This is a genomic window from Pseudomonas sp. 2024-210 (genome assembly GCF_045062345.1).
Taxonomy (GTDB): domain Bacteria; phylum Pseudomonadota; class Gammaproteobacteria; order Pseudomonadales; family Pseudomonadaceae; genus Aquipseudomonas.
The window spans coordinates 1-57,671 of sequence record NZ_JBJGEJ010000019.1 but is presented as its reverse complement, the minus strand read 5'-3'; the positions used below and the strand labels follow the sequence as shown (position 1 = coordinate 57,671).

Below are 57,671 nucleotides of genomic sequence, written 5' to 3'. Positions count from 1 at the left end.
TCATCACTTGGGTCTGGGTGATGTCATCAACGGTTTTCACCTGACGCAGTCGCTCCAGCAGATTGCTGCACCGCTCTGCGTAGAGCGGCATATCAGGCTCACTGTTAAACAGAATCAAGTGCAGTTGACCGAGTGCATTGGTTGACTGGGCAAAGGGTCTAAAGCGTGCAATAAGCCGTTCGTACTCGGGCACAGGCGACTTCTGTGAGCGTTTAGGCGCGGGTGTGCCGTCATTCAGGCTGTTTTGAAAGATTGTCGACTTGATCCGTAACTGCCGCACCAGCGCTTCATTGCTGATTTTGGAGACGATACGGCTCACGACGGTTTCGGCAAAATGGGTGTTATCCAGGATTTTGGCGCACAGCTCGGGCGATACCTGCTGCGCCAGATGCGCTTGGACTTGGCGGCGGACAAACTCCGCGCCACCCACCTTGTTCAACACGATCAGGATCGTCAACTCTCGCCCGCGTCGTTCGAAACGTCGAACCAGACCTTTGGCAATCACCCCAGCCTGCTTACGAATCGCGGGTTCGGGCAAACTAAGCCCGACGATCTCCGCGACGTCGTACATACGGATGACAGCTTCGTCGTCGTCCATGTCGATCATGTTGAGCGAATCGATGGTTTGGTCAAAGGATGTCGCGCCGTAGCGCACACTGAAGCTGCCAAAGGCCTGAATGGTTTCTCTGAGCATCCGTGAGCGCGTCGCGGCAATGATTTCACAGGGACGTGTGTAACCATCCCAGTGCGAGAAGATCTGTGTCAGGTAACCGCCGCCCATGGCACCAAAGCCATGGATCCCGACACTGAACTGATTGAACGCCTGCGGAAAACTATCAGTCAATTGCGGTGTGCCCAGATCAGGCATGCAATCGTTCAGGTCTGCGAGAAAGCCATGCATGCTCTGATACACCTTCAAGGCAGCCGCCTTGACCTCCGGGGCTGGCGGCTTGATGTCTTCAATCAGAATGGGTTGACCGTCAGCGCGGGTGGCAGACAGCAGGCCATTTTCAGAGTCTTCCAGCATCAAGCAATGTTCAGGCAGGCAATTCAGCGCACTGGCCGCGGCCAGAAAAATCTCGGGATGGGGCTTGCCTTGAGTCACTTCGTCGCCACAGACAGTGACATCGAAATACTTCAGCACATTGGCATTGATCAGGTATTCCTCGGCAATCGCTCGACGGCTGGACGTTGCAACGGCCATGGTCAAACCGTATTTGCGCAATCGCTCCAGCACCTCCAGCAAACCGTCCTTGATTGGCACACCATTATCGCGGACATAAGCCAGCTCAAGCTCATCGGCGCGTTTTCGAACTTCTGCGTAGGGGAAGTCGTCGCCATGGTTGGCCTTGGCCAGTGCTTCGGCTTTCTTGGCACTCAGGCCCAAGGAGCCTATGAGGGTGTCCTCGCTCAGCGGAGTGCCGAAAACCTCGAGGGCCGCCTGTTTCAGGGTTTTGAAACGCAGGCGTTCCGTGTCAAACATCGTGCCGTCCATATCAAAGATGGCACTGAAAATGCGTTTGCCCTGGAAATGAATCATGGGGTGTTACTCCTTATCGCGGGTGATGGGTTCAGATGAAAGCAATGCTCAGAACGCATCAGGCGGAGGGACGTAACAATGGCGCCAGTCGGCGCAGCTGCCTGGCAAACGGGGTCGCAGGCGGGAGATAGCGAAATGTATCAAGAGGCGAGAAACAAACCCTGTCGCTGCGCGCGCACAGCTTTTTACGTGAGGCCCACACTTGGCAATCAGGGATGCGCAAGGTGAGCCGGACGAGCGATTGATACGTGTGATTCCATCCATAGGGCGTTGAAATATCCTGTTTCGATAGAGAGTCCTTTTTAGCTATAACCTATTCAATGGCTCTAAAGCAAGGCAGCACGGCCGGCCCTACGCAGTGATAGGCGAAGCTGACGTCCGATTACGTAGCGAGCGTAACTGCCTGCGCACTCAATTGAGCAGGACTCACTGGCTCCCTGCGACAGCTGTGCCCTCTCGGTTCAATTGCTCAATCAGGACTTTATTAAAAGCGGCTGGATCTTCCATTTGCGGGGCATGGCCCATGCCTGGAAATTCAATCAAGCGGGCGTCCGGTATCAAGGCCGCGGCCTGTTTGCCGAGCACTTTGTAATGGCCTATTTTGGCCTTCACTTCAGGCGCCGCTATATCGCTGCCAATCGCAGTCGTATCGGCGTCCCCTATCAGCAGCACAGTAGGCACCTTGAGTTGAGGCAGTTCGTAGATGACCGGCTGGGTAAAAATCATGTCGTAGATCAACGCCGAATTCCATGCCACACGCTTATGCCCCGGGCCTTTGTTCAGCCCCGCGAGCATGTCTACCCACTGATCGTATTCGGGCTTCCAGTGACCTGCGTAATAGGTATTTTGTTCATACTTGCGTATGCCGGCAGCGTCCAGTTTCAGCTCGCGCTCATACCATTGATCGACGCTGCGCCAAGGTACACCGAGGGCTTTCCAGTCCTCCAGTCCGATCGGATTGACCAGCACCAGCTTCTGCGTAGCCGAGGGGTAAAGCAGCGCATAGCGGGTCGCCAGCATCCCGCCGGTGGAATGACCAATCACACTGGCTTTGTCTATGCCAAGCTGGCTGAGCAATGCATGGGTATTGGCTGACAGTTGCTGGAAACTGTACTGATAGTGTTCAGGCTTGCTGGACGTGCAGAAGCCTATTTGATCAGGCGCCACGACTCGATAACCCGCCGCACTCAGTGCCTTGATGCTGTCACCCCAGGTCGCTGCACAGAAGTTTTTGCCGTGCAGCAACACGGCGGTATGACCATTGGCCGCCCCTGTTGGCGCAACGTCCATGTAGCCCATCTGCAAGGATTGCCCCTGCGACTTAAAGGTGAAGTGATGCAACGGATACGGGTACTCAAACCCTTGAAGTTCTTCGCCATAGCCAGGAGTGGATGACTCGGGTGCCGCAACCGCAAGCAGGGGCAAGGCGCAGGAAAGAGCCAAGCATGAACGCTTGATAAAAGGTACAAACTTCATGGGCGACACCTCAAAAAGACTTGAGACTCACACGTCACTATTAACCCAAGGTTAAAACCCGCCTGTATGATGTCGCGCTCAAGAATCAGGCCACTACTCAAGCCTGCCGCGGGTCAGTCATAGCTCAGGAGCGTTTCATGAACAGGCTTTACCGGACTTTCAACGTGGGAGAGTCCGCCCCGCGGTTCGCGCTCAACTCACTGACCCTGGGTGTATTGCTCTCCGGCGCCACGTCCGTCGCCTATGCAACGCAAACTGAACTGCCAGCCACCAGCGTGACCGCCTCCGAGGCATTGAGCTATCAAGCCGATCAGGCCACAGTCGCAGGTTTCGAGTCGACCCCCTTGTTGGACACACCGGCTGCAATTACGGTGTTTACCGACGCCTTGATCGCAGACCAGCAAGCTCGCCTGCTCAGCGATGTATTGAAGAATGACGCGTCAGTGGGTGAGAGTTATGCGCCCGTGGGTTATTACGAAAACTTCGTGGTGCGTGGCTTTTCGTTGAATTCGGCCAGCAGCTACAAAATCAACGGCCGCACCATCACCGGCGAGCAAAATGTCGGCCTGGAAAACAAACAGCAGGTTGAATTGCTCAAAGGCCTCGCGGGTTTGCAAAGCGGGGTGTCCGAGCCTGGGGGTGTGGTCAATTACGTGACCAAACGAGCCGCGGATGTACGCTCGGTCACCGTTTCGACCGATGACCGAGGCAGCGGATACTTGGCCACGGACGTAGGCGGCTGGTTTGGCAGCGAGCAACAATTCGGCCTGAGGGTCAATCTGGCTCATGAAGACATCCATTCTTACGTCGAGCACGCCAATGGCCAACGCGACTTCGCTTCCATTGCCTTCGACTGGAACATAAGCCCCAACGCCCTGCTGCAACTGGATGTGGAGTACCAGAACAAGGAGCAACGCTCAGTACCGGGCTATCAGCTGCTGGGCGGCACCGATCTTCCCCATCATGCTTCGCCGAAAAAACTGCTTGCCCACCAAAGCGGCAGCAAACCTGTGACCATCGATTCGCTGAACCTCAACGGGAATTTTGAGTACCGCTTCAGTGATCATTTAAAAGCGAGCCTTAGCGCCTCGCGCAGCACAGTCATCATCGATGACTACAGCTCTTTTGCCTGGGGCTGCTACGGCTCAGACAGTTGTGCCGACAGTGCCGTGCCGAACTACTTCAGCCCCGAAGGCAACTACGACATCTACGATTTCCGCAGCCCCGACGACACGCGCCGCAACGATGAAATACAGGCGGCGCTCAGCGGTCAATTCGATACCGGCACCCTTAGCCACGAACTGACCGTGGGCACCAGCGCGTTTCGCCGCGTGGTGGACCAACGCGAACTGATCAACGAGATGATCGGCAGCGGTAATGTCGACACCGATCCTCAGGACTTCCCCCGCTACACCGGCCCGGTCAACGACAGTTATCGTCGTTTGGACAGCCGCCAATACGGCGTGTTCTTCAATGACCGCATCAGTTTCAATGAGCAGTGGCAAACGGTGCTGGGTGGCCGAGAAGTCCGTCTTGATGAACGGACGTTCGATGATCAGGGTGACACCACGCGCCACACCCGGCGCTATGAATTCTTGCCCCAAGCCGCACTGATCTACAAACCAATGCAAAACCTGTCGCTGTACACCCGTTACAACAAGGGCTTGTCGCTGGGGGGCGAGGCTCCCTGGTTCGCCAGCAATGCCTTTGAAATATTGGCGCCAACCGTGTCGCGGCAAATCGAGGCCGGTATCAAATACGACTGGCAGCGCATGAGTTTGAGCGCCACGCTGTTCCAGATTCGTCAGGCCTACCAGTATGCACGGCCCAACGACGATGCCAGCTTTACCTTTGTGCAACAGGGCGAACAGAAAAACACTGGGCTTGAATTGGCCGCCAATGGTCATGCAACTGATCGCTTGCAAGTGTTTGCCAGCGTGGCAGCCATACGTTCCAGAGTCACCGGCAGCGGTACGCCGGAATATGAAGGGCACCAGACAATCAATGTACCCACTCTGCGCGCCAGCCTCTATGGCGACTATGCACTGCCTTGGTTCGATGGCTTGGCCTTGTTGGGCGGTGTGCAATATAGCGGTAAAAAATACGCCAATCAGCAAGGTGCAGTCGAGGTGGGTTCCTACGCCATTTTCAATATTGGCAGCCGCTACAGCACCCGTATTGATGGCTATGACACCGTGTTCCGTTTGACGGTCGACAACCTTTTTGACAAGCGTTACTGGCGCGATGTCGGCGAGTACATGGGCGACAACTATCTGTTTCAGGGCGCTCCGCTAACCGCAAGGCTGAGTGCCTCGATCAATTTCTGATGGGGCGGGTTCATTACGCCATAGGCATAAAGGTGCAAGGCAGTTCTATTGCCTTCACCGCGATCGAATAAAAAGTCCGTTCCTGGGACAGGAATACACACTCAATAACGATACATCCTAAGACTTTGAGCGGCTGTAGCTGACGGTTAGCGCTTCAAGGGCAATGGTAGTTTTCCAGACGTGCAGTGGATCAGCCACTTCACGTCAAGGAACCGTTCACTATGCCCAAGGATTACTCTCCATTACTGGATTTACTCATTGTTTCGCGCCCTGGACGTGAACATGACCGGGACAGGTTTAAAGCTGCACTACTGGCACTCGACCTATACTCGGTATTCGACATCATTCGTTTATCCAGAAACGACTTTATTGATCGACTTGCCGAATACTGCGATGACGATGGAGGGGAAGCCTATGACAATGCCGTCGGCTATTCCTCGCAAATAGAACTACTGGCGCGAGACCCCTCTTCACGCGATGACGACACGACACGTAACAGACGCGGCGCGATAACAGACCCGCACAGTTCTCCCACCTACGCGACCCTGTTTCCTGGCAACGGGGACGCGTTCTGCTCCGCGTCCTCTCTGGCCGCAGTCGATTCACCCGCCGCTTATCTGCGGGCACTTTATATGTTTGCGCTGCAGCTTGAACAAACAGGCAAAGGCACTCAAGAAAAAATAACCCTCAACCGTAGACGGCCAACCCTCAAAGATTTGCTGATCGACGATGAAAATACCCATCGCGAACTGCCAATGTTGACCTTGGTTAACGAAACCCTAAGCGGACCTTTAAAAAAGTATCTGAACGATAACCGTGATCTATACGGCAACCGTACAGTTGAGCAGGTGTTAACTGAACTTCGCTACCCGATCGAACTTCCCTTCGATCTTGCTCATCAGCAATGTGTCTTGAGCCTGTCGGATCAAAAACCGCGTCTCGGGGCCTTGAATTACCTGATCAGCCTTAAGCTTCCGTACAACCAGCAACCCGAAAACAAATATGGCGTCGTGCAACAGGAAGCCTATGAGGCACAACGGCTGCTTACGCGCTTGAGCCCTGCTCAGCAAAATTTATTGACTGAACACATTCACGGGCAATACCCGGCAATCGATACGCAGCCTGCGTCCTTTTTCAAAAAGCACTATGGCCATAGCCAGCCCATCACTGATCAACAACAGTTCATGCAGAACACCGGCTTGGATACCGACCAACTCCTAGAACTATTGGCGTTGGGACGTTACAGCCCGCGGCGCTCTGCTCATGCATTGCCGGCGCCGGAGCAGATGACCACCGAACAGAACATAGGTGCCCGCTATATCAATGGCCCCTTGATGGCCGGAGAAAAAAGCTTGGGGCTAAGCACCGTTACGGCTGAAAAGGTGCTTCTGGTGCATACCAATACCCAACGGTATGACCGCTTGCAACGGATGATCCGCTTGAAACGCTGGCTCGATATCCCCTTCTATGAACTGGACGAGTTTGTGCACAGCGCTCAAGCCTGTGAGGGCATTCCAACAGACTCTTTGATCATTAATGACAACACCCTGCGAGCATTAGGTGTTTTTCGCCATTTAAATCAACGCTATGGCCTCAAACTTCAAACTTATTCAGCCTGGCTGTACCAGTTGCCAGTGCATGGAACTGGAGAACATGCAGCGTTATTCGATCAAGTCTTCAACCCGCCGCACTGGTTGCAATCCCCCTTGACGCTGGATAACCAACCCTTAGACCTCAATACAAGGGAGGCCACTCTGTTTCGAGTCTGTGCGGCATTGGGTCTTGACGATACGCCACTGTCTTTAGGGCTGCTCAAAACCCGTACGCAACTCTATTTGAGCGCACCCGCGCGCAACATCTCAACGCTTTCGAGCTTTTACCGTCAAGCCACACTGCCTGCCCTGTTCGGGCTGTCGATTGTGGAGTGTGACCAACTGGTTCAAATGTTGGGGGGGGCGGAGTATCGCCGGCAATTGGTTATTCCGGCCTTACGTACATCAGGCAGCAACGCCCCACCGGACTTTCTCGATGTATTGATGCAATTGGACTGGGCCGTCACCTGGTTTAAAGACAGCAAGACGCGCATGACCCATTTGCGCCAGCAATTATTGCTGGACAGTGGTTTGGTACCTGCGCCCGTACAGGCGCAACTTACCCAAGTCCACGATCTACTGCACGGCATCCAAGGCTACTTTCTTCCTCAGACCACGCTCGATGAATTGGATCTTCCTCAGGCCGACTCGAATGCCAAACACCTGGAAATACCTTGGAACCTCCTGCTGGGAAAGGCGCTACTCAGAGCGCATATGTTGCCCTCCAGGCAACCAAAGCTTGAAGTCATGGAGAAAGCTGTAGATCACGGGGTTGATCGCTACACAACTTTGAGCATGGATCCCGTACGTAACCAGGAACTTAAAAGTGTAGCCAAACTAAAACTCAAGACAGTGGTCGTCGAGGCCTTCACGCTACTTCAGCCTTTAAGGGAAGATGTGGAGCGTTTGCTCAAGGACTCGTCCCAAGCCAGCGAACCCTCCGCCTTGTATAAGCAAACGTTCAGACAAGCAACGCGCACGCTGGCCAATGCCCTTGGCAGCCAGCACCCCAAGGAAACCCTCAAACACCTTCTACTGTACTTACCCAATGCCGAGGCCGATCTGCAACTTCCCTTGAGCCGAACGGTATTGCAATCATTTCTAGTCAACCCCCACTGGCTGGACGCGGAGCAGGCAAGCAATTCAATGCTCAAACTTACGCTCAGCACCCTATACCTGTTCCAACGCTTCGATCACTTCAGCCTGCAATACGGGGCTGATCACGACACGATGCTCGATTATTTGAACCAGGCCAACCCACAGGTACTCCCCGCAGACTTGGCCAGCCTGAATGCGCAAGCTCACCGTCAGCTATCCGAAATCATGGGCTGGAGTCCAACCGAGGTTGGGTTGCTGACCCATCGTTTGCCAGAAAAACGAGTGCGTTCGATGACCGAACTGGACTGGCTTATGCGCTGCCATGACGGCACTAAAGCAACAGGTTTCTCGGCAAACATAATGCTGTTAGCCACCGGCTTGACGTCCACTTTCAGCTCTGATGACTGGAAAAAGGTGGGTATCGCCGCCCTCGGTACCGGCCAAAGGAATGACCATGTCTGAATACATCCATCAGCAGCTCAATGAACAACTGCGTGATGCATTGCTCGCGTTTTATCTCACCTATGTACTGGCTGAAGACAGCTCGCTGCCAAGCAAGCACAAAATCCGTTCGCTTGATGATATCTATGCCTACTGGCTTCTGGATGTGCAAGTAAGTCAAGCTGTTCCAACCACTCGCGTCGCTAGTGCCATTGCCAGCTTGCAACAGTATATAAACGCTATCTCATCGGGGCTTGAGCCAGGTTATGAAACCTTGGGCATGTCATCTGCTCAACACAGCACTTGGCGCAACAGTCTGCATGCCTATTCGGTATGGCGAACTGCTCAACAGGTTCGGCATTTCCCCGCGCATTACCTGGACCCCATGTTACGCAGTCAAAAAACCGAAAGTTTCCAGAAACTTGAAAATGACCTAAATCAATGTCGTCTGCACACAGACAGTGTGCGCCCTGCTGTTCAACGGTATTTAACCGAGTTTGAAGAAATTGCCACCCTTACGACGTTAAGTGGTTACATTGACGGCGCCCCCAATAACTTTGCCAACAGCACGTATTACTTTGTTGCCAAATCCAGTATTGACAGTACGTATTTCTGGCGCTCGCTGGATATGTCTAAGCGATCTGAATCTTTTGTAACCGAAAGCGCTCAGTTCTACAAACAAGACACTCCGCAGCCCGGCGCTTGGTCTGAGTGGAAGAAAATCCCTCTGCCTGCCTCGGACTTCATTCCTGGCCATAGCATCCGCCTTGTGCGTTTCAATAATCGGCTGTTAGTCATCTGGGCTGAATGTGTGTCTCCCTCCTCCACTCATAACAGCAGCGAATACAGTTGGGCTGAACCTGAAGAGTCTGAAAAGAGCTATAAATTAAGGTTGAAGGACTATCTCAGAAGTCGCTTTATTCAGTTCCGACTGTACTTTTCTTATATGAAATACGATGGTAGCTGGAGTGGGCCGCAAGCATGCAGTGATGAATACTGCGTGATGAAGGAACTCAACAAACTCGATAGGGATGCTGTCAAAGCAGCCACAGAAACTATTGCAGTGTTGGACTCGACCACACAACCTCCTTCACTGTTTGTCGGACTCAATGCCTACGCACATGCATCATCGGACAAAGGAAAGCTCTATACCGGCAGTGATTTTTTCCAGGCCGTGAGAATTCATCATGACTTCAGCGTAAAGCGTCTGATTTCAAGGGGAACGTTGGTAGACCTAGCGTTCAATGCGGAAAATGAAAAATTGGCAAGGCGCTATCTAGCATTATTCGTGTACAACAATAAGAACACTTTCAATTTTCATGCTCCCGCCAGCGAAACCATTTCCGTCAATGCGGCCGTTGATAGCACCCCACCCTCAGAGTTATCCAATTGGAACTTCGAAAACAAACAGGCAATTATCCGTAATCTGCGACCTGATAGAGATATTATTTACAACGCCACTTCCTGCGTATTGGAAGTAACTTCAACGCTGGACAAACCTCTCCATGAGCATCAAAGCATTTCGTTAAAAGCACGTCATCATGATTCCGAACTGACTTTGGACTTGTGCTTACAGCGCCCCACAAACGGCGGCAATGGGAAATCTGAGCTGGTGAGTGGCTCCTTGTTGAGCTTAAAGTCGAGCAACGCCCTGCCCTGCAACTGGATATCACTTGCCATTACCTGTCTCAAGACCGGCCTGACTTACTCTAGTTTGATTTATGATAACGATTCAGCTACGGCTACAAGTGTTCAGCCCATCGATGTAAAGCGCGTACGCCAAGGCTGGGAAGCCCAGTTAAAAGGCAAATACATCGAGTATGATGCTTTTAGTTTTATATTCGAAAACAGCACTACCGATTACCGCATAACCGTCCACTTTCATGTGCTAAAGAGCGACCCCTCCGATGAACGATCCAATTGGGTATTCGAGAATGCAAGTGCCACGTTATACGCTCGGCACTACAAGCCCGTCGTCATCATCCCGCGCAATGATATTCAACCTCGTCCTTCGAATATCCACCGTGGCAACAGCTACATCGTAGGTGAGCCCAAAACCTCGCGCCGTGAACTTAATGGCACCTCGTTAAGCCTGCCCCCCGACATCCCTTTCACCGCACACATCCAACTTGACCCGAAAACCTTGCGCCCTGTAGAGGAGCAAACCCAAGAGGCAACTGACCGGCCCCGGCCCATTACGATCATTCACGGCGTGCTGATTTTCGATACGGACACCCGCCACAACGACCGCGTTATTCGAGGGTATGCACTGAAATCTTCGGATGTGACACTGCCAACCAAAAACGCAACTATTTTTACACCCATTTCGCCCAGAATCACCCGCAGTCTTGGAAACCCCAACGGAAATGTAGAATTCATTGACTTCAGCGGTTCTTCCATAAATTACAGCGACAACCCTGCGAAACAAACACCCCGAGCGCCCATTCGCATAAATACCGGCGTAAGCCGGCAATTGATAGATGCCGCTAATATCAGTCTCGACGATCTTTTTTCAATGAGCGCCAGTCAATGGAGAGAGCCTGCGCTAGATGCAGCCGCTGCTTCATCCTCGCTGGATTTTCATGGTGCTTATGGCATTTATTTCTGGGAGTTGTTTCTGTACCTCCCTTGGCTGGTCGCCAGTCGTTTGAATATGGAACGCCGTTATGCCGAAGCTCAATGCTGGCTGAACTATATTTTTGATCCGCAGAGTAATAGCAGTGAACTGCACCAGCTTTCGGGCCACTGGAAGCTGCCGGCGTTGATTGGGGTTAACCGCGACCTGAGTTATGCGCAGATCCAGCAGGACGACCCGAACCTGATCGCGCTCAGCGCCCCGGTCTACTTCCGTCAAGCGTTGTACATGCTCTATCTGGACATTCAGTTCAACCGTGGCGATGCGGCCTACCGTCAAGCCAATGCCGACAGTCTGGTAGAGGCCAAACTCTGGTATGTGCGCATAAAAAATCTGCTAGGCCCTCGGCCGAGCATGACCCGCTCCGACCCCTGGCAACCTATTACCCTAAACGATTTGGGCGCTTCTACATCCAGTGAGCTGCGTAGGCTGGAAAAACACCTGGTACGAAGCAATGCACACTTGGGCAAATTGCATCGTTCACCCGTCACTGATACTCAAACTGCTTTAGCACGTGACTCTGACACTCTGTACCTCCCGCTAAATCCTGATTTAGTGGCACGCTGGGACAAACTGCAAAGCCGTCTGCATAACTTGCGCCATCACCTCAGTATCAATGGCAAGCCCCTACAGCTTGCCGTGTTCTCCCCGCCCATTTCGACACACGCCCTATTGAGCGGTTATGCGCGAAGTCCCCGTATTGGCCACAACCCCATGCAAGGCAGGCAGCAAGCGGACATCGGGCATTATCGTTTTCAGGTGGTCTACGCCCACGCCATGACAATGGTCGAAAACGTGATTCAGCTCGGCAATGCCTTACTCATGTTGTTCGAGCGCAAAGAGCAGGCTCAGTACTTGCAACAGCAGCAACTTCACGCATGGGACCTGGCCAATATTGCGGTCGAACAACAGAAGCAAAGCATGCTCGTCGACGAATCAAACCATCGCGCACTGCTGGCGGGTCGCATGGTGATTGAGGGGCGGTTGAACTACTACGAAAAACAACTCAAGGAAGGCATCTCTTCGCCCGAGGCACTTGCCAGCCAGCAGTACCTGGAAGCAGCGAAATGGGATATTGCCGCAGCAAGTGCTCAGGCCAGCGCCGGACTGGCCATGCTGTTACCCAATATTTTCGGGACCTCCAACGGCGGCATGCGCTTTGAAGGGGCGTTTCATGCCATTCAGGCGGGTGCCCAAGGAGCGGCGAATGAAAAACGCTCCAGCGCCCAACATCTGGATCGAACCGAACTCTTTAATCGTCGCGCTCAAGAATGGGCCCAAGCACTGGATCAGTGCCGACTCGAAATCACCCAGCTCGACACCCAGCTGCAAGCTCACGCGCAGCAAACCGCCACGCTAAGCCTACAACTGCGGCACAGCGAAACCGCGATGGAACACGCCCGACTGACCTACGAAATGCTCAGTAAACGATTTTCCAGCCCGCAGCTTTACCAGTGGCTCAACAGTCAATTGGCTGCTTTCTACTATCAGGCCTACGACGCGGCCCATTCCTTGTGCCAGACCGCTCAGGCCAGTTGGCAATTTGAGCGCGCCGATTGGAACAGCACCTTCATCACAAGCAGCAGCTGGAATAATCAACTCAAAGGGATGACCGCGGGTGAATCGCTAAAACTGGATTTACAACGTATGGATGCAGCCTACCTCCGGCGTAATCAGCGTGAACTGGAAATTACCAAAACCGTTTCCTTGCGCCTGTTACAGGTCAAGGACACGAGCACCACCCTGAACAAGGATTGGACCGAACTCAAGCAGCAGATGGTCAGCGATGGAACCGTCGACTTTGCGTTGACCAAGGCGTTATTCGATGCAGATTATCCCGGCCATTACCTGCGCAGGATCAAAAGTGTCAGCGTATCCCTGCCGGCCACACTCGGGCCTTATGAAGACATTCGAGCGACACTGACGCAACTTCAAAATCAGACCCAACTGTCTGAAGACCCAGGCGATACCACTAACAATCTGCGGGTCAGAGAGCAGGTTGCACTCTCTACAGGTGTCAACGACAGCGGCCTGTTCACCCTCAATTTCGACACTGATGAACGCTACCTGCCTTTCGAATTCACCGGGGCGGTGTCCAATTGGCGCCTGACCTTTCCCAATCCTGCGGCACAACACGCCATGCTCGAGTCCCTCAGCGACATCATTATTCAGGTGCGCTATACCGCAAGAAGCGCTGGAGGTCTGGGATGAGCACCCAAACTGCCACCAATGGGGATGTCCTCACACCCACTCTGCCCAAGGGCGGTGGTGCCATACACAGCATTGGTACGGGATGGGGCGCCGTCGGTATGACTGGCGGCGCCTCATTTCAAATTCCATTACCTTTCTCGCCTGGGCGCGGTTTCACTGCGCCAATGAGCCTGAGCTACCACAGTGAGCTGGGCAACAGCCCGTTCGGCATGGGTTGGAATGCTTCAGCAGCTGCTATCAGTCGCAGTACCCTAAAGGGCGTTCCTGCCTATAACCCTGAGGATGTGTTTATTGGCCCTTCAGGCTCAGAACTTATCCCCGAACGAGCACAAAACAATACCCTGTTAACCCGTGTGGCCAGTCATTACAACGGCCTGCAACTGGATTCATCCTATACGGTGGTGCGTTATCTGCCGCGAAACGAAAACACGTTCGACCGTATAGAGCATTGGTCATCACAGGCCGATACAGCGGGCTTCTGGCTCGTCCAGGGAGCAGACGGGAATATTCATCTGTATGGCAAAACGCACGCAGCACGCATCGCCGACTCGCAAATGCCCACCCACGTTGCCCAGTGGCTGCTGGAGGAAAGCCTGAACCCGCACGGCGAGCAGATTTACTATCAATACAAGGCTGATACGCAAGGCATTGCCCAGCGCGATTTCAGCGCCCAACGCTACTTGGCGCGCATCTGTTACGGCAATATCACCGCCAAGGCTCAGTTGATGTTGTGGACGACGCAAACACCAGCACCGCGACAATGGCATTTTGAGCTGCTTTTTGATTACGGCGAACGCACCCGTTCGATGACTCAAGCACCCTCCTACCTTGAGCAAACCCCTTGGCTTGAACGCACTGATCCCTATTTCAGCTATGCCTATGGGTTCGAATTGGGCAGCCGTCGTCTGTGCCAGCAAGTCTTGATGTTTCACTATTTTCCAGAGGAGGCCGAGCTGGGCAGCGAGCCCGTGCTGACACGTCGGTTGCTGTTCGAGTACACATCCACCCACACCCAGGTCAATCAGTTGTGCTGCGTGCATCACCAAGCGTGCGAGGCGAGCGGAGCAATCAGCCACTGGCCCCCTCTGGAATTGACCTACAGCGATTTTTCATTGACGGCCGATCCGGCTAATTGGCGATCTTTTGACGCCTTGCAGGGCCCCATCAACAGCCAAGGCTATCAACTGGTCGACTTGTACCGCGACGGCCTGCCCGGGGTGCTCTATCGCAGTGATAAAAGCTGGTACTACCGCGAGCCGCTCAGGGCCGATCCGGCGCAAGACGCCAATCATGTGGTTTACGGAGCATTACAAACGCTGGAGCGCATCCCCGTTGCGGATCAGACACGACCGGTTCAACAATCTTTGGCCGATCTCGATGGTGACGGCCAATTGGACTGGATCATCGCTCAACCGGGCATGAGTGGTTTTTTTACCCTGAACAGTAACCGCCAATGGTCCAACTTCGCGCCCTTTACGGCCCTGCCACAGGAGTTTTTTCACCCCCAGGGTCAACTGGCCGACTTGATGGGCAACGGCGTGTATGACTTGGCCCTGATCGGCAGCAACAGCGTGCGCCTCTACATCAATCAGGGCCAACTGGGGTTCTCCACAGGCACCGATGTTGCTCATCAACCCGACGATGACCACTTACCGCTCCCGGGCAATGGCACCACTGAACTGTTGGCGTTCAGCGACGTGCTCGGCAGCGGCCAGCAGCACTTGATCCGCATCCGTCACAATGAAATCAAATGTTGGCCAAATCTGGGGCGTGGCCGATTGGGTAAAGGCTTTATTTTCGCCACACTGCCCTTTACCTATGCCGAGTTCGAAGCATCGCGGGTATTGCTGGGCGATCTGGATGGCTCGGGGGCCAGCGACCTGCTCTATGTGCAACCTGATCAGGTGCTGATCTTCATGAATCACTCCGGTAATGGGCTGCAAAGCACACCCGCATCTCTACCCTGGCCCGAGGGGGTCAAACATGATCGTTTCTCTCATGCCAGCGTCTCTGACCTGCAAGGCCTGGGCTGCTCGAGCTTGATACTGACGGTCAACCATCCAACACCCCGTCACTGGCGTTACGACTTTGTCAGTCGAAAACCCTACTTGTTGATCAGCACCGATAACAATATGGGCGCTGTAGGTCATCTTGATTACAGCAGCAGCGCCCAGCAGTGGCTGGATGAAAAGCAACAGCGTCTTCGCGATGGGAAACCGCCAATAAGCGGTCTACCCTTTGCGCTGCACCTGGTCACGCGCCAGCAACAGCACGATGAGATCAGCGGCAATCAATTGACCCAATGTTTTACTTACAGGGAAGGCTATTACGACGGCCTTGAACGCAAGTTTCAGGGGTATGGCCTATTGCTCACCACCGACACCGAGCAATCGATCCAGACGGCAAGCCATGATGGGCACACGGCTGCACTGCTGCGAAAAACCTGGTCTCACACCGGTCAATCACTCGACATGCCCCGCGAAGATTATTGGTCCGGTGATGAACGTGCCCATCCATTGGGCAACACGCTGCTCACACGCTTGGAGCGAGACAATCTACACGACACCCTTTTGCCAACTCCGTCCCCTGGTGACTTGCGGGAAGCGTCTCTTGCCCTGAGCGGTTTAACATTACGAGAAGAAGTGTTCGCCGCCGCTGATTCCGGACCTGCAGCCGTGCCTTACACCGTCAGCGAGCACCGCTATCACTTGCGCCAATTACACCCGTCCGCTTCCCAGCTGGTTTTACCTTTGGAATCGAAGAGCTACCGCTATGAACGCGAGCGAACTGATCCTGCCTGCCAACACACAATCAACCTACGCCGGGATCGCTTTGGCGCTCTGCTACATGGGCTAACCATTGACTACGCCCGCCGCACAAGCCCCGGTGACCTGCCCCCTTTTAACGAGCCGCACCAACAAACCTGGTGGCGCGACACCCACGATCCGGCTCAACAGGCGTACTACATCAGCGAAGTGCTGGCGCAACCCATCCATCTGGACGGCAACCAGCGCTGGCGGCTGCACCTGCCTTATCGCCAGCGCAGCAACGCGCTGGTACTTGAGAAAGACAGCCTTGATTCTGCGCATATCAGCTACGAGCACTTGATCAGCAGTGGCCCAGCAAATCCATTGGGCCTGCACGTCCCTCGCTCGCTGGCCAGCATGACGGTGCAGCACTACACCCGCGCATTGAGCGACTCAGCCCTGCCACAAGGGCACGCCAGCTTTGAAGCATTACCGGCCTACCTTGAAAGTGCAGAACTGGACGCAACGGCCCTGTCGGCATACGACGATCTTCCTGCCTTGCCGGGTGCCCCGTCCTTTGACTTGGCCGATACCCTTCGCCAGGAACATTACCATCCCTTGTCAGTGTTTTTGTCCAACGACAACGCAGATGACACGCAGAACGGTGCGTCAACACCACTGTGGTCACTCAGGCTAGGATTTGCCCAATATTCCAGTGAGCAGAATTTCTACCGAGCCACCCGGTTACGTCCTTCAGAAAGCCACTCATTCACCGACCTTGCCTATGACCGCTACCACTGTCATATCGCCTCAGTGACTTCAATTGATGGTTGCCAGACCCAAGCCGTGCATGACTACAGATTATTACTGCCCATCAAGATTATCGATCCTCAGGGCAGCGTTCAGCAGGCGCGTTATGACGCATTCGGGCAACTGCAAGCGACCAGCATTTACGGTCATGAGCGTGGCGAACCCACGGGTTTTGCCCCCCTTGAGCAGTACATGCGTCCTGCTGATGACAGCCCGCAAACGGCTATCCAAGCACCTGAAGCAGCACTGTTAGACGCAGCCAGCGCCTGTTTTTATGCACCCTTCAACTGGATGGGGCAAATTCCCGTATCCCCTGAGCGTGCGCAATGGATAGCCAAGGGCTATTTGACCCCTGGCGGATATATCCGGGCCAGCGGTCGCGCACGTGTGTCCACACTGGACGTGAGTCAGCCCGAGAATCGCTTGTTTAGCGAGCAGATCCGCCTCGCACGTCGAGAGCCGGTTTATGGTGCTGTACTGCAGACAGATACGTACACCACCAGCGACCCGGATATGACCCGACACATCCATATCAACCTCACGTGTAGCGATGGTTTTGGCCGAGTGTTACAAACCAAGCAAAAAACTTCGGCGGGAATGGCCTACGTGGTCGACCCATCGGGACGACTGAGCCAGGACAGCCAAGCGAAGCCACTGCGTCAACACAGCGAAAAGCGATGGCGTGTCAGTGGCAGGGTTGAATACAACAACAAAGGCCTGCCGATACGTAGCTATCGACCTTACTTCGCGGATCAGTACGGTTATATCGAAGACGATTCATTACGAAAAATCAGCTCCAGCGATCAATCGTTCTATGACCCGCTGGGACGCCTGACGAGCACGATAAACGCCAAGGGTGCTTTAAGTCGTCAGACTTACCACACCTGGTACACCGTCAGTGAGGATGAAAACGATACCTTAGAGGATTAAGCAGAACGCGTTGTACGGGTTGCTGATAGAAGCTGAGCGGGCCTGGGTTTAAAGCAGGCTCGCACCGCTACGCAGCAACAGCCAAGGATCAGTCTCCCTGTGATCGCCAAGACCGGCCACTCGGTTGGTATGGGTGCTGAGTCGCTCAAACATTAATCTCTTCCTGACTAAGAAGCGCGGCTGGCTCATCGAGCTTCAGCGAACAACTGCCGAGGGCTCTGACAGGCAAAATCGGCGCCGCCGTTGCAACCATTAATTGATAGCATGCTAATCAAAACCGCAGATTAGACAGTTCACTTCGACTTTCTATCATTCCCGATGATAGTAACCTTTGCTGGGTTCGATTCGTTTGCCAGTACGCGCGCCAGCATTATCCGCCCATCTCAACAAATTGGCGGACTCACCCCCATGGAACAGTCACTTAAACATTTGCGCTTCCCACTCGCGGCTTTGGCCATAGTGGTGATGAGTGCATGCGGCAAAACTCCACAAGCGACTGCTCCTGCCCCCGCAGCAAAAGTCAGTGTGGCCAAAGTACTGGAACAGCCGGTCAACGAATGGGACGAATTCACCGGTCGCCTTGAAGCGCCAGAAACAGTTGAAATACGCCCACGCGTGTCGGGCCAGATTGATCAGGTCGCCTTTACCGAGGGCGCCCTGGTGAAAAAGGGCGACGTGCTGTTCCAGATCGACCCGCGCCCTTTCCAGGCCGCTGTGCGTCAGCTTGAAGCCCAGGTGCAACAAGCGCGCGCCAACGCCAGCCGTACCGAAAACGAAGCTCAGCGTGGCGAGCGTCTGCGCCAAAGCAATGCCATCTCGGCTGAACTGGCCGATTCGCGCACCACTGCCGCTCAAGAAGCCCGCGCCGGTGTCGCAGCCATTCAGGCGCAACTGGATCTGGCCAAGCTGAACCTGAGCTTCACCCGTGTGACATCGCCCATCAGTGGCCGTGTCAGCCGGGCCGAAATCACGGCCGGTAACATCGTCACGGCGGATGTCACCCCCCTGACCAGCGTGGTGTCGACGGACAAGGTGTACGCCTATTTCGACGCTGACGAGCGCGTATTTCTCAAGTATTCGCAACTCGCCCGTCAGGGCCAGCGCGGTCAGACCACTCCTGTGTACCTCGGCCTGTCCAACGAAGAAGGTAATCCTCATCTCGGTCAAATGAACTTCGTCGATAACCGGGTTAACCCGCAAACCGGCACCATCCGTGGCCGCGCGGTATTCGATAACGCCGATGGCAGCTTCACGCCCGGCTTGTATGCACGCCTGAAATTGGTCGGTAGCGGTACTTACTCGGCAGTCTTGATCAATGAAGAAGCGGTCGGTACCGATTTGGGCAAGAAGTTTGTTCTGGTGATGGATGCTGACAACAAGACCACCTACCGCACGGTTGATTTGGGACCAAAAATCGAAGGCCTGCGCATCGTTCGCAGCGGTTTGAACAAAGACGACACCATCATCGTCAAGGGCTTGCAGAAAGTACGGCCGGGCTCCCCGGTAGCGCCAGAAGTGATTCCGATGGCCAACGAACAAACCCTCGCCGCACTGGCGCAACAACGACAAGCCCTGGAAGCCAGCAACCTGCCACAAGTGAAGCCCGCCAACAACGCGCCGAAACTTGCCAGCGTTGCGACTCCGCGCGGTTAAGGGACGACAACTCCAATGAATTTTTCCCAGTTCTTTATTCAGCGGCCGATTTTCGCGGCTGTGCTTTCATTACTGATTCTGATTGCGGGCGGCATTTCGCTGTTCCAATTGCCCATCAGTGAATACCCCGAAGTCGTGCCGCCCACCGTGGTGGTGCGTGCCAGCTTCCCCGGCGCCAACCCCAAGGTAATCGGCGATACCGTGGCAGCTCCTCTGGAGCAAGCGATTACCGGCGTGGAAAACATGTTGTACATGTCTTCGCAATCCACCGCCGACGGCAAAATTACCCTGACCATCACCTTTGCATTGGGCACTAATCTGGACACCGCCCAGGTGCAGGTACAGAACCGAGTGACTCGCACACAGCCCAAGTTGCCGGAAGAAGTGACGCGTATCGGTATTACTGTGGACAAAGCCTCGCCCGACCTGACCATGGTGGTGCACTTGACCTCGCCGGATCAGCGTTACGACATGCTCTACCTGTCCAACTACGCCATCCTTAATATCAAGGACGAACTGGCACGCCTGGACGGTATCGGTGATGTACAAATGTTTGGCATGGGCGACTACTCACTGCGGGTATGGCTTGATCCCAACAAAACCGCATCGCGCAACCTCACAGCCACGGACGTGGTCACGGCTATTCGTGAGCAAAACCGTCAAGTGGCCGCCGGTGCCCTGGGCTCGCCGCCAGCACCCAATGCCTCCAGCTTCCAGCTATCGGTCAACACCCAAGGCCGTCTGGTCACTGAAGAAGAGTTCGAAAACATCATCATCCGCTCCGGCGATGATGGTCAGATCACGCGCCTGAAAGACATCGCCAGGGTTGAGCTGGGTTCCAGCCAGTACGCGTTGCGTTCGTTGCTGGACAACCAGCCGGCCGTGGCGCTTCCAATCTTCCAGCGCCCCGGCTCCAATGCGATCCAGATCTCTAACGACGTTCGCGCCAAAATGGCCGAACTGAAAAAGAGCTTCCCGGAGGGCATGGACTACCAGATTGCCTATGACCCGACCATCTTCGTCCGTGGCTCGATTGAAGCGGTGGTTCACACCCTGTTTGAAGCCCTGATTCTGGTGGTGCTGGTCGTTATCCTGTTTCTGCAAACCTGGCGCGCTTCGATTATTCCGCTGGTGGCCGTGCCTGTATCGCTGATCGGTACGTTTGCAGTGATGCATATGTTCGGCTTCTCGCTCAACGCCCTGTCGCTGTTCGGGCTGGTGTTGGCCATCGGTATCGTGGTGGACGATGCGATCGTCGTCGTGGAGAACGTCGAGCGAAATATCGAACTGGGACTCAACCCTGTCGATGCAACCAAGCGCGCAATGCGTGAAGTGACCGGGCCGATTATTGCCACGGCATTGGTACTGTGTGCGGTGTTCATCCCGGCCGCCTTTATCTCGGGCCTGACAGGACAGTTCTATAAGCAGTTCGCGTTGACCATTGCCATCTCGACCGTGATCTCTGCGTTCAACTCGCTGACGTTGTCTCCTGCACTGGCGGCGGTATTGCTCAAAGGCCATCACGCCCCCAAAGACCGCTTCACTAAACTTCTCGACCGCCTGTTCGGTCGCTGGCTGTTTGGCCCGTTCAACCGTTTCTTCATCAAAGCCAGTAACGGCTATGTCGGCACGGTGCGTCGGATCATTCGTGGCAGCGGCATCGCCATGCTGATTTACGCGGGCCTGATAGTACTGACGTGGGCCGGATTTGCTCACACGCCAACCGGTTTTGTCCCACCGCAAGACAAGCAATACCTGGTGGCCTTTGCTCAACTGCCGGATGCGGCCAGCCTGGATCGCACCGAAAGCGTGATCAAGCGCATGTCCGAACTGGCGCTCAAGCAACCTGGCGTGGCCAACTCGATTGCCTTCCCGGGCTTGTCAATCAACGGCTTCACCAACAGCCCTAACAGCGGCATTGTGTTTGTCGCACTGAAATCATTTGACGAGCGTAAGGACCCGAGTCAATCCGCTGCCGCCATTGCCGCCACGCTGAATGCGCAGTTTGCCGATATTCAAGAAGCGTATATCGCCATCTTCCCGCCCCCGCCGGTACAGGGCCTGGGCACTATTGGCGGGTTCCGCCTGCAAGTCGAAGACCGCGGTGGTCTGGGCTATGACGAGCTGTACAAAGAAGTCCAGAACGTGATTGCCAAGAGCCATGACGTGCCCGAATTGGCCGGTTTGTTTACCAGCTATCAGGTCAACGTGCCGCAAGTCGATGCCGCTATCGATCGTGAAAAAGCCAAGACTCACGGTGTGGCAATCAGCGACATCTTCGACACGTTGCAGATCTATCTGGGATCGCTGTATGCCAACGATTTCAACCGCTTCGGACGTACTTATCAGGTAAATGTTCAAGCTGAACAGCAGTTCCGTCTGGAGCCTGAGCAGATTGGCCAACTGAAAGTGCGTAACAACAAAGGTGAAATGATCCCGCTGGCGACCTTTATCAAGGTCAGCGACACCGCTGGCCCCGACCGCGTCATGCACTACAACGGGTTTGTCACCGCTGAAATCAACGGTGGCGCAGCACCGGGCTACAGCTCAGGCCAAGCCGAAGCGGCTATGGAAAAACTGCTCAAAGAAGAACTGCCTAACGGCATGACTTACGAATGGACTGAGCTGACCTTCCAGCAAATCCTGTCAGGCAATACCGCGTTGTTTGTGTTCCCGCTGTGTGTGCTGCTGGCGTTTCTGGTGCTGGCCGCTCAATACGAAAGCTGGAGCCTGCCACTGGCCGTCATCCTGATCGTGCCGATGACGCTGCTCTCAGCCATTACCGGGGTGATTCTCTCAGGCGGTGACAACAACATATTCACGCAGATCGGATTGATCGTTCTGGTGGGGTTGGCGTGCAAGAACGCGATTCTGATTGTCGAGTTCGCCAAGGACAAACAGGCAGAGGGGCTCGACCCGCTGGCTGCGGTACTGGAAGCCTGCCGCCTGCGTCTGCGGCCGATTCTGATGACCTCGTTCGCCTTCATCATGGGTGTGGTGCCTCTGGTGCTCTCCAGCGGTGCGGGTTCAGAAATGCGCCACGCCATGGGTGTTGCGGTGTTCTCCGGAATGCTCGGCGTGACCTTCTTTGGCCTGCTCCTGACCCCGGTGTTCTATGTATTGATTCGCCGTTATGTGGAGCGCAGTGAAGCGCGCAAAGCCGCCAAACACCTGAAGTTGGAGTCGCAGCAATGAGCTTGAAAGTCTTTATGCCGAGCCTGTTGGTGCTGGCCTTGAGTGCTTGCGCCGTTGGCCCGGACTACAAAACCCCGGATACCGCTGCGGCTCAGATCAATGCCGACTATTTGAAGGGGTTCGACCGCGCGCACTTTGAAGGCATCTGGTGGCAGCAGTTTGACGACCCGACGTTGAATCAGTTGGTCACCCAATCGCTTAATGGCAACCGCGAGCTGCGCGTGGCATTTGCCCGCTTGCGTGCCGCTCGGGCCATTCGCGACGACGTCAGTAATGACGCCATGCCGACTATTACCAGCCGGGCCAGCAGTGATGTCGGCAAAGGCCAGATACCTGGCCAGACCGAAAAGCGTGTCAACAGTGAACGCTACGATCTGGGTCTGGATATGGCGTGGGAAATCGACCTGTTTGGGCGTATCCAGCGCGAACTGGAAGCCAGCGACGCGGATGAACAGACCGCAGCGGCTGATCTGTACCAACTGCAAGTCACCCTGATTGCTGAACTGGTAGATGCCTATGGCGAACTGCGCGGCGCGCAACTGCGTGAGCGCATCGCCCTGGACAACCTGAAAAACCAGCAGGACTCCAAGGCGATCACTGAAAGCCTGCGCGATGCGGGCGTGGGCGATCAACTGGACGTGGTGCGTGCAGACGCCCGCTTGGCGTCTGTTGAAGCCAGTGTTCCGCAGTTGCAAGCCGAGCAAGTGCGCGAGCGCAATCGTATCGCCACGTTATTAGGCCAGCGACCTGAGCAGTTGAGTGTTGATTTGAGCCCCAAACAACTGCCCGCCATTGCCAAGGCGCTGAATATTGGTAATCCCGGCGATCTGTTGCAGCGCCGGCCGGACATCATGAGCGCCGAACGCAAACTGGCAGCCGCCACGGCTCGTATTGGCGTGGCCAAAGCCGATTTGTTCCCACGGGTCAGTCTGAGCGGATTTTTGGGGTTTACCGCTGGGCGCGGGTCACAAATCGGTTCGGCGGCAGCCAATGCCTGGGCACTGGGGCCGCGCATTACCTGGCCCGCTTTTGATCTGGGCAGCGTACGCGCACGTTTGCGTGGCGCCGATGCCGAAGCTGAAGGCGCACTGGCCAGTTACGAGCAGCAAGTACTTTTAGCGCTTGAGGAATCTGACAACGCCTTCAGTGACTATGGCAAACGCCAGCAACGTCTGGTGTCGTTGATTCGTCAAAGTGAATCGAGCCGCACCGCCGCTGACTTGGCAGCCATACGTTACCGCGAAGGCACGGTGGACTTTTTAGTCTTGCTCGATGCCCAGCGCGAACGTTTGGCCGCTGAAGACAGCCAGGCACAAGCCGAGGTAGAACTGTATCGCGGCGTAGTGGCCATCTACAAAGCGCTGGGTGGCGGCTGGCAGCCTGAGACCCTAGCTCGCGCACACTGATTTAACGCTGTCTCCAAGAGCTCCTTTGGTTGGCCGCAACCAACCAATTTTTAGCCCCGCGCTCATTCGGCCGCGGGGCTTTTTTTTGCGGTTTGAACTCATCCGCAATCACCCCGCCGTTTGACTCCAGCTGCAGACTGTCCCAATCTTGCAGCTCATACGCTCGCTTGTTTCTGGATATTGCATGGCTCAGCCTCGCCGTTACCTGTTTATCAGCCTGATGTCTGCACTGATCGCAGGCGGCCTCTGGTATGGAATGCGCTCCGCCCCTACGGTAGCGCCCGCCACCACTAACCACAGCTACTCGGCTGCGCTTGAACAAGCTCATAACGGGCAGCCCGGCGCTGCGCGGGTCTTGTATCAGCAGCTGGCCCGCACCGACCTCTCCGATATCCGCCGTGCCAGCTTGCATGCCGAACTGTCTAACTATCCGAGTCCTCAAGCCTTAAAGCTGGCAGATGCCGACCTGCTCAACCCCTCGCCTTTGGTGCGCCAGGCGGCGATTCAAAGCGTTGTCGGCCTGGTGCCCAATGCCCAACGCACACTACTGCTTGGCCCGTTACTGGACGACCCTGAGCAAAGCGTGCGGTTTGCGGCAGCCAATGCCTTGTTGGGTTTGTCGGCGGATGAGCAAGGCCTGTACTTCGGCCCGTTGCAGCAAGTCATCGACGAGTATGAGCGCGACCTCGCTACCCGACCGGACGACGCGCAAGCACAAGGACAACTCGCCCGGTTGTATCTGCACGAAGGTCAACTGGATCAGGCTCAGGCAGCCCTGGAGAAAGTCACGGCTCTAGAGCCGGACAACTTGCGCGCAGTGGTCGCACAAGTAGATTTACTGGACAAACGCGGACAAGTTGATCAAGCACGGCAATTGCTGGCCAAGCAACTGCAAGCGCACCCGGACTCGGCTTATCTGCAACATGCCCTCGGGATGTGGCTGCATCACCACGGCCAGACAGAATATGCGCTGCTCGGCCTGGCCAAGGCTGTGGAGCTGGAACCTGACAACAGTGACTACCGTTACAAACTGGCGGTAGCATTGCACGACCTCGAACAACTGGAAGCCGCGCAACGCCAACTTGAAGAGCTGTTACAGCGACAACCCGCCAATCGCAAAGCCCGCATCCTGTTGATCCGCTACTGGAAGGAAACCGGGCAGCTGCAGAACGTGCAAGTGTTACTGGCACAACTTGAACAAATGAACCCCGATGATCCCGCCTTGCAGCAGGGACTTTGAAAGGGGTTTACAGCTAGCACAAGCAGGCAACCCGCTACTGCAGGCCCACGCGATACAGCACGCCATCCGCCTCATCAGTCAAGACATACAAATAGCCGTCAGGCCCCTGGCGGACGTCGCGAATACGCGCATTCAACTCACCTAACAAGCGCTCCTCATGCACCACCTTGTCGCCATCAAGCTGTAGCCTTATCAGGTCTTTGTCGGCCAGCGCGCCAATAAACAGGTTGTGTTGCCATAGCTTGAAGCTGTCGGCGTCGTAGAACGCCATGCCACTGATGCCCGGCGATTTGTCCCAGACATGATGAGGAATAACGGTGCCTTCAAGCGTCTTGCCCTTGGCCTCGGAGATTGGCTGCGATGAATAATCAATGCCATGGGTCGCCAGCGGCCAGCCATAGTTTTTGCCGCGTTCAATCAAGTTGATTTCATCACCGCCTTTGGGGCCATGCTCATGGGTCCAGAGTGTGCCTGTCCACGGATTCAACGTCGCACCTTGTTGATTGCGATGACCGTATGACCAGATTTCCGGACGGACGCCTGGCTGCCCTACAAAAGGGTTGTCGGGTGGGATTCGTCCATCGGGGAAAATGCGCACAATTTTGCCCTGCAACTTGTCGAGGTCCTGGGACGTAGGCCGCTGATTATTCTCGCCAAGGGCGATAAACAGATAGCCGTCGCGATCGAAGACCAGACGAGAACCAAAGTGGTTACCCGTGGAGAGTTTGGGCGTTTGACGAAAAATCACTTCAAAATTGCTCAGCCCGGTCAAATCATCCGACAAACGAGCGCGACCGACCGCAGTACCTGCCTTACCCTCGTCGCCACCCTCTGCGTACGACAAATACACCAGCCGGTCTTGAGCAAAGGTCGGCGACAGGACGACATCCAGTAATCCACCCTGCCCTTTAGCCCACACTTGAGGGACGCCTGAAAGCGGCGCAGAAAGTTTGCCTTCCGGGCTTACAACCCGCAGATTTCCTGGTCGTTCGGTAATCAACATGCCTTTGTTGTTCGGCAGAAAAGCAAGCGCCCAAGGATGATTTAGCCCTTGCACAACAGGCGTTGCCGTAATGGCTCCCGCCTCGGAAGAAAAGGACTTCTGCTCGTCGGCATGAACCGATAATGCGACATTGAGCAGTGAAGAGGCGCACACAGCGGCCAACAGTGTTTTTCTCAACATGAGCAATTCCTTATTCGATTAACGATTGTCTCGCGGTTGCAGCGACGGTGCAGTCGGCTTGACGGTCGCGGGCAACGGCGGATTACGCGGGTAGCCATTGCCCACCCCCCCGTTCTCAAGGGTCGGGGTATACACCTTGGGCATGGTCGAAGGCCCTCTTGGCACCGGCGTGGCAGGAACGCTGCCTTGACGGCTATTAGGATTAATACGCCGAAGTGTGTTGTTGGTGTTGCCGGGTGCCGAGCCTTGTGCGACCCACTGGATGTCGGGAGGGGCTGCGGCGTGATCATCAGCGTATGCATTCGCGCACGTTATCGTGACAAACCCCAATAGCAGTAAGACGAGTCTGGATCGACCACTTTTCATCTCATTCTCCTTCTCTGCGCACCCTTAATCTTTGAGGGACTCGTGAGTCGCAGGTTCGGTTTAAAACTTAAATACGCTCAAATGACTCATTCAAAATGTCACTCAATGTTACTGGCGTACCTAATCGCTTAGTAAATGCCTCTTTAGCCCACTCAACAACCTGTCATTTATGACACTTACTCCATGATGTTTTTGTGTTTATAACCCATTCAAACTCTGTCGAGCCTGACACGCACTGCAGGGGTGAACCGTGATGTTATTTATGTCCGCAATCAGGATGTCAATCATGCCCAAACACCCTGCACTTCAGTTATTCGCCACCTCCCTTTTGAGCCTCGCCTTGCAAAACGCCTATGCGCAGTGCTCGTTTACCCCGACCGCTGGAGATGACAGTTATATCTGTGACAGTGGTAGCGCTGCTTCATTAACTGACGTGCAGGGCAACAATAGCCTTATTTTTCCCAGCGGCAGTACGGGCACCCTCACAGGCCCGGTTTCTTTTGGCCCTGGAGCTGACCGCATAACGGTTAACGCCGGTCTTATCAGTGGGGCGGTCAGTCAGGGCTCTGGCATCGATGACTTCATCATGACAGGCGGCCAGATCCAGTCTCTGGTTCAGGGTGACGGACGCGACACCTTCCTCATGACCGGTGGGACTATTGTCGGTGCTTTTGAAGATGGCGATGTGGCCACAATGACCGGCGGGCGTATTGGCCGTGTCGATATGAAACTGGACAACAACATTTTTGATCTGTCGGGCGGCCAAATCATTGGCAATCTGGTGACCGGTCTTGGGCAGGACACCATAACCGTCTCCGGTGGCACCATTGGCGGCAATATTAGCGTCAGCGGTGGCAACGATCAGGTCACCGTGACGGGAGGCACGGTGGGAGGCCTAATTCTCATGAGTTTTGGCAATGACACATTTGTCTGGCGGGACGGCGGCACGCTACAGGGGGCTGTGGTGATGGCCGATGGCGACGATAACGGGCTGCTGTCCAATTTGTCCGAGACCCTGCTGTCATCCACGCCGCGTCTCGACGGCGGCCCGGGCAATGATTCGCTGACCTTTGCCAATAGCAACCCGCAAACCGGTGCTCGCTATGTCAATTGGGAAACGATAGCACTGACTGAAGGCTCCCACTTGACCCTCAATGACACGCTGACCTTGGGCGATACCGTCAGCAGCACAGGTAATCTGAATATAGATGCCAGCAGCCAGATTGAATCCAGCACAGGCGTCATTTCGCCCTTTACGGCCGGCCAGAAAGCTAACGTCAATAACTCTGGCTTGATAGACCTGACCCGTGGCGGAACTGCCACTGGCGACACTCTTACGATCAATGGTGACTATGTTGGCAATAACGCCATGATCAAATTACAAAGTGTGTTGGCCGGCGACAATGCAGCCTCTGATCGACTGATCGTAGCGAGTGGCCAAATGTCAGGCAACACCGCACTGAATGTCACCAATATGGGCGGAACCGGTGCATTGACCGCACAAAACGGTATTCAAGTAGTCCAGGCCGATCAAGGTGCTACAAGTACCGCAGGTGCATTCACGTTAGGCCAATCTCTGTCTGCCGGTGCGTACCAGTACTATCTGTTCAAGGGAGGGGTCACAGCAGGGAGTGAAAATAGCTGGTTTTTGCGCTCTAGCGTCGTCACACCTCCCGCGTTTGCCCCCGTTGTACCGCCTGTTGTGGTGCCTCCAGTAGTCATTCCTCCCGTTGAAGTACCGCCCGTGGAGCCCCCGGTTGCCACCACGCCAGTCCCTGCTCCTGTCGCAGCCGTTGGCACGCCTGCCCTGCCCACCGCAGCGCCAGGACAAAGCATCACCCTTTATCGTCAGGAGGTGCCGCTCTACGCTGTGGTCCCGCCCGTGGCGGCACTGCTGGCACAAACGTCGATCGGCACCTTTCATGATCGTCAGGGAGAACAAAGTCTACTGACTGAAAACGGTGCCGTTGCGGCGGGATGGGCACGAACTTTTGGCAGTCACTTGCGCCAGAGCTGGTCTGGTACTGTCGCACCCAGTTTTGACGGTTCCATCAGTGGTTATCAAATAGGCCACGATCTGTATGCATGGACGTCAGACAGCGGTATGCGTCAGCGTGTCGGCCTGTTTGCCAGTCAGTCTCGCCTGGACGGTGACGTGCGCGGCTTCAATCTGGGCTTTAAGAATGCCAAGGCAGGTGACATCCGCCTTGACGGCGATAGCCTGGGCGGCTACTGGACACTGATCACCCCGCAATCGGCGTACATCGACGTCGTGGCCATGGGCACCCGCTTTGACGGACGCACGCGTTCTGAACGCGGGGTGAAACTGGATCTGGATGGGCACGCCGTTAGCGTGTCTCTGGAGACGGGCTACCCGATTGCCGTGTCCAGCCATTGGCAAATCGAACCTCAAGCGCAGTTGATTGCTCAGAGGGTCTCCATGGACAGCGCCAGCGATGGCATTTCCACCGTAGGCTTCGAGTCACAGGACTACCTCAAGGGCCGAGTCGGTGCACGCATGAAAGGTGCTTACAGTGTCAACAACGTGCCCGTTGAGCCTTACATCCGTGCCAACCTGTGGCGCAGTTTTGGGGGGCGCGACGCCACCAGCTATGACACGGTTCAAGCTATTAAAACCGATCACAGCTCCAGCAGCATGGATGTAGGAGCAGGTGTGGTGGCACGTTTGAACTCTAGCGTCAGCGTCTATGCCAGCACCGATTACAGCGCCAACCTCGATTCGCGCAATCAGGAAGCCATTAGCGGCTCGCTGGGTATACGCATGAGCTGGTGATCATGGGTAGGGATCAGGCCCGATTTCTATCACTGTAGACTCACGCGCCTCGGCAATCAGTGCTTCGCGGCACACTTGGTAGCAGTCCTCGATATGGCCGTTACCCACCATTTTCATTACACCAAAGCTGATCGTGGCGGCGACGGCCTGCCCAACAAAAGGGACAAACCGAATCACAGACTTGGTGGCGACCTTGGTACCCATTTTGCGGACCAGCGACATGACCAGTGTCCGGCTGATAAATTTGCCGATGACTTCACTGCCGATGCCCGACACCGCGACGACGATAAGACGTCTGGATCGAGTGTCCATTTGTTCAATCTGCTGCGGAGTCAGACCGAACTTACTGTTGATTGCCGGCAGCATTTCAACCAGCAGCGCCACATCCGTTCCGATATCCAGGCCCGGTATCGGAATGGCCGCTGCACCCGCCGAAACGGCCGAACGCTTGGTGACCATGGCTTTGCACTCGTCACGAATGCGATCCAGCTCAGCTAATGATCTGATTAACATAAGGCTCCCCCGACTCAATAAAAAAACCAACGCAGTCTACTACGCCCTTCAGCCACTCATGTCTGGCCTGCTTTAAATGTAGAGGGGATACGGCGCAAGAAATTCAGAAGAAGGGAGAAATTTAGCCGCATGCGGGCTTGGGCGGAAGGGAAATAAGCCTGTACTCGCCGGGAGTACAGGCTTGGGGGGTTAAACGTCTTTTTTAACTTTTGTCCACTCGGACTTGATTTTCTGAACGAAGGAATCTTTCGGCGCTTCTTTACAGGCGGTGATCACCAGAGGGGTGAGCGTTTCAACACCGTCGACGTCCAGCACAGCGTCTTCTACCTTGCCGCTTTTGTTAACGGCTTCACCCAGACCTACAGCGGTTGGCTGGAATGACTCTTTGACTGCCAGAAAATCCTCGCACGTCCATTTCGAAACCGGCTTGGCATCAGCGGCCTGAGCCATTGAAGTCAAGGCCACCAAGCTTGCTGCGCCCATCATCAGGATGTATTTCTTCATATCAATATTTCCCTATTATCGAAAGAATGTCAGTGACGTTGGTTATACCGCCAAAAACATAGTTGCCATTACCGGCCCTGTCAAAGAAGTCACGATGGCACCTCTGTTTATGAACTCGACGTTATAGATAACCCATAGGCACACAGAATCCCGGGACGAATTAATCTATAAATCCGACCCTGCCTGTATTGTTTCAGTCACTTCAAAGTGCCTGGAAAGCGTTTATCCAGGCACTTCTAGCCGTCAACTGATTGATTTCATCATTGCGAGAGAATCACTTTCATCGCCTTCTCCTTGGCCGCGTTACCGAATACTTCATACGCTTTAAGAATGTCATTCAGGGCAAAGCGGTGAGTGATCAACTGACCAGCATCGACTTTGCCTGATTGCACCGTTTTCATCAGCATGGGGGTGGTGTTGGTATTCACCAGCCCGGTTGAAATAGTAACGTTCTGGATCCACAGTTTTTCCAGATGCAACTCGACACTTTTACCGTGCACGCCCACATTGGCGATGCTGCCGCCAGGGGCAACCACCGATTGGCACGTATCAAACGACGCAGGAATACCTACGGCCTCAATGGCCACGTCCACCCCTACCCCTTGCGTCAGCTCAAAAATACGCTCAACGGCATTTTGCGTGTTGATGTCGATCACGTGTGTGGCACCAAACCGCTGAGCCATTTCCAGGCGGTTGGCATCACCATCGACCACGATCAACATGGCGGGTGAATAAAACTGTGCCGTCAGGAGTGCAGCCATACCGACAGGTCCAGCGCCTACAATCACGACACTGTCACCCGGCTTCACTTTGCCCGCCAGCACACCGATCTCAAAACCGGTGGGCAAAATATCGCTCAGCATAACCAGCGCTTCCTCGTCCGCCCCGGCGGGAACGGGATAAAGGCTGTTGTCGGCATGAGGAATGCGCACATATTCAGCTTGGGTGCCGTCAATCAGGTGGCCCAAAATCCAGCCGCCGTCAGCGCAGTGCGAATACATCTGGCGACGACAGTTCGGGCAACTGCCGCAGGAAGTAATGCACGAAATTAAAACATGGTCGCCGGGCTTAAAATTTCGAACGGCCGAGCCGACGGCTTCAACCACACCCACCCCTTCATGGCCCAGTACGGTTCCTTTGGCAACTTCTGGAACATCACCCTTGAGAATGTGCAGGTCGGTGCCACAGATGGTCGTGTGAAGGATACGAATAATGGCATCGGTCGGTTTATCGACGACCGGCGTTGGAACCTCGGCCCAGCTCTTTTCGCCTGGTCCCTGATAGGTGAGTGCTTTCATTATGGCTTTCCTTTATCCGATCAGAATCAACAACGACTGTGCACCTTGTGGAAAGAGTGCCAGCCCCCAAGTCGTTCGGTGGAGTAAAGCAGCCTTTTGCAGATGCGCGTTGCCGCAGGTCATAAAACCGGGTATCTGCATGAATGGTCAGGGGTAACCTTTGGGTGACTGGAGTCAGGCGGTGCCGGGCGTAAACCACTGTCACGCCTAGGCGACAATGCACGCGATATCCGCCTTTTTGGCCCAGAAACTGGCTATAACGCCCAAATATTGGTTTCGACTGATGCGCGCTGGATCAACTCAAGCTCAGAACGGAAGCTATGAGGGGGCCGACCAAATCCGTGCTTTTTAAGCACAGCGGCGGCGCCCACGGATTCAACGAACTTAAATTGGCGGTGGCGCGCTGCAGAATGCCAAGCGTGCCCAATACTCTACGAGCAGCTGCTAAGACGAGCTGTACTTAATTGATCCTTCTTGAGGCGGTGAACATGCACAAATTATGGATACGCTACTCGCAATTACTCGACAAGGATCTGAATGCCAAGATCTTCGACAATTTCAAAAATATGGTTCTGTGCGCGCTTCTGTTTGCAGCGGGTACAAACGCTTTGCACAGTGATCACAAGATTTTTATGGGCATTACTGCCACCCATCTGGCTGGGTGGGGGGTGATCACCATTTCTGGATTACTGATGCTCCTGAACGTCAGTGATGGCATTCGCCGACTAGCCCAGCTCCGCTACCACCTCGTCTTTCAGGTTTTGATCGTGCTCGTTTATATAATAATTTCCGCACGGGTTGTGGAGATGGTCTGGAGCTTCCGCGCGTAACAGAAAAATCAATCAGGCTGGGGCTACTCCACGATGACCAGACGCGGATCTTTTTCCCAGCTAGCCTTAGCTCTTGCCCGAATTGATTTGGTATTGAACGCACAAAAACAGGGTCAGACCGGTTTGTTTGGCTCACCGAGCGGGCGTTACACGCACTTGAGTTCGTCAGAAACTCTGCAGAGCGTCGGAAAAAAGGTAAAGGGCGAACACTTGAAGCGCGTTTTGTTTATCTGCCTACGAGGAACGCAGAGTACGTCCGACAGACCTCCGACCATCGCAAGCAGTGGATTGGGACACGCTAGGCCCTGAATATCAGGCACAGACCGCCATACAACTGTCGTCACACCTATGCGACAATATGCATTATGTCTGGCATGAACCCCGCATTCATTTCTCAGCAGCTTGGCCATAGCGCCCAAATGTTGCTGTCTACTTATGCGCGATGGATCAACTCAAGCTCAGATTGGAGTGAGCTTGAAAAGCTCCAAATTGGTCCAAAATTGGTCCCATCCAAATTCCGCGCTCTCTAAGCTATTGATAGGTAAAGTAATTGATCTCCACAGCTAACATCACCATGCAATTCGGCGCAAAGCCGCTCTTTGAGAACGTTTCAGTAAAATTCGGCGCAGGCAACCGTTATGGTTTGATCGGTGCCAACGGTTGCGGCAAATCGACCTTCATGAAAATCCTCGGCGGCGACCTTGAGTCGTCCGGTGGTCAAGTCATGCTGGAACCGAACGTGCGCCTGGGTAAGCTGCGCCAGGACCAGTTCGCGTACGAAGAATTCACCGTGATCGACACCGTGATCATGGGCCATGAAGAGCTGTGGAAGGTCAAGGCTGAGCGTGACCGCATCTATTCGATGCCCGAAATGACCGAAGCCGATGGCATGGCCGTGGCAGAGCTTGAAACAGAATTTGCTGAAATGGACGGCTACACCGCCGAGTCCCGTGCGGGCGAGCTGCTTCTGGGCCTGGGTATCGGCATTGAGCAACATAACGGGCCGATGAGCGAAGTGTCGCCGGGCTGGAAGCTGCGCGTTTTGCTGGCTCAGGCGCTGTTCTCCGACCCTGAAGTGCTGCTGCTCGACGAACCTACCAACCACTTGGACATCAACACCATCCGCTGGTTGGAAAACGTGCTGACTCAGCGTAACAGCCTGATGATCATCATCTCTCACGACCGGCACTTCCTGAACAGCGTCTGCACCCACATGGCTGACCTGGATTACGGCGAGCTGCGTCTGTTCCCGGGCAACTATGACGAATACATGACCGTAGCCACTCAGTCGCGCGAGCAGCTGCTGTCTGAAAACGCCAAGAAAAAAGCACAGATCAACGAACTGCAGTCGTTCGTGAGCCGCTTCTCTGCCAACGCCTCGAAATCCAAGCAGGCCAGCTCCCGCGCCAAGGCGATCGACAAGATCACCCTGGCCGAGGTCAAGCCTTCGAGCCGTGTCAGCCCGTTTATCCGTTTCGAGCAGACCAAAAAGCTACACCGTCAGGCGGTCATCGTCGATCAGATGGCCAAAGGCTTTGATGGAAAAACGCTGTTCAAAGACTTCAGCTTTACCGTTGAAGCGGGCGAGCGCGTAGCGATCATTGGCCCGAACGGTATCGGTAAAACCACCCTGCTGCGTACGCTGGTCAATGAACTGACGCCGGACGCGGGTACGGTCAAGTGGACAGAAGCCGCTGAACTGGGCTACTACGCACAAGATCATGCTCACGACTTTGAAGACGACATGACCTTGTTCGACTGGATGGGCCAGTGGACTCAAGGCGAGCAAATGGTGCGTGGCACCTTGGGCCGCATGCTGTTCTCCAACGATGACATTCTGAAGTCGGTCAAAGTGATTTCCGGTGGTGAACAAGGCCGCATGCTGTTCGGTAAGCTGATCCTGCAAAAGCCGAACGTACTGATCATGGACGAACCGACCAACCACTTGGACATGGAGTCCATCGAAGCGTTGAACCTGGCGCTCGAGAACTACCCTGGGACCCTGGTCTTCGTTAGCCATGACCGTGAATTCGTGTCCTCGCTGGCCACTCGTATCATCGAGCTGAGCCCAAGCGGTGTGATTGACTTCAGCGGCACGTACGACGATTACCTGCGCAGCCAAGGCGTCGTGTTCTGATTTCAGACACCATTGCTGGCAAGCCACGCGTCATAACCAAAACCCCGTCCCTTTGACGGGGTTTTTGGTTCTAGCCTCGGTACAAAATAGTTAGCCTGCTTTCAATTATTCACTCGTCACGCCATCATGCTCGCCTCGACCGTCAATCGGACCGCATGTCATGCCTGCGCAACACCCCTCGCCTGCGAGTTCCCAGTCGGTCACGCTGCAAATTCTTTCAATCGTGGTCTACACCTTTATCGCGTTTATCTGCATCGGCTTGCCCATTGCCGTATTGCCCGGCTATGTCCATGACCATTTAGGCTTCAGCGCAGTCGTTGCGGGTCTGACGATCGCTTCGCAATACCTCGCCACCCTGTTAAGCCGACCTTCTGCCGGGCGTCTGGTCGACAGCGTCGGAACCAAACCCGCCATTGTCTACGGACTGATCGGTATTGCCGTAAGCGGCGTTCTCACGTCACTGGCGGTGATGCTGGAAGGCTGGCCATTGTTTAGCCTGGGCCTGCTGCTGGTCGGGCGGGTGTTCCTGGGCGTTGCCCAAGGGCTCATCGGTGTCGGCACCATTAGCTGGGGGATTGCTCAGGTCGGCTCGCAGCACACAGCCCGCGCCATCGGTTGGAACGGTATAGCCTCTTACGGTGCTATTGCAATTGGCGCCCCGTTGGGCGTGGTGATGGTCGACTCTCTAGGTTTTATCAGCTTGGGCATTGCCCTGTTGGGGTTGGCTTTAGTTGCACTTGTCCTGATCCGCAATAAACCTTCTATCCCGGTCTTTGGAGGCGTACGCATGCCCTTCTGGTCGGTGTTCGGCCTGATTGCCCCTTTTGGCATCAGCTTGACGTTAGCCTCTATCGGCTATGGCACGCTCACCACGTTCGTTACGCTCTTTTATATTGACCGTGGATGGGAAGGCGCGGCGTACTGCCTGTCCGTTTTTGGTGTTTGCTTTATTTTGGCGCGACTGATTTTCACCAACAGCATTAACCGTTTTGGTGGCTATCGCGTGGCGATAGCCTGCATGACAATCGAAGCCTGCGGCCTGATATTGCTGTGGTTGGCTCCCTCTGAGGTGTATGCCTTGATCGGAGCGGGCATGACCGGTTTTGGCCTGTCACTGGTGTATCCGGCCCTGGGAGTTGAAGCCGTCAAGCAAGTGCCCGTCTCAAGTCGAGGGGCGGGCCTAAGTGCTTATGCCGTGTTTTTCGATTTGGCGCTGGCTATCGCGGGTCCAGTCATGGGCGCTATTGCCTTAAATATGGGTTACCCATTGATATTCTTTAGTGCCGCGGCACTCAGTGTGCTCGGGCTGCTAGTTGTTGTAGGGCTTTCCCTACGAAATACACTTTAGTTACTAAAAGATACATATGGAAATACGCACAATACTTATCTTCTACACAGCGCAAAGTGGCACTTATTCAGTCAGCATCACCCATCTCGCAACATAAAGTATTAATGATATCAAACGGCCATTATTGCGCACTAATGATTTATCGCCATTATACGCCGCGCTGACTGCGCTCAGCACTTGCTTCCTATACCAATAATTAAAAGTTCTGACTGAGTAACAACAATATGCGCTCCCTGATAACTGCTCTAACTCTGCCCGCTTTACTCATAGGCCTGCAAAACGTTGCACTGGCAGATTACAAGATTGATTCCGGCCCACCGGGCGGCTGGCCATGCTGCCCTTTCAGTGATGCCACGCTGAAAACCGATGTGCTACCTATCACTGATGCCACTCAAAAATTGCTGCAAATCCAGGGTGTTACGTTCAACTGGAAAGAAGGTAACCGCGCAGATGTGGGCGTAATTGCGCAAGATGTACAAAAGGTATTTCCGCAGTTAGTTCGTCAGGACAAACAGTATCTTCGCGTGGACTACGAGAAGTTGGTCGGTCCGCTGATTGAGTCCGTTCGAGAAATGGACGCACGTATCAAACAGCTTGAAGCAACCCAAAAGGCTCATTAAGAGCAGCACCTATATAACGGTCATTTGCCACAGGCTACTGACCGTTATATACCGTTCTTGTATTGAATGCTGGTATCAGCGTTTTATTAAAAAAAACCCCTGCCTCATTCATCAGATTTCGATGTATATCCTCGCGATCAACACCTTGCGCATCGGTGCATAAATCAGGCATCAGCGCCTTTTGTTCATCGTTACAAGGCGCCATAAAAACAAAATGCCCTGCCCCGGCAAGCACTTTGAACTCAGGTTCTACCGGTAACTTGCGCGCGAGTGCATCGGCGTTTTTATCAGGGTCAACCAACTGATCCTTATCACCGCTATACAGCAGTACCGGCACATGCACATCTGCCAGAGTCTGACGGCCAAACATTAAACTAAGCGGTGCCATTAATAACAGCGCACCGACCCGCGGGTCAGCTATAGGCACAAGATCATCTCGATCGGCAATCAACTCGCCTTGGGTGGTGCACGCGTCCCGATCATCCGGACGCTCTTGGCAATAACTGCGCAATCGCTCCAGATCCGGCTGTGCGCCCGCTAAAATCAAAGCAGTTTCGCCCCCGGCCGAATAGCCGATAACGCCCACCTGATCGCCACGCACATACGCTGATAATCGTGGATCAGCCAAGGTTGCAGTGATGGCTGCCGATATTTGCATCGGTCGTCCATATAAGTTACTCAACGTACCCAGCCGGCTGTGGTCTTTATAGTTATCGCCAGGATGTAGAACCGCCACGACCACAAAACCCTTGCGCGCTAATGACGTTGCCAGATCATGCAACGCCAGCGGCGTGCCTGTGTTGCCATGAGACAGCATCAACATCGGGAAATGACTCGCTGCGATCTTCGCCTCTTCAGTGGCTTGCACGGTGTAGCTGCCTAATGAAGTGACCCCTTGCGGATCGCTTGAGGGGTAGAAGGCGATGGCGTGCATCGGCTGATCATCCAGGGGGTCGAGAAAGGTCAAGCGATGGAAGCCCGCGCTCCATTCATTGGCAGGCTCAGCCTGCACCATGACAGGGCACCCTGCCAATAAAAGGAGCATTACTGCGCACAGTCGCGTCATGTGGGCTCACCTTTCTATGCGCACAACCTGAAGCAATGGTTCTTGCATCTTTCAGGCCCAGCATCTGGGTAGCGGCATGGATGAGAATCTGGGCAAACAAAAAAAACTCCGCACCCCGGCGTTTTACAACGCCAGCATACAGAGCTTAGTTCGTGAGGTAGCTTACGCTGCGCTGAACAACTCTTGATTGATCTGCGCGTGAGCATCATTCATCGCTTTAGTGCGCACTTCATCCCCATACGCAAGGCCATGCGCACGCACAAATTCAACATCGGTGATGCCCAAAAAGCCCAACACCACCTTCAAATAATCTTCATGGGCCACACCGGTGGCTTGACCGGAGTGCAAACCGCCCGAGGTCGATACCACGATGACTTTCTTGTTGCCGCACAGTCCTTCAGGGCCATTTTCGGTGTAACGGAATGTCTGACCCGCTACAGCAATGCGGTCAATCCAGGCTTTGAGCTGAGTAGGAATTGTGAAGTTGTACATCGGTGCGCCAATCACCACCGCGTCGGCGGCCATAAATTGGGCCAGGGTGTCTGCACTCAACTGCGCTTCGTGTTTTTGCGCGGCATCGCGCAATTCAGCCGGCGTGCCAGCAGCCACCAGGGTTGCAGCCGAGAAATGCTCGATTGCTTCAGCCGCGACGTCACGATAACTGACTTCCAGACCAGGATGTGCCGCCTGCCAGGCGTTAACCACTTCACCGCTCAGCTGACGCGAAGCCGAGTTGTCGCCCAAAATGCTCGAATCGATGTGCAAAAGTTTCATGCTGTTCTCCACGTGAGGATCGCTGCTGGGCGACCTGATGGCAGCGATACTACGGGTGAAAGCAATCGACGATAAGTCAGCTACCGTGCGATAGTTCGTTCTACTTGTAGGACAGTGAGAACTCAGCATGCAGGATCTTAACGATCTCTATTATTTTGCCAAGGTGGTCGAAGCCGGTGGATTCGCAGCGGCCGGCCGCTTGTTGGGTATTCCCAAGTCGCGCCTGTCACGCCGGGTCGCTGAACTCGAGGAGCGCCTTGGCGCCCGCCTTCTGCAACGGACCACTCGGCAATTGAAGCTGACCGCCGTGGGTGAACGCTATCTGAGCCATTGCCAAGCCATGCTCTTGCAAGCCGAAATGGCCGATGAAGCGGTGGCCAGCATGTCCAGTGAGCCACGTGGGCGCCTGCGTGTTTCTTGTCCTGTCGGGTTGGCCCATGAGTTTATGCCCGAGGTGATCAGCTCATTTTTGCGTGCCTATCCCCATGTTCAACTGGAAGTCATCCTGCTCAATCGCCGTGTCGATTTGATCACCGAGGGCATTGATGTGGCCTTGCGGGTACGCGAGAAAGGCGATGAAGACCCGTTGCTCGCCACCCGCTGGTTACGTCAGGCCCGGACAGCGATGGTGGCCAGCCCTGAGTTCGCCCGGCAATGGCCGATCAATAGCCCCGAAGACTTGAAAAATGTACCGTTGCTGGGTGCGCTTGAGCCTGACCGGATGGTGCATTTGCGCATGCTTGATGCGCAGGGTAAAGCCTGTGAACTGACGATGGAGGCGCGGCTGGGCATTGATGATTTTGTGGTGCGCAAGGCCTGCACACTCTCGGGTTTGGGATTTACCGTGCTGCCCATGATGTATTGCGAGCAGGAACTGGACAGTGGCCAATTAGTGCAACTATTGCCTGACTGGTCATTGCCCGGTGGGTGGTTGCATGCCGTGTATCCGCATCGACGCGGGGTGATGCCGGCCGTAAGGGCCTGGATCGAACACTTGGTAGAAACCTTTGAGCGGTGTGGAGACAAGGTGCTATGAGTCAGAAAAAAAACATGACCAAAGAGCAGGTCGCCGAATTCTGCCGCAGCTTGCCGGGTGTAAAAGAAGACGTGAAATGGGGCGGGGTCGAAGTGTTTTATATCGATCAGAGCAAGATGTTTGCCGTGTTCAATCTGAACAGCAACGGCCTCTCGTTCAAAGTCGATAAAGAGTTGTTCCTGGGCTATGTTGATCGCCCTGGCATACGCCCGTCGCCATATCTGGCGCGGGCGTACTGGATCAATATGCAGGCGCCCTACCCGATGGGCACTGACGAACTGCAAGACTTGCTGCGACGCTCCCACCAACTGGTTGTCAGCAAACTGCCGAAAAAGCGTCAAATCGGCTTGCTGCTTTAACCATTAAAGCTGGAAAAAATTCACGTACAGCACATCTATCCACGCCGCTTGATGCAGGGCCACGATCAACCAGAACCACAGTTGATATGACACCTTGCGGGTTTTGTGGCGAAACACCTGCTGCGCCAACAATGCGCCTGGCCAGCCGCCCAGCAGCTCAATGGCATGCAGAGCCTTTTCAGGGATTCGCCACTCGCCCGCTTTTGCCTGACGTTTGTCGTAGCCATACACCCCGAACGCCAACCCACTGACGAGTACATACGCCATAAGTGGCAAGCCAGTCGAACCCGACACATACAGATTCAGTGCCCCACCCAGCGGCAATGCGCAAAGCAGTGCAAAGATAAGCAGTTTGCGTTTCATGCCACGAATAGGCGATTGCGCCATACTTGGCCCAGTACTGTATGAACGCCGTGGTTGTGCGCTTTTTTTCACGTGGAGGCCGCAGACCAGTCAATCCAGCCAAACTGCCAGGTCGCCAGAATCAACAGCCCAAATGCGATGCGATACCAAGCGAATGCGGCGTAGCTGTGGTTGGAAATAAACTTGAGTAATGCCCGTACCGCAATCATCGCGAAGATAAACGAGGTGATAAAACCGATAGCAAACACCGGCAAATCATCCGGCTGGAACAGATGACGGTATTTGTAACCCGAGTACACCGCCGCGCCCACCATGGTCGGCATTGCCAAAAAGAATGAAAACTCAGTGGCGGCTTTGCGCGACAAGCCAAACAGCAGCCCCCCAATAATGGTAGAGCCGGAGCGGGACGTGCCGGGGATCATGGCCAGACACTGGGCAAAACCGATCTTGACCGCGTCTTTCCAGGTCATGTCGTCCACGGTTTCTGCGCGAATCACATGCTGGCGGCGCTCAGCCCACAGCATGATCACACCGCCCACCACCAAGGCTGCGGCCACCGTAATCGGGTTAAACAGGTATTCGTGGATCACATCCGCAAAAATCACCCCCAGCACCACCGCCGGCAGCACCGCGATAATCAAGTTGGCGGTGAACCGCCGCGCTTGGGGTTGGGTGGGCAACCCTATGACCACGTCGAGGATCTTGCGACGGAACTCCCAGACAACAGCCAGAATGGCACCCAGCTGAATAATGATGTTAAACGCCATGGCGCGCTCGCCACCGAAATTCAGCAAGTCCGCGACAATGATTTGGTGACCGGTGCTGGAAATCGGCAAGAATTCCGTAAGGCCTTCCACTACACCGAGTATCAACGCCTGTGCGGCAGTCCAAAGATCCATCATTCCCCCATAAAGCTCTGCCTCATGCAGAGCGGATTAGTCTCAATTAAATGTGTGCAACTGGATGAGTGACAAACACGTCCTGCTCCTGTGGCGGCGCTTAAAACCTGTCCTGTATCAATAAAGATTCAGCTTTGCCAATTGCGGCCGAGATCCTATCAGACACCTCCGTCTTTCGCTGCTCTGCATGTGCAGTCTTCATCTTGCATACGTAGACAGGACGCAGTTTGTTGAGCCACCAGAAGAATAAAAAAGGAGTTTTACTTTTATGAATACCTTACGCAGGTTATCCATCAGCCGACGTCTAGGGCTGATTTTGGTTGTATCAATGGGCATGCTGCTGGCATTGGGCCTGTTGATGTTGAAGCAGATACATGACGACCTGTATGAAGGCAAAGCTCAGAAAACCCGCCATGTCGTGCAAGCCGTCAGCGGTGTCCTCTCCTATTATCAGGGGCTGGAAACTGCGGGCACATTGACCAAAGCAGCCGCGCAGCAACAGGCACTCACTGTGATCCGCCAATTGCGCTACGACCATGACGATTACTTCTGGATCAATGACCTGCGCCCTTTTATGGTTATGCACCCCACAAATCCCAAACTGGACGGCCACGATTTGTCGTCCATCAAAGATCCTGATGGCGTGGCGCTGTTCAGTGAGATGGCCACCCTTGCTAAAACCAAAGGCCAAGGCGTCGTCGATTACCGCTGGCCTAAACCGGGCGCACAGGATCCGGTGCAAAAGACGTCTTATGTGCAATTGTTCGAACCGTGGGGATGGGTGATTGGTTCCGGGATTTATATCGACGATATGCAAGCCGAGTTTGCGGCACAAGCCTGGAAAGCCTCGTGGGTAGGCCTGTGCATTGCATTGATCATGGCGTCGCTGGTGACCCTGATAGCACGCAGCATCGTTCGTCCTTTGCGAGAAGCGGTACTGGCCATGGCCAATATTGCCAGTGGGGAAAGCGACCTGACCCGTAGCCTCGACACCCATGGCCGCGATGAAATCACGCAGCTGGGCCATCATTTCAATGCCTTCACCCACAAACTGCGCACGGTGATCAGCCACTTGCAAGGCACAGCCACGGCGCTCGAACAGTCATCTACCGCGTTGGGCATGGATGCAAGCGAGGCGCAACAACGCTGTCAGCATCAGGCGTCGCAAATGGAGCAAGTGGTGACGGCCATTAATGAGGTCACCTATGCCGTGCAAGAAGTCGCTCAAAACGCCAAACACGCGGCCAATGAAATGAGCGGTGCTCAAGGGCAGGCACTACTGGGGCAACAGAACATTGACAGTAGCCTGCATCACATTGGCCAATTGTCGAACACCATTAATGAAGCGGTCGATGTCATACGCACACTCGCCATTCAGAGCGACGAAATAGGCAGCGTGCTTGAAGTTATCCGTTCCATCGCTGAACAAACCAACCTGCTGGCACTCAATGCAGCCATTGAAGCGGCTCGCGCAGGTGAACAGGGCCGGGGATTTGCCGTGGTGGCGGACGAAGTGAGATTGCTGGCGCAACGCACTCAAAAATCCACCGCTCAGATTCAGACCATGATCGAAGGTCTTCAGGCGCATTCCGAAGCGGCGGTTAATGTCATAAGCAGCAGCCGCAGCGCTTCACACACGACCATTGAGCAGGCGACACAGGCCGGACAAAGCCTGACCTGCATAGGTCTGGCTTTGAACACCCTTAATACCCTCAACACCACCATTGCCAGCGCCACCCTGCAACAGGCCCACGCAGTGGAAGACATCAACCAGAATGTCACCAAGGCCGCGGGCCTGTCGCAAAGCTCAGCCCAGGCAGCGGAACAATCGAGCGAGGCCAGTGTGCATTTGAAGACGTTGAGCGTCCAACTCAACAGTTTGCTGCGTCAATTCAAGGTGTAAAGAACCCTGCGGGCGGGCCAGTGAAGGCCCGCGACAGGTCAGGTTGGCTCACCTGCCCGCTGCAACCGGTACATCGTCCAGCCATACGCTGCCAGCGCCAGCCCGGCCAGCGCGCCACCTACCAGACCGATCCAGCCAAATCCAAAATGACTGCCCACCGCGCTGCCCAACAGGGCCCCGCCGCCGATACCGATGTTGTAGATGCCTGAGAACATGGCCATTGCCACATCGGTTGCGTCGGGAGCCAGACTCAATACTTTGGATTGCATCGCCAAGCCGAAGGACATGATTGCCATACCCCAAACCACACTCAAAATACCTAGAGACTCGACCCACCCGCTCGCCGGCAACAGCAGCAACAGGCACAGAGCCAACAACCCCACGGCGGTGAGTAAAAACCCTTGCGGGCTGTATTTGTGGAGCCAGCTGAAGCACAGCGAGCCGATAATGCCTGCGCCGCCAAACAGCAGCAGGATCAATGTCACCGTGCTGCCACTCATGCCAGCCACGCCTTGCACGAACGGCTCGATGTAACTGTAAGCCGTGAACTGCGCGGTGATGACCACCGCCGTCAGTACATACACTGCCACCAGCGCGGGTCGCTTGAATAACACCGGGAGGCTTCTGAGTGAGCCAGAGTTTTGGCTCGGCAGCAGAGGCAACGTGCGGGCCAGCCAGAACACCAGCGCAGCAGCCAGACCGGCAATCACCAGAAAGGTGGTGCGCCACCCCATCGCCTCACCCAGTAAACGGCCCAGCGGCACGCCCAACACCATCGCCAGCGACGTGCCGGTGGCCAACAAACCCAGTGCCTGAACCTGCTTGCCTTCAGGGGCCAGACGCACGGCCAGCGAAGCCGTAATCGACCAGAACAGCGCATGGGACAACGCGACGCCGATGCGACTGACTAATAAAAGACCAAAACTGTTCGCCAGACTTGAGACCACGTGGCTGGCGATGAATAGCCCAAACAGAATCAGCAGTAGCTTGCGTCGCTCGACATTACGGGTGACCAGCATGATGGGTAATGAGGCCAGGGAGACTACCCAGGCATAAATAGTGAGCATGAGCCCGACATTTGCAGTGCTCATGTCAAAACTGGCGCCTATCGCACTCAGCAGCCCAACAGGTACAAATTCAGTGGTGTTGAATACAAAGGCGGCTAGCGCCAGCGCGATAACCGGCTGCCAATTAGCCTTGAGGTTAGAAAGGGAGTCACTCATTTATGGGGGGCACTGCTCGCTATCGATGATCTGACAGGCTCATGACTCGATTTCTCTCGCCAGAACCACATGTGACGGCATTCTATAGAGAACTCTGAAACCTTTTGATGAACATCTGTACAGCGCTTGAGGCATTTTGCCGCACCCCCAACACACTGCTGATGCCATGTGTCAGAAAGCGTAGCAGTTAGCCGGTGAACCGATGCCCGAAGCGCAAGCAAGCCCAGGAACTAGACTTTGCGTTTTGACTACACGCTTTTCACGCCACTTTCACATCAAAGCGTCTAAGTTGAACCCACTCCTTTAGTGAATCCCATTTGGCCTGCTCCCCCGCAGGCCTTTTTTTTTGCTCGCCGCTATCGTCTCTTCAATCACTCAGAGGGACAGGTTCTTGGGCGGGCTTTACAGGTTTAGCGGCCTTGTTGGCAGATTTTTTTTGCTCAGGGGGCACGACGTCAACCTTCGCTTGCGATTCTTTCTCGGCCATTGGCATCGCATCAACGATCTTGAACAATTCCTTGAGGTCGACATCCCCCTCTTGCTCTAGCTTCTTTTCGCCGTCTTTGCCGATCAGAATGACTTTGGCTTTATCTCTGATCATCCCGGGCTTGAGTCCGCGAAGAAGCGACATCGTACTTTGAGGTTCAAGCCCTTTATCGTCACGCTTGCCGTCAATATTCACAATGGTATAGAGCACCATGTCGCGTTCGGTAAACGCTTGTTTTATAGCCGGGTCTGCCAGTTCTTTGGTAATCGCCTGCAAAGTGGGATCGGCCGTTGAACGGGCAAAAATGACTAAGGGGCGGAACTTTCCACGGTCTTGCTCGAGAGGGCTTGCTACTTCGACGGCCTGTACTGCGCCAGACACAAGCAAGCTCGCTAGGATCCACAAACGGATAAACATCCTGACCTCCATTGAGTATCGGGCGGGCTTCATGGGTGGTGGTACCGACAACCGCTCGAACACCTGATACTGCCGCGCTATCAAAAGCTTAGGCCAAGTGTTTCAACACGCAACCGGTTCCCGGACTTTGCCTTCCATGTAGTCACTTTGCAACTGCAGACAAGCACTGCATGGGGAGTGGCGATTACTTTTTAGCCCGGTAATGCCGAATGACAGCAATCATTGCCATTAACCCGACAACCCCCAATGCAATGGGCAAGCGGTAGGCTTTAAGATCACCCAATATCCTCTCCAAAAACTCCCCTGAGCCATAGCCGACACTGGCAAACAGTGTTGCCCAGACCACCGCACCCAACAGATTGATGCAGGTAAATTTGACCGGTGACACCCTGCTTGCACCAATCACTAAAGGCCCGACGAGACGCATGCCATACAGAAACCGCACTGAGAAAATCGATACCAGTGGATGTTTGTTAATCAACTGCGTGACCTTGTCAATCATCGCTTGTTGCTTATGAAGTCGCGGCAACAGTCGAGCACCATAGTAGCGACCGATCCAGAACAGCAATTGATCACCCAGCATCCCGGCCAGGCTGGCATACCCAATAACCGGCAATAACTTGAGTACATGCTGATGGGCTGCCATGCCTCCCAGTATCAAGATGGTTTCGCCTTCGAGAAGGCAGCCTATAAAAATCGCCAGATACCCATAGGTCGCCAACAAATAACTGAAATCGATGTGCTCGAACATGCGCGCTCTGTAACTCCCAAAGTGATAACGGTGTCAGTGCCGGTGACGATGATGGATATCAGGAAAGTGTGGATGGTTATGCCTGATCGCTTGATGAACATGGGGGTGGGTGTGAGGCTCATTGGCTGGCACCTCCTGCGCGTGTGCATGCTGATGGTGTTCATCATGACTGTGCCGATGAGTGTGCGCGTGTTCGGTATGCTGGTGGCTATGATCATGGCGCTCGGTAAGGTGCAACCACACCCCCGCCACCATGAACGCTGCGGCCAGCCAGAACAGCCATGACACCGACTCGTCCAATAGCACAATCGACACGGCAGCCCCCAGGAAGGGCGCTGTCGAAAAATAGGCGCCGGTTCGGGCGGCGCCCAAGCCTCGCAGTGCCAGCACAAACAGAACCAGACTGACTCCGTAGCCCAGAAAACCAATCAACAACGTCGGGCTCAACACGCCAAAGGCTGGGACCTGTGCGCCCAGGCTCAGTGCAATTGCACAGTTCACCAACCCGGCGAACAACCCTTTGGCCCCGGCGATATACAGCGCATCCGACGCCGATACTTTTCGCGTCAGGTTGTTGTCTACCGCCCAACAAAAGCACGCCAATGCAACGGCCGCCGGTCCAAACCATGAATGAACCCCCGCTGCTGCTTGCCCGGTTGGCCACGACAGCACAATGCCTCCGCCAATAATGGCAAGCATGCCGAGCACCACTCTTCGATCGGCGTTTTCCTTGAACACCACCCACGCCAGTAGCGCCGTCAGCACGGGTTCCAGATTCAGCATCAACGACGCCGTGGCACCGCTGGTGCGGGTTAAACCAAACATCAACGCGACTGGACCCAGAATGCCGCCGAATACAATTGCGCCCACCAGCCAAGGCCACTCGCGGGCAGTAAGCCCCGACTTTGCCCAGCCACGGTCGCGTAATACGCGTACCAATAGAAGGCCCAGCCCACTGCCCAAATACAGCAAACCGGCCAACATAACGGGCGGAATCTGCGTCCCCAACACCTTGGCCAGCGGCGTGCTGGCACCAAACAGCGCCGCCGCTGCCAAGGCGTAAATCACACTTGTATTCATCTCGGCCACTTTTGTTCAGACGTGCAAGCAGACTAGCCTAACAATCGAAGGGCGAACTCTCTGGTGGCAAACAAACCCGGAGCCGGGCTTTGAACGTATCTCTTTGAAGCGGTGTTCAAGACTTTATTTTGCAATGCATTTTGAGCGCACCGTATCCCCACGTGATTATGGCCTCGCCCTGATGTTCCCAGAGCGACTCATTGCGCCCAACGTACTTAACGCCACTGCCACTGGGCTGCTGGTACATCAGCGATACGCTGTCACCCCGCTCGGCAATTAATGTCGGCGGCTCGGTTTTGAAGAACCTTACGGCCACCTCGTTAGCCGGGTTGCCATCGCATTCGTAATGTACAGGCCCAGTGCCCGATACCAGCCGATATTGGGCTTGCAACTCGGCGATGCGGTGCCGGTACTCCGTGCGCAAACATGCACCGACGTCATCGCTCTTCCAGCAGTCGTCGCGCCCCTTGATCCATCCACGTTGCTCAGCTTTTAACCGGGGAGCATGCTCGTTGCCAGCCTTGACGATCGCACGGGCATAAACAGCCGACAGGTTGCGATCGAGCGCGGATAACCCCTCGTCTTCACAGATCATCGCTTCGATGGCGCCAGGCTTTACTTTGGCGCAATCGAAAGAAGGACCCGATGTCGCGTTGACTGTCGAGGTTTTTTCCTTCGCGCCCCCCAACGCAGGCATCTCTTTGATGCGCTGATCAATGTACTGGCACCAACGATCCGAGGTTCGTTCAGGGACATTGGCCCCATCGCGAACGCCTAGCTTGAATTCAATCACCGATTTCCATTCGTCGGAGCCTAAATCCGGCCCGTGCCCCTGACCATCACCTGTGTGCAATGCCTTTTCGATCGATTGATACCAAGGGTAACTGCACATGGATTGCGCCTGAGCAACGCCTGTGGCGCCAATCAATAACAAAACCAAATATTTGCTCATGCTCATGCCCTTTTAATTAATACAGTCGCCAGGCATCAACCTATGCCTGAGTGACCCACCGCAAGCAGTGAACCATACCTACAATTCAAGTGCTAAATACTGCTGCCGCCGGCCGGGATAGTAGAAGTGGTATCCCGCAAAAAATGGCTATTAGAAGTGTATGAAGCTTGTATCTCACGATTCGCGCCACAGGCAATGAGCGGAAGGCTGGCGATAGCAGCGCCCACTTTGCGACGAAATGGGTCGTGTAAAGACATGATCTTTCCTCATCAATGACTACAGTCAAATTCGCCATATCGTGGAATTAGCTACCCGTGAGACTAACCACTGGGGCGTGCTTCGACTATCGGGCGCCGAGTACATGGGGTCATGCAGGTGATTCACCCATCAGCAGTGTCGAAACGGGTCGCCCCGTTCGCATACCCACTGCTGAATTCAACTCACCAGGGCGCGCGTAGTGAAGTGCCTAATCATCAAGCGCTACTCAACGTAGAGTTAAGTCAATCCATTGCAGGAATACGAAAATGCCGAATGTTACTGTGGTAATTGGCGCGGGTTCGATTGGTCAAGCCATCGCTCGGCGAGTCAGTGCGGGCAAACATGTAGTGCTCGCGGACCTGCGGCCAGAAGCGGCTGAAGCTGCGGCGAAAGTGTTGGGCGATGCAGGTTTTGAGGTCACAACGGCCAAAGTTGATGTCTCGTCCCGCGAGTCCGTGCAGGCACTCGTGGATCTGGCTACTCACATTGGCGACATCACCGGAGTCATCCATGCGGCGGGTGTATCCCCTTCTCAGGCCTCACCTGCGACCATTCTTCGAGTCGACCTCTATGGCACCGCCTTAGTCTTAGAACTGTTTGGAGAGGTCATCGTAAAAGGGGGTTCGGCTATCGTCATCGCTTCGCAGTCAGGCCACCGCTTGCCACCGCTCACTGTCGAGCAAAATAAAGCCTTGGCGCTAACCCCGACTGAGGAGCTTCTGGCATTGCCGATGCTGCAACCCGAACAGGTAACCGATCCTCTGATTGCCTACCAGATCTCCAAGCGTGGCAACTCTCTGCGCGTCGCCGCGCAGGCGGTGCGCTGGGGCAAACACGGTGCGAGGGTCAATACCATTAGTCCGGGCATTATCTTTACCCCACTGGCACGCGATGAACTGTCAGGGCCGCGTGGCGAGGGTTACCGGCGCATGATTGAAACCTGCGCAGCCAAGCGTGGTGGTACTCCCGACGAGGTAGGTGCAGTAGCGGCCTTGCTGATGGGACCTGAAGGCACCTTCATCACCGGCAGCGATTTCCTGATGGACGGAGGTGTCACCGCACAGTATTGGTACGCAGAGTAACCACAACGCCCATGCCGGCCTATGCAAAACATTGACCCCTTGATCCATTCATATACAGGCTCTAGGGGTATGCCGCAGCCAACCGCTCAGCACGTGCCGGGCGGGTTGCACCCTTGACCGCGAGCCCATTCGCGTACAGCGTCAGCGAACATTCGCAGCGCCATTGGCGGGTGTCGGTTGGCGGGATAGTACAGGCACGGCCCTGGGTAGTACGGCCCCCAGTCTGGCAACACATGCACCAGGTGACCAGCTTGCAGATGATCCTTCACTTGATATTCCGGCAGCCACGCTATGCCAATGCCCGCCAGCGCAGCTTCTGTCATCAAATTAAGGTTATCCATCGTCATGGGCCCATCGACATCAACGCTGGCTGTTCTGCCCTGATGGCCTAAATCCCAGCGAAACAAGGTGCCGCTCGCAAAACGAAAGCGAATGCAGCGGTGCGCCTTGAGATCATGGGGCGTTTGGGGTTGCGGGTGATGTTGCAGGTACTGCGGGGAAGCAACTGCAGCGAAACGTACATCGGGCCCGAAACGCACTGCAATCATGTCACGCGGCACGTCGTCATACAGGCGAATACCCGCATCGAAGCCATCAGCGACGATGTCGACCAAGCGACTGTCTGCGATGCATTCGATATGGATCTGCGGGTTGTCCCGCAAAAAACCAGGCATCACGTGACGAATCAGCGGCTTGAACGATGACTCCGATGCACTAAGCCGTATAGAGCCTGAAGGCGTGTTGCGCTCGGAGGTCACTTCGTTAACCGCGGATTCAAGATCGCCCAACAGCGGCTGGACGCGCTTGAACAATTGCTCCCCCGCCTCTGTCAGCGCAACCGAGCGTGTTGTGCGGTTAAACAGGCGCAGTTCCAGTCGGAACTCTAGTCCCCGCATGGAATGGCTAAGCGCTGAAGCCGACACACCCAGAATCTTGGCGGCGCCGCTAAAGCTGCGTTGCTCAGCAATGGCGATGAAGGCTGTCAACTCAGGAAGTCCAGCACGGATCATTTGTGAATTCTCCTCAGGTGCTCATGAAGCAATGTGCCAATTGTTGAGCTATACACAGGAATCTAAAGTGTACCCATCAGTTAATTACTTGCGAAGGAGACAAGACATGCAGAAACGTCATTTAGGCAAAAGCGGTTTGGAAGTCTCGGCCATTGGCTTGGGCTGCATGGGCCTGAGCTTCGCTTACGGCCCCGCGCTTGAACACAAGGCTGCAGTGACCCTGATTCGAGATGCTTTCGACAAGGGGGTTAATTTCTTCGACACAGCCGAGGCTTATGGCCCCTACACCAACGAACAACTGCTGGGTGATGCGTTGCCGCCGATCCGGGATAAAGTCGTGATCGCAACCAAGTTCGGTTTTAAAAACGGAGTGCCTGGTGAAGGACTCGACAGTAGGCCCGAAACAATCAAGGCCGTGGTTGAGGCTTCGCTGAAGCGGCTCAATACTGACCGCATCGAGTTGCTCTACCAACACCGTATTGATCCTCAGGTTCCGATTGAAGACGTCGCAGGCGCAGTGAAGCAACTGGTTGAGGAAGGCAAAGTTCTGCACTTCGGGATGTCAGAAGCCGGGCCGGATGCAATCCGCCGCGCTCACGCCGTGCTCCCTGTCGCGGCCCTGCAAAGCGAGTATTCACTGTGGTGGCGCGAACCTGAAGAGCAGATCTTGCCGTTACTTGAAGAACTCGGAATCGGTTTCGTTCCCTTCAGCCCGCTGGGCAAAGGCTTCCTGACCGGAGCCATAGATGCTAACACCCAGTTCGCAGACGACGACTTTCGCAACATAGTGCCGCGCTTTACCGAAGAGAACCGCAAGGCCAATGCGCAACTGGTAGAGCTGCTGGGACAGATCGCCGAGGGTAAAGGCGCAACACGAGCCCAGATTGCCTTGGCTTGGCTATTGGCGCAGAAGCCTTGGATAGTGCCCATACCAGGTACTACCAAGTTGAATCGACTGGAAGAGAATATCGGTGCAGCAAGCCTCGTTCTGAACAAGGATGACCTCACTGACATCGCTTCGGCATTGAAGCAGATCAAGATCGTAGGTGATCGTTACCCCGCTCATTTACAGAAGAACGTTAACCGCTAACTGCAGCCACATACCCTGTGAGCCCAATGTGATTGCCTGGCCTACAGTTTAATTGCGCCTCACACTCTCCGTTATTCGGAGCACTATGCTGAAGACTAGAACGCTAAGTGATGGACTTACTGTTTAGGCGCGGGGCTGGGATGCATGGGCATGAGTTCTGCCTATGGCCCGGCACCGGATGCTCAAGAGATGATCAAGCTGATCCGCACGGCGCATGAGCAAGGCGTTACGCTGTTCGACACAGCGGAAGCTTACGGCCCGTTTGCAACGAAATACTGTTTGGCACCGCATTGGCGTCAATCCGAAACAAAGTGCTCATTGCCACCAAGTTCGGCTTTGACATTGAATGGGCGAGCGACGCGCCGGAACCAACAGCCGTCCCGAGCATATAAAAGCTGTCGTAGAAGCATCCCTGAAGCACCTGCGCACCGACCGAATTGATCTTTTGTACCGCTTGGGTGCCTCTGATAGACAAGCCTTTGATCTTCGGTGTTGTACCCGAGGATGTAGGCTTTGACGTCCATACACGTCAGAACTTCCAACGCTGACCCGGTAAAATTAATTTTCATGGCCATTACACGTTGCATCTCGGCTAAGTGGTTGATTTTGACTTTGTTTTGATGTTCAATAGCGGCCTGCTTTACCGTGACATCGCCCCGATGGTGAAATTGGTAGACACACCGGACTTAAAATCCGTCGCAGAAATGTGTGCCGGTTCGACTCCGGCTCGGGGCACCATCTAGCTTACTCCACCTCTATCTCTGTCATCAGCGTCTAACGGCACTGGTGTTTTTTGCTGTCTGTGATTTGGCATCCATCACCTTAATCACCCTGCCCTACAGCGCCTGCTCCTGCAAAATGCCCCCCTCTTCGTCTGTAGACACCTCATGCAGTGAAATCCTTGAAGTCTCCGGCAACGCCATTCCTCCCGCCAACGCGAGCAATGCGACTGCCATCAAATAAAAGGCCGGTGACAGATTGCTGCCCGTGGTTGTGATCAGCCATGTCGCCACCAAGGGTGCAGTGCCTCCAAACAAGGTGTAGGCCATGTTGTAGGTGATGGCAGAGGCGGTATAGCGCGTTCGCGTTGGAAAGGTTTCCGAGAGCAAGGCGGCCGTCACCACGCCACACATAACCGCCCCCATCGCCAACAGCATCACGCCGACCACTGACGCGGCAAACCCTCCGGAACGAGCCATCAGAAACGACGGGTATACCACCACGATTAACAGCGCGCACGCCGTGAACACGGTGACACGACGCCCTACCCGATCCGAATAAAACCCCGCCAGCGGGCAGATCCCAGCGGCAAAAATAAGCGCAATCAGCGATACCAGCAGCGCCGTGGCGCGGCTCAAGCCTCCGGCGACTTGCAGATACGTCGCAAAATAGGTGGTAAACATATAAAACGACAACGCCGTGAGCGACACGAACGCCCCCAGGCAACAGATGGCCGCGCCGTGGTTGCGCAAGGTTTCCTTGAGCGGTGAATGAGCGACTGCATCCTTCTGAGCCACTGCCTTGAACGCCGGCGTTTCATCCAGCTTGCTGCGCATATACAGCCCCTCCAGTCCCAATGGCGCCGCAATCAGAAACGGCACCCGCCAGCCCCAATCCGCCATCGTCTGCGCCGACAATGACGCCTCCAGCCCATAAGCCACCACCGCCGCTGCCGCGAACGCACTAAAGGTCGACACGGGTAAAAAGCTCCCATACCAGGCCCGCTTGTCGTGGGGTGCGTGCTCCATCAGGTAGGCACAGGCCCCCGCGTATTCGCCCCCGGCGGAAAAACCTTGAGCACAACGGATCAACGTCAACAGAATCGGTGCCAGCACCCCGATAGCCGCATACGTGGGCAGCACACCGATCAAAGTGGTGGCACCGGCCATCAATAAAATGGTCATTGCCAGTGTGCGCTTGCGGCCAATCCGGTCGCCCAGCATGCCGAAGAAAATCCCGCCCAGCGGCCTGAATGCAAAAGCCACGGCAAAGACCGCGAAGGTTTTAAGCAAGGCGGCACTGGCATCGCCACTGGGGAAAAACTGCTGAGCAATGGTGGTGGCTAGAAAGCCATAAATGGCGAAATCAAACCACTCGACGAAATTGCCGATTGCGGCCGCAACAATCACTTTCCTGAGAGTTTTGGGGCTGACTTCTATGGCGTACGGGCGAGTCATAGTGAACCTCGGCATTTCATCGATAATCCTTGAATTATCGGGGCAGCGACTAAAATGCCCTGTTTCAAATCTGTCATCGGCATAGTCATCACCGACGCAAGGCAATTCGATTGGGTAACATCGACAACCCCTGCCTGACACGGGCACACCTTCAAGGAACCTCTATGGACTCGCACATCGCAACCGTCCCGCTGGACAAAGCTTACCGACTGATCAACCACGGCCCGACGATTCTGGTTTCGGCTCAACACAATGGCGTACAAAACGTCATGGCTGCGTCGTGGGCCTGCGCACTGGATTTTTCCCCGCCCAAACTGACTGTGGTGCTGGACAAATCCGTCAAAACCCGCGAATTGATTGAGCACAGTGGTTTTTTTGTCATTCAGGTGCCCACCGTGGCGCAGCTGGAACTGACCAGCCGCGTGGGCAGCACCAGCCTGTCCAGCGACCCAGACAAGCTCAATCATTGCGGAGTCGACCTGTTCGAGATCGAAGGTCAGCCAATGCCTTTCGTGGCCGGTTGCTCAGCGTGGCTGGCCTGCACGCTGATCCCCGAGCCTCACAACCAGAACACTTACGATCTGTTTATCGGCGAAGTGATCGGTGCATGGGCTGATACGCGCGTGTTCAAGGACGGTCATTGGCACTTTGAAGCGGCAGACCCTGCCTGGCGCAGCCTGCACTACATTGCGGGCGGCCATTATTACGCCACCGGCGACGCCCTGGATGTGAGCGACAACACACCATCCTGAGTCCTGAAACCTCGTGGCCGCGGTCAATCAAATAGGACCGCGCCCGGCAATACTCGCCAATAAATAATTATTCCTACCTCATATTCGCCCTAATCCTCACACCTGAAAGATCCATCCTACAGCCATCTCCAGTACCTCCTTGCACACTTGCGCGACCTTAAAGAGTTCTGATGCCTAACAGCCTTCAGAACGTGCGCCTTGCAAGGAATCATAGATGTCACGTTCACTGTCCCAGTCTCGCTTCAGCCTGAGCATTGAAGGCTTTGGCGCTGAATTTCAGGTTCTTTCTTTCACCGGCGATGAAGGCATCAGTACGCCATACCGCTTCGAGGTAAAACTGGTCAGCGAACGTGCCGACCTCGACCTTGAGAGCCTCTTGTACCGACCGGCCTTTCTGGCCTTTTCATCCGACGGCGCGGGTATCCACGGGCATATCAGCGAGATTGCCCAAGGCGACAGCGGCAAACGCCTGACCCACTACTCCCTGACGTTGGTGCCGCAACTGGACATCCTGCGCCACCGAACCAATCAGCGCATTTTCCAGCACCAAACGGTTGAGCAGATCATTGGCGTGATCCTCGAAGAGCACGGCATTTTCAGTGACCGTTACCGGTTCATCCTCGAGACCCACTACACGGCACGCGACTACTGTGTGCAGTATCAGGAAAGCGATCTTCACTTCATCCAGCGCCTGTGCGAAGAAGAAGGCATCCACTACCACTTCAGGCACACCTCCAACAGCCACCACCTGTGGTTTGGAGACGGCCAGAGCCTCTTTCAGAAAATCACTCCCCCCACGCCCTTTCACCCTGACAGTGGCCTTGTTCCGGGCATGCCTTCAGTCAACGCGTTTCATGTCGGCCTGCAAACCTGCGTCACCCGCAGCACATTGGGCGATTACGATTTTCAAATGGCCAGCCGTCAACAGCTGGCTGACGCTGGCCCCGACCGCACCAAACGCCAACCGGACCTCGAAGACTATCGTTATCCCGGTCATTTCAATTGCGAACAGCGCGGCAAACAACTCAGCCAGCGGGCCCTGGAACGACACCGTATCGAGTATTGCCAGGCCCGCGGTAAAAGTGATCAGGCCGCGCTGGTTTCCGGCCATTTTCTGGACTTGGCCGAACACCCGCAAACTACTTGGAATGACCTCTGGCTACTGACCGAAATCACCCATGAAGGTAAACAACCGCAAGCCCTCGAAGAGTCCGCAGCACACTCAGCGCTTATACCTGCAGACGCATTCGTGCAGGGCTACCGCAACACCTTTGCTGCCACCCCTTGGGACGTGTTTTACCGCCCGGCCCTCAAGCACCCCAAACCTTGTGTTTTGGGTGCCCAGACTGCCCGTGTATGCGGCCCGACGAATGACGAAGTGCATTGCGACGCCTTTGGCCGGGTAAAGGTACAGTTTCATTGGGACCGTGAAGGCCAACACGACGATCACAGCAGTTGCTGGGTGCGCGTCGCCTCCCGCTGGGCTGGGGACCATTTTGGCTCGGTGATGGTGCCGCGGGTGGGCATGGAAGTGCTGGTGCATTTTTTGGAGGGTAATCCCGACCAGCCGGTTCTTTCATCTTGCCTGCCAAACAGTCTCAACCCCACACCCTGGCCATTGCCTGCGAACAAAACTCGCAGCGTGCTGCGCAGCCGCAGTACACCGGGCGGTGGCGGTTACAACGAGCTGCATATCGAAGACCGCAAAGGCGCCGAAGTGATCTACCTGCACGCCCAACGCGACCTTGAACAGCACATCAAAAACGACAGTCACTTGCAAGTCGATGGCGCACGCAACGAACTCATCACGCGAGACCGTACCAGCGTGCTGATGGCCGAAGACCAGCGCACGGTCAGTGCCGACCGAAAAGTGCAACTGCTGGCCAACGACCATCGAGAGGTGGCTGTCAGCAGTCATACCCGAGTGGGTCAGGTCATGACCGTTGAAGCCGGGCAAGAAGTTCACCTCAAGGCCGGGGCCAGCCTGACCCTCGCCGCAGGTGCCGGCCTGAGCCTGATGGCCGGCGGTCAGCACGTGATCATCAATGCAGCGGGCATCTATGCCAGCTCGCCGATCCTGCCCGGCGGCGCCCCTGCTTCGGGCACACCGGCCTTACCCGCCAGCACATCAGGGCTTGCGCCCCTGATCGCAGCCCTGCTGACCCCCAATCAAATCGACAGCCTGTCGCGCAGTGCGCCTTTTTGCGAAGAGTGCGAGCGCTGCAAAGGAGGTGTTTGTGACATCTGATGCAATCACCCCCCAGCAGTGGCTGGCCAAAACTCCGTTACGGCCCGGCGAGCTCCTCTACGCCGTCATCAGCTCCACCAGTACAGCCCAACCGCTGGCGGCATGGCGCCAACATGAGTCTCAACCCGCCGTGCCCTTGTGGGCCAACACGCCCTACGCCGACTGGTTACCCGTGATGCCCTGGTTGCTGTGCCTGACCGGCACTGAAGCGTTTCTCAATTGGGCGGCACACACCGACGCGCAAGACTGGGGCTGGCTGGCCATTTCCAGCGCCCCGCCCGAACTGATTGCGGAGCACCTGCGCGGTCTGACTCAAGTATTTACGGCGCCGTCCGACGCCGTTTTTTTCCGCTTTTGGGATGGCCGGTATTTCCTCACCGTCCTCCAGCAACTCGGCGCAACCACCTCAGATGTACTGCCCGTGTTTGACCGCTACTGGGTCAACGGCCAGCCCGTGGCCGTGGGTCAGGGTGCAAATCGCCCGGCACAGGATTTTCCTTGGTGGCAGGTGCCTGAAGACCTGCTTTGCGCACTCGTGGAACAGGATTCAAGCAGCGTGATCGACAACCTGATGTGCCTCCTGAAAGAAACAGCTCCCTTGCTCTACAACGCCACCGCTGAAAGCGTCCTTCGCCAAAAAGTAGAGTCCTATCTGGCCGCCACCGGCTCCGCCCTGAACTTCGACCACGCGCGTTTTACTGCCCACCTGCAACAGGAACAGTCCAATGACTGACAGCATCCAGCCCGATGTACCCACCCTCCTGTTGCGACACAGAAACTGCCTGGCCGAGTACCGCCTGCAAACCTCAAAGTGGTACGGCGGCCTTATTGCCGCTGAGCAAAAATTCAG

Annotated in this window: 39 protein-coding genes, 1 tRNA gene and 3 pseudogenes (1 of these 43 running past the window's edge); 25 read left to right on the top strand and 18 right to left on the bottom strand. The window is 55.1% G+C overall.

Going from position 1 to position 57,671, the window contains the following annotated elements:
- A protein-coding gene (gene mtlD, locus ACI7MX_RS20310) for a bifunctional mannitol-1-phosphate dehydrogenase/phosphatase (protein WP_314483058.1) crosses the window boundary here: on the bottom strand, positions 1–1,540 show its 5' portion. 581 nt of this gene lie to the left of the window's left edge; the window shows 1,540 of its 2,121 coding nt (coding positions 1–1,540); it begins with the start codon at positions 1,538–1,540; its stop codon lies beyond the left edge, outside the window.
- 426 nt (positions 1,541–1,966) lie between these two features.
- The gene (locus ACI7MX_RS20305) at positions 1,967–3,016 is read right to left on the bottom strand and encodes an alpha/beta fold hydrolase (protein WP_405591198.1); all 1,050 of its coding nucleotides are present in this window, start codon (positions 3,014–3,016) and stop codon (positions 1,967–1,969) included.
- A 137-nt stretch (positions 3,017–3,153) separates the two neighbouring features.
- On the opposite strand from ACI7MX_RS20305, the gene ACI7MX_RS20300 reads away from it, so the two are divergent.
- The 8 genes from ACI7MX_RS20300 to ACI7MX_RS20265 all read left to right on the top strand — a co-directional run bounded on the left by ACI7MX_RS20300 (position 3,154) and on the right by ACI7MX_RS20265 (position 25,301).
- Entirely contained in the window at positions 3,154–5,343 is a 2,190-nt protein-coding gene (locus tag ACI7MX_RS20300; RefSeq protein WP_405591195.1) for a TonB-dependent siderophore receptor, read from the top strand.
- 221 nt (positions 5,344–5,564) lie between these two features.
- Positions 5,565–8,495: a Tc toxin subunit A gene (locus tag ACI7MX_RS20295; protein ID WP_405591192.1), complete on the top strand. Its 2,931-nt coding sequence runs from the start codon at positions 5,565–5,567 to the stop codon at positions 8,493–8,495.
- Positions 8,488–13,320, top strand: coding sequence for a neuraminidase-like domain-containing protein (locus ACI7MX_RS20290; RefSeq protein WP_405591189.1), 4,833 nt, complete (start codon positions 8,488–8,490; stop codon positions 13,318–13,320). The genes ACI7MX_RS20295 and ACI7MX_RS20290 overlap by 8 nt, the downstream gene beginning before the upstream one ends.
- Complete coding sequence (locus ACI7MX_RS20285; RefSeq protein ID WP_405591186.1) at positions 13,317–17,807, top strand: SpvB/TcaC N-terminal domain-containing protein; 4,491 nt, start codon at positions 13,317–13,319, stop codon at positions 17,805–17,807. The genes ACI7MX_RS20290 and ACI7MX_RS20285 overlap by 4 nt, the downstream gene beginning before the upstream one ends.
- Positions 17,808–18,215: 408 nt before the next feature.
- Complete coding sequence (gene mexE / locus ACI7MX_RS20280; protein WP_405591183.1) at positions 18,216–19,460, top strand: multidrug efflux RND transporter periplasmic adaptor subunit MexE; 1,245 nt, start codon at positions 18,216–18,218, stop codon at positions 19,458–19,460.
- Positions 19,461–19,475: 15 nt separating this feature from the next.
- Positions 19,476–22,655 (top strand): efflux RND transporter permease subunit, encoded by a 3,180-nt coding sequence (locus ACI7MX_RS20275; RefSeq protein ID WP_405591180.1) that lies wholly within the window; start codon positions 19,476–19,478, stop codon positions 22,653–22,655.
- Positions 22,652–24,061 (top strand): efflux transporter outer membrane subunit, encoded by a 1,410-nt coding sequence (locus tag ACI7MX_RS20270; protein WP_405591177.1) that lies wholly within the window; start codon positions 22,652–22,654, stop codon positions 24,059–24,061. Before ACI7MX_RS20275 ends, ACI7MX_RS20270 begins: the two co-directional genes overlap by 4 nt.
- Positions 24,062–24,245: 184 nt before the next feature.
- Positions 24,246–25,301: a tetratricopeptide repeat protein gene (locus ACI7MX_RS20265; RefSeq protein WP_405591174.1), complete on the top strand. Its 1,056-nt coding sequence runs from the start codon at positions 24,246–24,248 to the stop codon at positions 25,299–25,301.
- Between the two features lie 34 nt (positions 25,302–25,335).
- On the opposite strand, the gene ACI7MX_RS20260 is transcribed toward ACI7MX_RS20265, so the two are convergent.
- Together ACI7MX_RS20260 and ACI7MX_RS20255 are read right to left on the bottom strand one after the other, a co-directional pair.
- Entirely contained in the window at positions 25,336–26,484 is a 1,149-nt protein-coding gene (locus ACI7MX_RS20260) for a PQQ-dependent sugar dehydrogenase (protein WP_405591171.1), read from the bottom strand.
- Between the two features lie 18 nt (positions 26,485–26,502).
- Positions 26,503–26,850, bottom strand: coding sequence for a hypothetical protein (locus ACI7MX_RS20255; RefSeq protein ID WP_314483035.1), 348 nt, complete (start codon positions 26,848–26,850; stop codon positions 26,503–26,505).
- A gap of 286 nt (positions 26,851–27,136) precedes the next feature.
- Here ACI7MX_RS20255 and ACI7MX_RS20250 point away from each other — a divergent pair, with 286 nt between their 5' ends.
- Entirely contained in the window at positions 27,137–29,644 is a 2,508-nt protein-coding gene (locus tag ACI7MX_RS20250) for an autotransporter outer membrane beta-barrel domain-containing protein (protein ID WP_405591168.1), read from the top strand.
- Here the strand turns inward: ACI7MX_RS20250 and ACI7MX_RS20245 are convergent, their stop codons facing one another.
- The 3 genes from ACI7MX_RS20245 to ACI7MX_RS20235 form a co-directional block, all read right to left on the bottom strand.
- Complete coding sequence (locus ACI7MX_RS20245) at positions 29,645–30,157, bottom strand: hypothetical protein (RefSeq protein WP_122785950.1); 513 nt, start codon at positions 30,155–30,157, stop codon at positions 29,645–29,647.
- A gap of 189 nt (positions 30,158–30,346) precedes the next feature.
- Positions 30,347–30,661, bottom strand: coding sequence for an acid-activated periplasmic chaperone HdeA (hdeA, locus tag ACI7MX_RS20240; protein ID WP_314483029.1), 315 nt, complete (start codon positions 30,659–30,661; stop codon positions 30,347–30,349).
- Positions 30,662–30,921: 260 nt separating this feature from the next.
- Positions 30,922–31,959 carry a zinc-dependent alcohol dehydrogenase family protein gene (locus tag ACI7MX_RS20235; protein WP_314483027.1) on the bottom strand — a complete coding sequence of 346 codons (1,038 nt, stop codon included), beginning with the start codon at positions 31,957–31,959 and terminating at the stop codon, positions 30,922–30,924.
- 488 nt (positions 31,960–32,447) lie between these two features.
- Between ACI7MX_RS20235 and ACI7MX_RS20230 the strand changes: the two genes are divergently transcribed.
- From ACI7MX_RS20230 to ACI7MX_RS20210, 5 genes and pseudogenes are all read left to right on the top strand, one after another.
- Positions 32,448–32,789 (top strand): hypothetical protein, encoded by a 342-nt coding sequence (locus tag ACI7MX_RS20230; protein ID WP_314483025.1) that lies wholly within the window; start codon positions 32,448–32,450, stop codon positions 32,787–32,789.
- Between the two features lie 92 nt (positions 32,790–32,881).
- Positions 32,882–33,319, top strand: a pseudogene (locus ACI7MX_RS20225) (tyrosine-type recombinase/integrase); the annotation flags it as partial.
- Positions 33,320–33,339: 20 nt separating this feature from the next.
- Entirely contained in the window at positions 33,340–34,926 is a 1,587-nt protein-coding gene (locus tag ACI7MX_RS20220; RefSeq protein ID WP_405591163.1) for an ABC-F family ATPase, read from the top strand.
- A gap of 160 nt (positions 34,927–35,086) precedes the next feature.
- On the top strand, positions 35,087–36,274 hold the full coding sequence (locus ACI7MX_RS20215; protein WP_405591160.1) for an MFS transporter: 1,188 nt from the start codon (positions 35,087–35,089) through the stop codon (positions 36,272–36,274).
- A gap of 224 nt (positions 36,275–36,498) precedes the next feature.
- Positions 36,499–36,894, top strand: coding sequence for a tail fiber domain-containing protein (locus ACI7MX_RS20210; protein WP_314490353.1), 396 nt, complete (start codon positions 36,499–36,501; stop codon positions 36,892–36,894).
- Between the two features lie 34 nt (positions 36,895–36,928).
- Here the strand turns inward: ACI7MX_RS20210 and ACI7MX_RS20205 are convergent, their stop codons facing one another.
- A complete protein-coding gene (locus tag ACI7MX_RS20205) occupies positions 36,929–37,960 on the bottom strand; it encodes a dienelactone hydrolase (protein ID WP_314490350.1) in 1,032 nt (343 codons plus the stop codon).
- 162 nt (positions 37,961–38,122) lie between these two features.
- On the bottom strand, positions 38,123–38,734 hold the full coding sequence (locus ACI7MX_RS20200; protein WP_314490348.1) for an FMN-dependent NADH-azoreductase: 612 nt from the start codon (positions 38,732–38,734) through the stop codon (positions 38,123–38,125).
- A 127-nt stretch (positions 38,735–38,861) separates the two neighbouring features.
- Here ACI7MX_RS20200 and ACI7MX_RS20195 point away from each other — a divergent pair, with 127 nt between their 5' ends.
- Both ACI7MX_RS20195 and ACI7MX_RS20190 read left to right on the top strand, forming a co-directional pair.
- The gene (locus tag ACI7MX_RS20195; protein WP_314490345.1) at positions 38,862–39,770 is read left to right on the top strand and encodes a LysR substrate-binding domain-containing protein; all 909 of its coding nucleotides are present in this window, start codon (positions 38,862–38,864) and stop codon (positions 39,768–39,770) included.
- Between the two features lie 14 nt (positions 39,771–39,784).
- Complete coding sequence (locus ACI7MX_RS20190) at positions 39,785–40,129, top strand: MmcQ/YjbR family DNA-binding protein (protein ID WP_405591251.1); 345 nt, start codon at positions 39,785–39,787, stop codon at positions 40,127–40,129.
- A 3-nt stretch (positions 40,130–40,132) separates the two neighbouring features.
- Here the strand turns inward: ACI7MX_RS20190 and ACI7MX_RS20185 are convergent, their stop codons facing one another.
- Together ACI7MX_RS20185 and ACI7MX_RS20180 are read right to left on the bottom strand one after the other, a co-directional pair.
- A complete protein-coding gene (locus ACI7MX_RS20185; RefSeq protein ID WP_314490342.1) occupies positions 40,133–40,516 on the bottom strand; it encodes a DUF1294 domain-containing protein in 384 nt (127 codons plus the stop codon).
- A gap of 44 nt (positions 40,517–40,560) precedes the next feature.
- Positions 40,561–41,391 (bottom strand): undecaprenyl-diphosphate phosphatase, encoded by an 831-nt coding sequence (locus ACI7MX_RS20180; RefSeq protein WP_314490339.1) that lies wholly within the window; start codon positions 41,389–41,391, stop codon positions 40,561–40,563.
- 268 nt (positions 41,392–41,659) lie between these two features.
- Between ACI7MX_RS20180 and ACI7MX_RS20175 the strand changes: the two are divergent.
- Together ACI7MX_RS20175 and ACI7MX_RS20170 are read left to right on the top strand one after the other, a co-directional pair.
- Positions 41,660–42,436, top strand: a pseudogene (locus ACI7MX_RS20175) (cache domain-containing protein); the annotation flags it as partial.
- A 75-nt stretch (positions 42,437–42,511) separates the two neighbouring features.
- Positions 42,512–43,294 (top strand): methyl-accepting chemotaxis protein, encoded by a 783-nt coding sequence (locus ACI7MX_RS20170; RefSeq protein ID WP_405591248.1) that lies wholly within the window; start codon positions 42,512–42,514, stop codon positions 43,292–43,294.
- Between the two features lie 38 nt (positions 43,295–43,332).
- On the opposite strand, the gene ACI7MX_RS20165 is transcribed toward ACI7MX_RS20170, so the two are convergent.
- From ACI7MX_RS20165 to ACI7MX_RS20145, 5 genes are all read right to left on the bottom strand, one after another.
- The gene (locus ACI7MX_RS20165) at positions 43,333–44,517 is read right to left on the bottom strand and encodes a sugar transporter (RefSeq protein WP_405591155.1); all 1,185 of its coding nucleotides are present in this window, start codon (positions 44,515–44,517) and stop codon (positions 43,333–43,335) included.
- A gap of 367 nt (positions 44,518–44,884) precedes the next feature.
- Positions 44,885–45,421, bottom strand: coding sequence for a DUF4174 domain-containing protein (locus ACI7MX_RS20160; protein ID WP_405591152.1), 537 nt, complete (start codon positions 45,419–45,421; stop codon positions 44,885–44,887).
- A gap of 184 nt (positions 45,422–45,605) precedes the next feature.
- Entirely contained in the window at positions 45,606–46,172 is a 567-nt protein-coding gene (locus ACI7MX_RS20155) for a DedA family protein (protein ID WP_314490328.1), read from the bottom strand.
- 33 nt (positions 46,173–46,205) lie between these two features.
- Complete coding sequence (locus ACI7MX_RS20150) at positions 46,206–47,252, bottom strand: EamA family transporter (RefSeq protein WP_405591149.1); 1,047 nt, start codon at positions 47,250–47,252, stop codon at positions 46,206–46,208.
- A 115-nt stretch (positions 47,253–47,367) separates the two neighbouring features.
- A complete protein-coding gene (locus ACI7MX_RS20145; protein ID WP_405591146.1) occupies positions 47,368–48,204 on the bottom strand; it encodes an MliC family protein in 837 nt (278 codons plus the stop codon).
- Between the two features lie 524 nt (positions 48,205–48,728).
- Here ACI7MX_RS20145 and ACI7MX_RS20140 point away from each other — a divergent pair.
- The gene (locus ACI7MX_RS20140) at positions 48,729–49,544 is read left to right on the top strand and encodes an SDR family oxidoreductase (RefSeq protein WP_314490320.1); all 816 of its coding nucleotides are present in this window, start codon (positions 48,729–48,731) and stop codon (positions 49,542–49,544) included.
- A gap of 86 nt (positions 49,545–49,630) precedes the next feature.
- Here ACI7MX_RS20140 and ACI7MX_RS20135 read toward each other — a convergent pair whose 3' ends face one another.
- Positions 49,631–50,554, bottom strand: coding sequence for a LysR substrate-binding domain-containing protein (locus tag ACI7MX_RS20135; RefSeq protein ID WP_405591143.1), 924 nt, complete (start codon positions 50,552–50,554; stop codon positions 49,631–49,633).
- A 106-nt stretch (positions 50,555–50,660) separates the two neighbouring features.
- On the opposite strand from ACI7MX_RS20135, the gene ACI7MX_RS20130 reads away from it, so the two are divergent.
- The 3 genes and pseudogenes from ACI7MX_RS20130 to ACI7MX_RS20120 all read left to right on the top strand — a co-directional run bounded on the left by ACI7MX_RS20130 (position 50,661) and on the right by ACI7MX_RS20120 (position 52,382).
- A complete protein-coding gene (locus tag ACI7MX_RS20130; RefSeq protein ID WP_405591140.1) occupies positions 50,661–51,644 on the top strand; it encodes an aldo/keto reductase in 984 nt (327 codons plus the stop codon).
- An 88-nt stretch (positions 51,645–51,732) separates the two neighbouring features.
- Positions 51,733–52,098 (top strand): annotated as a pseudogene (locus ACI7MX_RS20125) (aldo/keto reductase); the annotation flags it as partial.
- 199 nt (positions 52,099–52,297) lie between these two features.
- Positions 52,298–52,382 (top strand) — tRNA-Leu (locus ACI7MX_RS20120).
- Positions 52,383–52,480: 98 nt separating this feature from the next.
- Here ACI7MX_RS20120 and ACI7MX_RS20115 read toward each other — a convergent pair.
- The gene (locus tag ACI7MX_RS20115) at positions 52,481–53,836 is read right to left on the bottom strand and encodes an MFS transporter (RefSeq protein WP_405591137.1); all 1,356 of its coding nucleotides are present in this window, start codon (positions 53,834–53,836) and stop codon (positions 52,481–52,483) included.
- A gap of 149 nt (positions 53,837–53,985) precedes the next feature.
- Between ACI7MX_RS20115 and ACI7MX_RS20110 the strand changes: the two genes are divergently transcribed.
- From ACI7MX_RS20110 to ACI7MX_RS20100, 3 genes are all read left to right on the top strand, one after another.
- Positions 53,986–54,573 (top strand): flavin reductase family protein, encoded by a 588-nt coding sequence (locus ACI7MX_RS20110; RefSeq protein WP_314490308.1) that lies wholly within the window; start codon positions 53,986–53,988, stop codon positions 54,571–54,573.
- Between the two features lie 214 nt (positions 54,574–54,787).
- Positions 54,788–56,821, top strand: a complete 2,034-nt coding sequence (locus tag ACI7MX_RS20105) for a type VI secretion system tip protein VgrG (protein WP_405591134.1) — start codon at positions 54,788–54,790, stop codon at positions 56,819–56,821.
- On the top strand, positions 56,811–57,554 hold the full coding sequence (locus tag ACI7MX_RS20100; protein ID WP_314490302.1) for a DUF4123 domain-containing protein: 744 nt from the start codon (positions 56,811–56,813) through the stop codon (positions 57,552–57,554). The genes ACI7MX_RS20105 and ACI7MX_RS20100 overlap by 11 nt, the downstream gene beginning before the upstream one ends.
- The last annotated feature ends 117 nt before the right edge of the window (positions 57,555–57,671 follow it).

Bases quoted from the DNA above. Each gene is read 5' to 3' on its own strand.
- ACI7MX_RS20215 (WP_405591160.1), top strand. From the start codon at position 35,087: ATGCCTGCGCAACACCCCTCGCCTGCGAGTTCCCAGTCGGTCACGCTG.
- ACI7MX_RS20130 (WP_405591140.1), top strand. From the start codon at position 50,661: ATGCAGAAACGTCATTTAGGCAAAAGCGGTTTGGAAGTCTCGGCCATT.
- ACI7MX_RS20210 (WP_314490353.1), top strand. From the start codon at position 36,499: ATGCGCTCCCTGATAACTGCTCTAACTCTGCCCGCTTTACTCATAGGC.
- mexE (WP_405591183.1), top strand. From the start codon at position 18,216: ATGGAACAGTCACTTAAACATTTGCGCTTCCCACTCGCGGCTTTGGCC.
- ACI7MX_RS20255 (WP_314483035.1), bottom strand. From the start codon at position 26,850: ATGAAAAGTGGTCGATCCAGACTCGTCTTACTGCTATTGGGGTTTGTC.
- ACI7MX_RS20285 (WP_405591186.1), top strand. From the start codon at position 13,317: ATGAGCACCCAAACTGCCACCAATGGGGATGTCCTCACACCCACTCTG.
- ACI7MX_RS20300 (WP_405591195.1), top strand. From the start codon at position 3,154: ATGAACAGGCTTTACCGGACTTTCAACGTGGGAGAGTCCGCCCCGCGG.
- ACI7MX_RS20190 (WP_405591251.1), top strand. From the start codon at position 39,785: ATGACCAAAGAGCAGGTCGCCGAATTCTGCCGCAGCTTGCCGGGTGTA.
- ACI7MX_RS20305 (WP_405591198.1), bottom strand. From the start codon at position 3,016: ATGAAGTTTGTACCTTTTATCAAGCGTTCATGCTTGGCTCTTTCCTGC.
- ACI7MX_RS20275 (WP_405591180.1), top strand. From the start codon at position 19,476: ATGAATTTTTCCCAGTTCTTTATTCAGCGGCCGATTTTCGCGGCTGTG.
- hdeA (WP_314483029.1), bottom strand. From the start codon at position 30,661: ATGAAGAAATACATCCTGATGATGGGCGCAGCAAGCTTGGTGGCCTTG.
- ACI7MX_RS20200 (WP_314490348.1), bottom strand. From the start codon at position 38,734: ATGAAACTTTTGCACATCGATTCGAGCATTTTGGGCGACAACTCGGCT.
- ACI7MX_RS20170 (WP_405591248.1), top strand. From the start codon at position 42,512: ATGGATGCAAGCGAGGCGCAACAACGCTGTCAGCATCAGGCGTCGCAA.
- ACI7MX_RS20245 (WP_122785950.1), bottom strand. From the start codon at position 30,157: ATGTTAATCAGATCATTAGCTGAGCTGGATCGCATTCGTGACGAGTGC.
- ACI7MX_RS20150 (WP_405591149.1), bottom strand. From the start codon at position 47,252: ATGAATACAAGTGTGATTTACGCCTTGGCAGCGGCGGCGCTGTTTGGT.
- ACI7MX_RS20110 (WP_314490308.1), top strand. From the start codon at position 53,986: ATGGACTCGCACATCGCAACCGTCCCGCTGGACAAAGCTTACCGACTG.
- ACI7MX_RS20270 (WP_405591177.1), top strand. From the start codon at position 22,652: ATGAGCTTGAAAGTCTTTATGCCGAGCCTGTTGGTGCTGGCCTTGAGT.
- ACI7MX_RS20115 (WP_405591137.1), bottom strand. From the start codon at position 53,836: ATGCCGAGGTTCACTATGACTCGCCCGTACGCCATAGAAGTCAGCCCC.
- ACI7MX_RS20250 (WP_405591168.1), top strand. From the start codon at position 27,137: ATGCCCAAACACCCTGCACTTCAGTTATTCGCCACCTCCCTTTTGAGC.
- ACI7MX_RS20235 (WP_314483027.1), bottom strand. From the start codon at position 31,959: ATGAAAGCACTCACCTATCAGGGACCAGGCGAAAAGAGCTGGGCCGAG.
- ACI7MX_RS20290 (WP_405591189.1), top strand. From the start codon at position 8,488: ATGTCTGAATACATCCATCAGCAGCTCAATGAACAACTGCGTGATGCA.
- ACI7MX_RS20105 (WP_405591134.1), top strand. From the start codon at position 54,788: ATGTCACGTTCACTGTCCCAGTCTCGCTTCAGCCTGAGCATTGAAGGC.
- ACI7MX_RS20180 (WP_314490339.1), bottom strand. From the start codon at position 41,391: ATGGATCTTTGGACTGCCGCACAGGCGTTGATACTCGGTGTAGTGGAA.
- ACI7MX_RS20185 (WP_314490342.1), bottom strand. From the start codon at position 40,516: ATGGCGCAATCGCCTATTCGTGGCATGAAACGCAAACTGCTTATCTTT.
- ACI7MX_RS20265 (WP_405591174.1), top strand. From the start codon at position 24,246: ATGGCTCAGCCTCGCCGTTACCTGTTTATCAGCCTGATGTCTGCACTG.
- ACI7MX_RS20165 (WP_405591155.1), bottom strand. From the start codon at position 44,517: ATGAGTGACTCCCTTTCTAACCTCAAGGCTAATTGGCAGCCGGTTATC.
- ACI7MX_RS20205 (WP_314490350.1), bottom strand. From the start codon at position 37,960: ATGACGCGACTGTGCGCAGTAATGCTCCTTTTATTGGCAGGGTGCCCT.
- ACI7MX_RS20295 (WP_405591192.1), top strand. From the start codon at position 5,565: ATGCCCAAGGATTACTCTCCATTACTGGATTTACTCATTGTTTCGCGC.
- ACI7MX_RS20155 (WP_314490328.1), bottom strand. From the start codon at position 46,172: ATGTTCGAGCACATCGATTTCAGTTATTTGTTGGCGACCTATGGGTAT.
- ACI7MX_RS20160 (WP_405591152.1), bottom strand. From the start codon at position 45,421: ATGTTTATCCGTTTGTGGATCCTAGCGAGCTTGCTTGTGTCTGGCGCA.
- ACI7MX_RS20135 (WP_405591143.1), bottom strand. From the start codon at position 50,554: ATGATCCGTGCTGGACTTCCTGAGTTGACAGCCTTCATCGCCATTGCT.
- ACI7MX_RS20140 (WP_314490320.1), top strand. From the start codon at position 48,729: ATGCCGAATGTTACTGTGGTAATTGGCGCGGGTTCGATTGGTCAAGCC.
- ACI7MX_RS20260 (WP_405591171.1), bottom strand. From the start codon at position 26,484: ATGTTGAGAAAAACACTGTTGGCCGCTGTGTGCGCCTCTTCACTGCTC.
- ACI7MX_RS20195 (WP_314490345.1), top strand. From the start codon at position 38,862: ATGCAGGATCTTAACGATCTCTATTATTTTGCCAAGGTGGTCGAAGCC.
- ACI7MX_RS20145 (WP_405591146.1), bottom strand. From the start codon at position 48,204: ATGAGCAAATATTTGGTTTTGTTATTGATTGGCGCCACAGGCGTTGCT.
- ACI7MX_RS20230 (WP_314483025.1), top strand. From the start codon at position 32,448: ATGCACAAATTATGGATACGCTACTCGCAATTACTCGACAAGGATCTG.